This is a genomic window from Angelakisella massiliensis (assembly GCF_900104675.1).
Classification (GTDB): Bacteria; Bacillota; Clostridia; order Oscillospirales; family Ruminococcaceae; genus Angelakisella; species Angelakisella massiliensis.
The window spans coordinates 1106756-1163093 of sequence record NZ_LT629945.1; the positions used below are offsets into that span (position 1 = coordinate 1106756).

Here is a 56338-nt window from a genome sequence, read left to right on the forward strand (position 1 = left end):
TTGACCCCGTAACTTCGGAAGAAGGGGTGCTCTGGAGACAGAGCCGCAGAGAATAGGTCCAGGCGACTGTTTAGCAAAAACACAGCTCTATGCTAAATCGAAAGATGACGTATATGGGGTGACGCCTGCCCGGTGCTGGAAGGTTAAGAGGAGATGTGCAAGCATTGAATCGAAGCCCCAGTAAACGGCGGCCGTAACTATAACGGTCCTAAGGTAGCGAAATTCCTTGTCAGGTAAGTTCTGACCCGCACGAATGGCGTAACGATCTGGACACTGTCTCAACGACCCACCCGGCGAAATTGTAGTACCGGTGAAGATGCCGGTTACCCGCGACAAGACGGAAAGACCCCATGGAGCTTCACTGTAGCCTAATATTGGATTTCGGTATTTCATGTACAGGATAGGTGGGAGACTAGGAAACAGGGGCGTCAGCTTCTGCGGAGTCGACCTTGGGATACCACTCTTGAAGTGCTGGAATTCTAACCTGCGGCCATGAATCTGGTCGGGGGACATTGTTAGGTGGGCAGTTTGACTGGGGCGGTCGCCTCCAAAAAGGTAACGGAGGCGCTCAAAGGTTCGCTCAGCATGGACAGAAATCATGCTTTTGAGTGTAAACGCATAAGCGAGCCTAACTGCGAGACCGACGGGTCGAGCAGTAACGAAAGTTGGAGTTAGTGATCCGGTGGTATGTGAGTGGAAATGCCATCGCTCAACGGATAAAAGCTACCCTGGGGATAACAGGCTGATCTCCCCCAAGAGTCCACATCGTCGGGGAGGTTTGGCACCTCGATGTCGGCTCATCGCATCCTGGGGCTGTATTCGGTCCCAAGGGTTTGGCTGTTCGCCAATTAAAGCGGTACGCGAGCTGGGTTCAGAACGTCGTGAGACAGTTCGGTCCCTATCTGTCGTGGGCGCAGGATATTTGAGTGGAGCTGTCCCTAGTACGAGAGGACCGGGATGGACGCACCTCTGGTGCATCAGTTGTCACGCCAGTGGCACGGCTGAGCAGCTATGTGCGGAACGGATAAACGCTGAAGGCATCTAAGCGTGAAGCCAACCACAAGATAAGATATCCCACTGAGTCAATCAGGTAAGACCCCTTGAAGACTACAAGGTAGATAGGCACAAAGTGGAAGCGCGGTGACGCGTGTAGCTAGCGTGTACTAATCGGTCGAGGGCTTGACCAGGTCAAGCGAGTCTTTAGCTGATAAATATGAGTTCGTTGTTCAATTTTGAAGGCGCGTTCCAGTCGGAACAGCCGAAAAAGACCTGCACCATTAGCTCAGTTGGTAGAGCAACTGACTCTTAATCAGTGGGTCCCGGGTTCGAATCCCTGATGGTGCACCAAAGGAAGGTCCCAAGGCGCGCCGGAAGGCGTGGTCATGGATCAGATAGATACCACGGCGAGACGGCCCGTTGGTCAAGCGGTTAAGACACCGGCCTCTCACGCCGGTAACGCGGGTTCGATTCCCGCACGGGTCACCATTTCCCCTTAGCTTATCCGGACGAAAGTCCTGATATGAAAATAGCTTCCCTGTGAAGGCAAGGCGCAAAGAATAACTGAGGCCGACACGAGGACAGCAAAATAGCCGGTGTTTATTACGGTGAGGTCCCACCCGTTCCCATCCCGAACACAGAAGTTAAGCTCACCAGTGCCGAAGATAGTTGGCGGGAAGCCGCCTGTGAAAATAGGTCTTCGCCGGCATCTCCTGTCAGGAAACTGACAGGAAACACGCCTTAATAGCTCAGTCGGTAGAGCATGCGGCTGTTAACCGCAGGGTCGTTGGTTCGAGTCCAACTTGAGGCGCCAAATATTTTCCGCTGTGCCGTCAGAAAGTTGGCGGCACAGCAGGAAAAGCCTTCCACGGGCCTTTAGCTCAGTTGGTTAGAGCAACCGGCTCATAACCGGTCGGTCCTGGGTTCGAGTCCCCGAAGGCCCACCACCTTACAAACATAGGGGCATAGCTCAGTTGGTAGAGCAGCGGTCTCCAAAACCGCGTGCCGAGGGTTCAAGTCCTTCTGCCCCTGCCAATCGCATCCCCATCATTGAGGACGAAAGTCCTCCACATACGCTGCTATGGCTCAGTCGGTAGAGCGCGTCCTTGGTAAGGACGAGGTCACCAGTTCGATTCTGGTTAGCAGCTCCACAATAAATCCCGTAGAATGGCTTTGCAAGCGGTTCTACGGGATTTTTGTTTTTAAGATATGTGTAGAAAAAGCACCTCTATTTTGCCCCATTTTACCCTATTTTATGATGGATTACACACAAAACGCAAACATAAAGTGCCCGATTTATAACCCTTTTTCTGCCTCTTTACGGAGATACTCCAGATCCGTTGTGTCGTCGTATTTATCAACGCTAGTGGCGTAGCTGGAGTGCCCTACAATTTTTGTGAGGGCTTCCGGAGCCATCTTGGCTTTTATGGCCTCCGAAATATAGGTGTGGCGGCACCTATGGGGTGTAAGAATATTTTCCCCGGCTTCATTCGTGTGGACGATTCCCAAGCGATCCAGCAGAGGATAAAAATTTCTTTTCGTAAAATTGTTTCTGTCGATTTTTTTCCCTGAAGGTGTGTGACAAAGAAACTGGTTGTTTTCAGATAGGAAAAATTTAATATAGGGCACAATCTCTTCCCGGATCGGGATACTGCGGTTGCGTCCGGCGTCCGTTTTGGCGCCACCAATGATGTAACGTTCCTCCAGATAGACGTCCGATGATTTTACAGCAAACAGTTCTCCGGCTCTCATACCGGTGTAGAGGAGGATCAGCACCAGCATGGCATCTCTATCCCCATCGTCTGCCGCATAGAGGAGCCGTATTATATCTTCGTCTGAGAGGTTGCGTTTTTTCTTCCTGGGAGCAGCTTTAGGCAGTTCCAACAGGTCGGCATAGTTCCGATCTATAATCTCATCCCGCATGGCCATCTTGCAAAGATTGCTCAAAAGACTGCGGAATTTTTCACAGCTATCCCTCCCCAGACCGTCCTGTACCATTTGATCAATGATTTGCTGGTACTGTGGAGTTTTTAAGCTGCGGACCTTTTCTTTTTTGATGCTATCCATCCTTTTCCAAGCGGCGGAATAGTTGGCCTGGGCATCTCTGGATAGGTCTTGATACTGTGCAGTCTCCATCCACTTTTCATGCAGCTCCTTCAGCGTCATCAAAGATGGATCTGCGGACTGATAGAGGGTCCCCAAAAAGACCTCAGCCTCAGCCTGTGTGGCAAACGAAGCTAGGTATTTGTGATTCCGCTGTACTGCCCATGGGCGCTGTCGATTCCCTGGGAGTTTATAAACACATCCCAGGCCACTGGGTCTGCGGGTGGGCGATCTTTTTTGAGGTTTGGTCGCCCTGCCGCAGATCGGACAAAAAGCGTATTCGTCTTTGATGACATTGTGGCATTTTTTGCAGATCAAAATATACCTCCATCATTTTGGTGTAAAAAGGCCCCGCCACCAGCGGGGCCTTTGCTTTGCCCTGAATTTTATTTGAGGACAAACCCGCTGATCATGCGGCAAATCTCCGAAACGTTGCAGTTTGAGGTAAACTCAAATTTGACCTTGCCCAGGCCGCTGAACCACAGCTCAAGCTCGCTGTCCAGATCGAATGTTCCGGCTGTCTCTACAGAAAAAGCCTGGATTTTGCTGTAAGGGAGAGAAGAAAAGTCTTTTTTCTTTCCGGTGATCCCCTGCACATTGATGGCGAAAATCCGCTTGTTGGTGAATACAATACCGTCCCGGATGCTTTGATAAGCGGAAAGAACTTGCTCTCCATCGATGAGCATGGGGGAGACCATGGCGCTGAAGCCTTTTGGATCCACTGCTTTGAGTTTCATAAAGGATGCGTTCTGGAAATCAATCATTTTTAAATCTTCCTTCCTTTTTGCAGGCAGTTATTTAGCTGTAACTTTTATTGTAATAGATTTTTCACCCGGTTCAACCGCTTTGAATTCATCCGATTCTGGATCATACCAAACATCAGGATCATAAAGAGACCGTAGGTGGTGATGCAGGCTTTTTTGTATTCCAATCAGCTTGGGAGAATAAATGACAGGTGTTGTATCGTGACATACAGTGCCCTGCGGATTTTTAATATTTTCAGCAATCCAGTTACACAGATCGTCTCTGGACATATTCTTTTTAAATTTGAGCTCAGGGAAATATTCAATGATTCGGTTATTGAGCTCTGTACGAGTGTAAATATGTAGCCAGTTTATAAGATTGGGATTATCGGCAACCCGCAAAAAATCTGCATCAAGCAAAGCGTTCAAATCGTCACATTTTTGCAAAGGAACCTCTTTTTGTGGGGAGTTGCAGGTAAAACTAAAATACCGCAGCATTAATTTTTGACTCGCAATTGAAAGTGTGCTGAGTTTGGCAATTGCTTCCTCCAAGGTGTAAGCATCTTTGGGTTTTGGCTCCTTGACCTTTTTGGCATCTGCTTCGGTACTCTCTTCCATCATACCTAATTCGATTGCCAGCCTATACATATGTTTACACGGTTTTTTTCTTCTGGCGAAATCAACACAGGTGCAGGATGAGAGCGACGTTTTGTATTTTCCATGAGAACCCGAAAACTCTCCGGTGCCACTTTGTTGATTGATAGACAGAGGAGTGTTCTCTGCTTTCTTTGAGGAAGAAAGGCGCTTTTTTTGATCTGGATTATCATGGACTTCATCCCACTGTTTCCAGTCGTCCTGCAAGGAATGGTTCTTTTTGAAGACATCAAAAATGCTCATTTGGCCATCTCCTGTTATAGTTAAATGTCAAAAGACCCTTTCTGGTCTATATGCCGTAAACGGTGTAAGGCAAGCGCTGTGGATACACCCATAGCAGCCGCTGCTACATCCAGCGACTGATCCAGAAGCGGAATGAGATCATCGTCAGAAAAAATCAGGTCCACTGAGAAAAAATTGGCCTCATTCTCAAATTTTTGAGCCACCAGGTTGGTGCTCTGATTCAGGAAGATTCGATTCATGCCACTGTGGAGGATGATGTGACCCAGCTCGTGCGCGCAGACAATCTTCTGCTGATGATCGTCCAGATCGGAGTTGATGTAGATGATCTTTCGCCGCTTCACGCGCTGCTGAAAACCCCTGATGCCAATCAGAGGATATTTGATGACAATAATCCCCAGGTCCTCCGCAATCCGGAAAGGATTGCGGGTGCGATGTTTTTCTGCAAGCTTTGTGGCAAGCCTCCAGGTATCCATATTTACTCCTTTTTGTACTTTTTGGGAGTGTAAGTTTCTTTATTTTTGAGCCTGGCAGCTTCCAGGCCCAGCTTCATGGCGGCGGCCATGGATTCCTTTGCCTCCTGGCTCATGGGGACGCCGTCAAACATTAAATCGCCGCTGGTTTCCAGGTTGCTCATGATCCGCTCTACATCTCTGGCTATATCGCGCTCATCCTTATCAGTAAGGGCGGGCGCTTTTTCTTTATCCTCTGGGTTCTCAGATAGATATTCCAGAGGGACATTAAAATAACGAGCAATTTCTGGTAAGTACCTTTTATATGATTTGTTTCGCCCATTTAGCCAATTGGTGATGACATTGGGATGTATTCCCAGGTGTTCAGCAAGTTCCTTTTTTGCACCATGTTTTGGACCGATGCAGTTAACAATTTTTTTTAATGTATCGTCCATAATTAACCTCTAATTTTGTGCAAAACGCAAAACAAATAAAACAAGCACCAAACAGTATTGACTTCGTTTGTTTTGTGTGATATAGTGTGATTAAACCAAACAAAACAAACGAAAACTTAACTATTATTATGTTAATTGCGTAATGCTTTGATATTTTATGACATCATTATATCACCATACCAAACAAAACACAACTAACAAAATATACAAGGAGGGGTGTCGGAAAATGTTGGAAGTGTACTACACCTGCGCCGAAGTACGGTCAATCCCGATGGAAATATTTTCACCATCAAAAAGCTGACCCGAGCCCAGTATGATGCCCTGAGCAGCAAGAGCAGCACCACGTTGTATTTTATTGTGGGGTGATGGGATGGGGCTGAATATCGGAACGGCGGAGCTGGACAATCTCATGCTGGGGATCCAGGAGGTGGATCGGGTGATGTTGGGGACCACAGAGGTGTGGTCAAACAACCCGTACAGAAAATATTTGTATGCCTATGCAGATTCAGAAAGCGATATTACCAACGTAATTGATACTGAAACCAGCACGGTCATTTTGTCGAGCACGGCACCGGGCAGAGCATATAGAGCGCAGTCTGATTTTATCGGAACCAAAGACCGTATGCACGCTTTTTTTGGACCGAGCGCAAACACAGAAGTGTACAATGTAGACAGGGAAACGCTGGTATTTTCAGAAGCATCCTACAACAAGCCCAGTGCGGTTGTGTCAGGCGGCACACGGGATCATGTGTTTTTTATGTTTTCAACCCAAAGGTGTGTGCAGCTGGACCCCGCCACATTTACCCAAACAGGAGAGAACACGCCTACTCAGGAGCGCGTGCTGGAGGGCGGTGGAACAAACGATGCGTTTTTCGTCTCAAGATATCCAAGTGAATATTTGGCTAAGATAGATGCAGATAGTATTGTTCTGCTCAACAGCGTTGTTCCGAAAGACAGTGGGTACACCGCGTATGATTTGGCCGGAACGGCGCAACAACTTTTCGTTCTGCAAGTAGGCGGCCCCGAAATTGTTGAACTCGACACAGACACACTTCTGCCGATCCGATTGCTCACAATTCCTGAGCGGTCAGTAACAATCGGAGACGGCGGCAAATAAGGAGGAGAAACGATGAAATACCTGTACACGAACGTGCAGCTAGGAGACTTGCTGGCTGTAAACGGGAAAATTATTTGGGAAACCAATGGCTTTTCTGTGACCCAGGTGCGGAAGCGCACCACACAGGGATATGTGAGGGATGGCAGCTTCGTCAGCCTGCTGCCGGCGGCGGACGAAGGTACCCTCTCCGCCGCGCTGTCGGAAAAGACTTTGGAGGAAGGAGAATTTGCCCGGATCATTGACGAGGCGGAGGCGGCGCCTATCCGTGAGGAAATCCTGGCGGTACGGAAAGAGGAAGAGGAAGCCGCCGCCCTCACCCCCACCGATGAGGACCTGTACCGGGCGTCGGTACTCAAGCTGCTGACGGAACTGAAAATGAACCAGCAGGGAGGTGCATCCAATGTTTGAGCTGATCAAAAAGTATTACCGCATGGGCATTTACACTGACAAGGACCTGGAAACCTTTGTGGGGGCGGGACAGCTGACCCGGGAGCAGGCGGATGAGATCCGGGAGGCCAAGTGATGCAATACCTTGTAATGCCCTTCACCCGCTGCATGATGCTGTGCGGGTACAAAAATCCGGAGTATACAAAGTATTGGGGCTATCCTCACTATGGTGTGGACATTTCTACCATCCAGGGAGGGGCAAGTGACGACCACAGAATCCTTGCTTCCGGCGAAGGGGTGGTGCTGGCCGCCGGAAAGGATTCCCGCCTGGGTTATGGGGCGGCAGTGTTGTACAAGGATGTTTTCAACCATCAGACCGGAGAGACCGTCAGCGTGGTGGGCCGGTATATGCACATGAAATCTATGTTGGTCAAAGAGGGGGATGCAGTACAGGCGGGAACGGTCATCGGGGAGGAGGGAAAGGAAGGAACCTCCGATTACCATCTCCACCTGGAATTTGATACCGATGTGACCCCCACCTATGCCACATGGTCTCCCCAGGTGGCCGGAACCGGCGGCTTTTGGAAAAAAGGTGTGGACAGCACCGTCAATCCCTCTCACCTGTTGCACATGGGTCCGGGACAATCCCTGGCGGAGCCTACATATAATCCTGCGTGGCTCAACCCGGAGGACTTTGTCATCCCGCAGCTGGAAAGCCCCGATGATTGTGCCGGGCAGCTGGCGGCTCTCCAAAAGGAGCTGGAGCAGGAGTGCCGCCGCCGGCAGATTGCGGAGGAGGCCCAGGCAAAAGCGGAAACGGAGCTGGCGGAGATCAAAAGCAAAATCCGGGAGCTGTGTGAGATGCTGGAGTCTTAAGGAGGAGAGCAATGGTAGATTTGACAGCCCTGATGGCGTCGATTATCACAGGTGTGCTATCTTTGGTAGGTGTGCTTGTCTCTAACCGCAAAAGTGAGACTCGTACCATGCACAATATTACAGCGGCTCAGATGGTGACTGATGAGAAGCTATCAGAGTTGACTCGGGAAGTCCGGGCTCATAATGAGTTTGCTACCAGGATTCCGGTGGTGGAGGAAAAAATTAAGGTAATTAACCATCGCATTGATGATCTTGAGGCATATCATAAGTAATTAGGAGGGAAATATGGATACTATTGTTTTGGTGCTGATGCTGGCGGTAACAGTGGAGGCTTTGGTGGAATACGGCAAACTGCTTGGACAAGCTGCGCTGTCCCGTGATTATCAAGGGCTGGCTGTGATGGCCGCAGCTCTGGTGGTGGCGGTGCTGCTGTGCTTTGCCACAGGCGCGGACTTTTACGCGGCCCTGGGGGTGCAGTTTGCTTATTCTTGGGTGGGTGTGCTCCTCACAGGTGTTTTTGCCAGCCGGGGGGCGAATTTTGTCAGCGACCTCATCGGAAAACTCCAGACGGTAAAATCTGATTGATATTGCAGGATACAAAAAAGCCAGTAACCTTTGTGCTCTGATTGGGACAAAGGTTGCTGGCTTTTTAATATAGTGAGGTTGTAGATATAGTATGATCCTTGATTTTGCTTCATATTTTGCTATAATGAAAGTGGCCGGGGTAAGGCTCCCGGCTCACTTTTGGGTGTGTGGGGCGGTGTGTGTGGATTTTCAGCCGCCCCACTTTTTTATTTACTCATTCATTATGCGTTTAACACTATTCCGGAGTTCTTCCAACGTTTCGCATTTTTCAATGAGTTCGAGGATTGCTTTCAGCAGAGCCTCGGTCACATTCACTGTATCCATTCACCTCACTCCCTTCTGTAAGAGATTTTGTATCTCTGCCTTACAAGTATATTATACAGCAAATGCTTAATAATGTCAATAGAATAATTTATTATTTTATGAATGATTTTAATTTCAATTTGACAATATAAAGTATTTGCTGTATGATATGTGTGAGGAGATGATAAAGATGACTATAGAGCAGAAGATTAAAATGGCATTGGCATATAGTGGTATTAGCCAAGCAGAGCTTGCAAGGAGAATCGGCACTACCCCGTCAAATTTGAACCAAAAAATTAAAAGAAACACTCTAACTATGGAAGACCTAGAGAAGATCGCTCAGGCTATGGGCGGACAGTGGAAAGCAGAATTTGCTTTCCCTGATGGAACGGTGATTTGATAGGCCTTTGAACGGTACTTTTTGTTTGCTGTAAGTTATTTTTAAAAGTTAAATATACATACAAAATACACACAAAATCATAGATAATGCTGATAAATAAACGGATTTTGTAATCCTTGGTAAGGACGAGGTCACCAGTTCGATTCTGGTTAGCAGCTCCAAAACCCGATCACAAGTGTGGTCGGGTTTTTTGTTATATCTCTATGCTGAGTTATATAAAAAATTGGGGTTATGAAAAATTAGATACGCATTAGTCCCCATCAACATCATCAGAAAAGACAAATAAGATAAATTCGTGACAAGATATATTTTTTAGGCTATAATAAGATTTATCGCCCAGACCAGCATTTTGAATTTTGGAAGGAGCGGCAAATGGAGTTGAACCAAAAAAATTGGCGTAAACTGTTGGGATTGGGAATGGTTCTGATCCTGTTTTATTGGGGATTGGAAAATCATTCTCTTTTGGGAAAGACGTGTTCTGTTTTATTGGGACTCATATTTCCGTTTATTTTAGGCGGCTGCATGGCGTTCATTGTGAACGTTCCCATGAGGGGCATTGAAAAACTTCTTTTTTCTGCACAGACAGGAAAGAAGAGAAAAATGGCCAGAGGGATCAGCTTGCTGTTAACCTTTTTACTGGTAATCAGTGTTATATTTGTGGTAGCTTTTTTGATCCTTCCCGAGCTGGGAAGAAGTTTAGGCACTTTAGCCGAAACGGTTCCTCAATTTGTTTCAAGGACGGCTGCATGGGCGGCGGAAATGACTACAAAACATCCACAGATTTCTCAATGGCTCTCCACTTTGGAAATCAACTGGAGCAATATTTTGGGACAAACTGCCGCTTTGATTCAAAGCTGGCTCAGTGCTTTCCTGGGCTCCACTTTGAATATTGCAGCAGGTGTTTTCAGCGGTGTGGTCACATTTTTTCTGGCTTTCGTTTTTTCCATTTATTTATTGCTGGACAAGGAAAAGCTGGGCGGACAGGTAAAAATGGTACTTCATGCGTGGGTTCCCCGCTGGGCGGATAAGATTTTAGGGGTTAGTGGATTAGCAGCCAAAACCTTTTCCAGCTTTTTATCCGGACAATGCGCCGAAGCGATCATTTTGGGATTATTATTCTTTATAGCGATGACCATTCTTCGCTTTCCCTATGCCTTGATGATCAGCGTTTTGATCGCTTTTACCGCACTGATTCCCCTGTTTGGCGCTTTTATTGGCTGTTTTGTAGGCGCCTTTCTGATCCTGATGGTTTCCCCCATGAAAGCATTTTGGTTCATACTGCTGTTTCTCCTGATCCAGCAGTTGGAGGGAAACTTGATTTATCCCAGAGTAGTGGGCAGTTCAGTAGGTCTGCCTGCGATCTGGGTATTGGTAGCGGTTACCTTAGGTGGAAACACGTTGGGAGTCGCGGGAATGCTGTTGAGCATTCCATTGTGTTCGGTATTGTATACACTGTTTAGACAGGCCACCAAACAACGGTTAAAACAGTTTGAGGAAAAGACAGGGGAGAAAGGAGAGAATGCAGGGGGATGAAGGTGCTCAAAAGCTTAGTAAAATTGCTGTTTCATCGGGTGGTTATCGTTGGTGTGGCAATTTTGCTTCAGGCGGCTTATTTTATTATCCTCTTATCGAAGTTTCAGGAATTTTTTGCCTTTTCCTATGGAATTTTGATGCTGCTGAGCGTGGCAGTGGTACTGCATCTGATCAATGATCGTTCCAATCCTGCTTATAAGTTGGCGTGGATCATTCCGATTTTAACCTTTCCCATTTTTGGCGGACTGTTTTATGTGATGTTTGGCCACAGTCATTTGAGCAAACGTCAGAAAAATGAGATGCGTGAGATAGGGCAGCAAATTTTTGCTGTGATGCCGGACCGCACACCAAATCTGGATCGTTTGAAGGAAGAAAACCCTGTAGCGGGTCTTCAGGCCCAATATATTTATCGCTTTGCCCATGCGCCTTTGTGCCGTAATACGTCAACAGAATATCTTCCTTTGGGAGAGATCAAGTTTCAGCGTATGAAGGAGGAGCTGCAAAAGGCGCAGCATTACATTTTTCTGGAGTATTTTATTATAGAAGAAGGAAAAATGTGGAATGAAATTCTGGAGATCCTGCGGGAAAAAGCTGCGGCGGGTGTAGATGTTCGGGTAATTTATGACGATATTGGCTCTATGATGACCCTTCCCTATGGATATGACCGGAAGTTGGAATCCATGGGAATCAAATGCTGTGTATTCAATCCTTTGGTACCCATTCTCTCCACTCGTTTCAACAATCGGGATCATCGAAAAATCTGTGTGATTGATGGCTGGGTAGGCTTTACGGGGGGAATCAATCTGGCGGATGAATATATCAACGCCGTTGTCAAGCATGGACACTGGAAAGATACCGCCATTCTGCTCAAAGGTGAAGCAGTGTGGAACCTGACAGTGATGTTTCTGTCTCTATGGAGTTTTCTGCGCCATACACAGGATCATTATGAAAGCTTCCGCCCCCATGTCCATCAGCCGGAGCCAATCGTTTCCCAAGGATATGTGCAGCCTTTTGGAGATATTCCTTTGGACAATGAAGCGGTGGGAGAGACAGTTTACCTCAATCTCATCAATAAAGCGCAGCGGTATGTGCACATCACCTCCCCTTATCTGATCATAGACAATGAGATGGTGACGGCCCTGTCCAATGCGGCAAAAAGCGGTGTGGATGTAAGAATCATTACCCCACACATTGCGGATAAATTCTATGTCCATGCGGTCACAAGGGCCTATTATGAAACTTTATTGGAGGCAGGGGTGCGGATTTTTGAATATACCCCCGGCTTTATCCATGCGAAAACTTTTGTGGTGGATGATGAATATGCTGTGGTAGGAACCATCAATTTGGATTATCGCAGTCTGTATCTTCACTTTGAATGCGGATGCTGGATGTACCAAACTCCCAGTGTGCTTCAGGTTCGGGATGACTTCCTGCTGACACAGGGGAAAAGCCAGGAAATCACATTGGCCACCGCGCGAAATATTAATTGGCTGCAGCGATTGGGAAGGTCCATTCTCCGGGCCTTTGCACCACTGATGTGACGGTCGGCAAAATTGAAAGAGGCCCTGTTGATACGCTCAGCAGGGCCCGATTTTTTGGTGCGCTTTTATAAGCTGATCATTTTCATTTTGGCAGAGAAAATCAGCTGACAGTTTTGCAGTGTATGCTGCGGCTTGTCCAGGTCAGGGTGTACAGTGGGAATGATTTTTATTTCATTTTTATTTTGCTGGAGATGAGCAGCAAATCATTTTTGCGCAAACATTCAGGCCAAAACGACAGTGGATAAACCTGGATATTGCTGCTGGTTTTGGGTGTATCCGGGGATAATCCCCTCCATGGAAGCACATGGAACCTTTAAGGCACATGCCACAGCCGTATTCAGTATCAGACAAAGAGAAATTCATCAGGATGGTGTGGAGCCCAAAAAACTGCTGCTCTTCCTGGAACAGTGTGATTCCAGCCCCATTTCAGCTGCCTTTGGAAAACAGATCCTCTGCTGTCACCGAATGCAAACAATAGTCGCATCCCACCAGCCGACCCCATTGGTCACGATACAGCAGGCTGTCCAGATATAGATATTCTCCGCATACAGGACATTGCCAAGTGAGATATTGGGGAGGAGAGAGTGAAGGCTCAGGACAGGATGGGCCAGGTTGAATCAATTCCATTGCGTCCCTCTTTTCTGCAAATCCGTTCTATGGGACAAAAGGTGTGATATACTGCTCTCATACCGGAAAGGTCCAGAAATTTCCTCAGGAGAGCAGATCGCCATACATCGCCAGCGTGAATTTTTTCAGTCCCGCGTCTTTAATGCGGTAAATCTGAGCGGTTTCGCAGCCCAGCTCTTCACATAAACGATCCATGTAATCCCGGGTGCGATGGATGAAAAAACGTTCCAGCACCAATCGTTCCTGATTGTTTAACACGGAAAGGCCCCGTTCGATTCTCTCAGCCTTTCTTTTGGCCAACTCCAGATTCCCCTGCAAACGTCCTCTTCGGTCAATGTTGTCGATCAGATCGCTCTCACGGCGAGAGGTTCCACCCTGGACAGGAATTTTGTCCAAACGAACGCTGTGGATGGAATAAGCCGCTTGTTCCAGAATCTGAATTTCTTCCGGAAGATTTTGCAGACTTTCCTGAATCAAGGGATAATCTTCCAGATCCTGCGCGGCGTGCTGTTTCCAATTTACCATATTGATCAGGCTCCTTTAAATATATAGTTCACTAGACAAAATGAAAACATATGTTCTTTTTGATGGGATACTGAGTGGGGCGTGGCTTTAGAGTAGCACAGAAACTCCAAGTTGTCAAGTACACTAAAAATATATTGACTAAAATTCTAGTTTGCTATATAATCAAAGACGCAGAAATTCATCAAATAAGTAAGCTGTCATCAAAATGGATGTTTGAACAAGATAAGGTGTGGAAATAGAAGATATCTGCCGTTTGTGATGACTGGATAAAGAAACAGCGAAAGATTTTGAGGCAAGAGCAGTTCTGCTGTCAAATTTACTCGAATGTATTTGACCATCAAAGTGCCGGAAAGGTGGAGAAGCAATGACATTGGGGCAGTTGATCCGGGATTACAGGAAACAGCACCACCAAACCATGGAGGATTTTGCCCAGGCCAGTGGTCTGAGCAAAGCATATATTTCTATTCTGGAGCGAAACAGAAATCCTTCCACCGGGCAGCCGGCAATTCCATCGGCAAAAACCATCCAGAGGGTGGCAAAAGCTATGGGGCAGCCGGTAGCAGTGCTGCTGTCTCAACTGGATCAGGAGCAAAAAGGAGAACTGCTTTCACAGCTGCTGCCGCCTATGGTGGAGCCATATTTCCCTAAAGGCCGGATGCCGGTTTTAGGAAGGGTGGCGGCAGGCCTGCCCATCTTTGCCCAGGAGAATATTGAGGGCTATGTGGCGGATGATTTTGATGATGGTGAAGAATATTTTGCCCTCAGAGTTCATGGAGACAGCATGAATGCCGCCGGAATTGCCGACGGTGATTTGCTGGTGGTGCGCAAGCAGCCCATGGTGGACAATGGTGAAATTGCGGTGGTACTGGTCAACGGAAATGATGCCACAGTCAAACGGTTTCATCAGGCAGGTGAAATGGTTACCCTTTCCCCGCAATCCCTCAATCCTGTGCACCAAATTCAGATTTATAATACAAAGGAAACCGCGGTATCCATTCTGGGAAAAGTGGTGGAGGTCAGAAAGCGCTTTTGACCAAAAAAGCATAGGAATATGGGAAAACTAACGAAAGAGACTGCTTAAAATCCCGCTGTGGGGGACAAAGAGGCGAAAATGGACTACAGGTTTTAAAAATTCATAAAATGTTTACAATTTCACTTTGGGTTTCATGGTATCCTTGCGCTGTTGCAGCTCGCTGAAAGACAGCGGGCCGGTAATGCGAAGGAGGAAGAAATGAAGCAGGAAAGCCACAAGCTGCTGGGATATTATCTCATTAACCGTGTTCAGGGAGAATACGAACCTCGCCATCGGGCAGCTTTTTTACTGGGCTGTGTAGAGCCGGACCGGAATCCTTTTACCTATTTCAAGGGGTCCTGCCGCGCACAGTGGATGCGTGGACATAATTTCCTTAATGCACAGCGGCTGGTAAAGCGTCTCTGCCGTGGTTTGGAAAACCGGGAAAACTGGAGAATGCTGGACTATTATCGTTTGGGAAAGCTGATTCATTACACCGCTGACGCTTTTACATTTGCTCATAATGCGATGTTCCAGGAGGATATCCGCCAGCACCTGGTTTATGAGGGACGCCTCCAGGAGCACTTTAAGCAGTGCCTTCAGCAGGGCCGTGATCTTTTTCGCTGCGGGGAGATGGCCGCTTATGATATGATTCTGGAGCAGCACCGGCGTTATGAAAATGCGGAACGGACAGTAGAGACTGACGCCGAGTACATTTTAGGTGTAACAGAGCTGTTGTGCCGTCTCTTGCTGCCCTGCCCTCAGACAGCTGCGGTTCGTACGTTCCCTTTGGCTGCGTAATGAGCGCCTTCAGCGAAGGATAAAGGTACTGACAAACCAAGTGACAATTTTTTATGACCGCTTCGTAAGATTACGGGGCGGTTATTTTTATCTGAGAAAGCCTATTTCTGCCCTTGCATGAAAATTTGAGACAGACAAAAAAGAACCCCTCCGCCGGCGGTTATGGAACAAGCCGGTGGAGGGAGCGGCAGTTTTGGGGCAAACCAGGGAAAGCCTGTCTTTAATGGGTGTGTTTGAGACTGCGGCGCAGCCAGAAGAAATAGCAAAGACACATCACCAGGCTGGACAAGGCGGAGATGGGAACCGCCAGGCTGATGATTCCCATATTGGTATCCGGCAGGCGGCTGAAGAATATGGAGAGGGGAATGCGTACCAAAAAAGCGGACAGCAGCCCCTGGAGCATGACAAAGGTGGTTCGGCCCAGGCCGTTGAAGTATCCCAGAAAACAAAAACTGAGGGAGATCATCAGGTATTCAAAGGAGCAGCCCCGGAGATATTGGGCGGTTGCCGCGATGACAGCGGGATCTGATGTGAAAAGAGAAGCCAGCAGCCCACCCTGGAAAAAGGTAAGCAAAAACATGACAGTGCCGAAAGCAAAGGAAATGCTCTGGGCTGCAAACAAAGCCTTGGTGGCACGGGGATGATTGCCAGCCCCTATATTTTGGGCAACAAAGGCGGACAGGGTGGACAAAAACGCCATGGGAACGATGGAGAGAAAGACAAACATTTTTTCCGCCACACCCACGCTGGCGGAAGCAACCAGCCCCAGGCTGTTGACAATGCTGGTGATGATCAGAAACGAGATATTGACCAGCACATCCTGGAGAGCGATAGGGGTACCCAGCCGCAGGATGGAGCGGGAGGTTTGGGGCAGGCGAAAGCTTTCACGGTCCACATCAAAGGGAAGAGGACGGCGGCGGATATAGGCGGCGGAAAAGAGCACACTGGCTCCCTGAGCAATCACGGTAGCCAAGGCCGCTCCGGAAGCCGCCATGCCAAAGACGCCCACAAACAGCAGATCCAGCACCACATTCATTCCGCAGGCAATGGCCACAAAGAGAAAGGGGGAGCGGGAATCCCCAATGCCCCGGAAAACGCCGCTGATGGCGTTATAGGCGGTAATAAAGATCATTCCGCAGGCGCAGATGCGCACATAGCGGATGGTTTCCGCCACAGCTTCCTGGGGAACGTTCATCAGCTGAGCCGCCTGAGGGGCGAAAGCCACCATTACAACGGTCAGCAGCAAAGCAAGGGGCAGAAACAAACGGATCTGTCCGGCAATCACGCCGCCCGCCCGCCTGCGGTCCCCCGCGCCTATGGCCTGTCCCAGCAATACGGTTACGCCCATATTCAGTCCGGTTACCAGCGCGGTGGCCGACTGCATTACCTGGCTGCCGGTGGCTACAGCGGAAACGCTGGAGGTGGCGGAGAAATGCCCTACCACAGCCAGATCCACACCGCCATACAGGGCCTGCAGAATCAGAGAAAGCATCAGCGGGATGGAGAAACGGATCAGAGGCGGCAGAATCCGTCCCTCCAGAAAGGTATTGTGATCCATATTTTTCTTCCTTTCTTTATCAAGGTTACAGGCCGAAACAGGCCCCAAAATCGCCGGGAAAAAGTCAAATGCTTTCTGAAAGCATCTGATCGCTTTATAAGTTATAAACGAAAGAAGATCTGTTATTCCCAATACGGCAAATGGGTGAACCAGTTGAGATCCTCCCCCAAAAATAAAAAAACGCCAACAAGCATACACTTGTTAGCGATAATGTATCAAACGAAGCGTTCCCAACGCCCGCATATTCTAACACGCCTGCGCAGGAATGTCAAGGTGAAGGGGCTTTTTTCGGAAAAGGAACAAGAGATTTGCGCAAAGGTGCCGCAAGCTTTCCCATCATAGGGAAAAAGGCCGAAGGCTTTCTGATGTTTAAGGTTTTCCTCACAAAGGATTCGTGGTATAATAACGATGATCGCTTGGCTGCACCGGTCATTTGCATTCTCAAGTTCCATGCCAAAAGCCTTTCAACCGGTTTCTCCGATATCCGGCAGGCAAATGCCTTCTGTTTGAGCGCTGCTGTGTATATCCTTCCCTCTGTGGTACACAATAACAAGTATCAAAACTGGAAGGAGCAGCAGTATGGCAGCAAAAAAAGAAGCAAAACAGCTGGCGGAGCAGGAGGAAGTAACTGATGCTGGCCAGCAGCAGGAGCAGATTTACCAGGCGGGTTCCGTCACACCGGAGGGAGGCCGCCACAAGATCCATTGCCTGACCATCATCGGGCAGGTGGAGGGCCATTATATTCTCCCTCCACAGAACAAAACTACCAAATATGAGCATGTCATCCCCCAATTGGTGGCCATCGAGCAGGACGAATCGATCCGTGGGCTGCTGATTATCCTCAATACTGTGGGCGGAGATGTGGAGGCAGGTCTGGCTATTGCGGAGCTGGTTTCCGGCATGAAAAAACCTACCGTTTCCCTGGTATTGGGCGGCGGTCATTCCATCGGCGTACCGCTGGCAGTGAGCGCCCGTTATTCCTTTATTGCCCCAACAGCCACCATGACTGTCCATCCGGTACGGATGAATGGCGTGATGCTGGGTGTCCCTCAGACCCTCTCCTATTTTGACAAGATGCAGGAGCGCATCAGCGGCTTTGTCTGTCAAAACTCTCATATTTCTCCCCAGCGGTTCCGGGAGCTGATGATGAAAAACGGAGAACTGGTGATGGACATCGGCACAGTGCTGGATGGGGAAGCCGCTGTTTCGGAGGGGCTGATCGACAGCCTGGGCGGCCTTCATGAGGCGGTGGAAAAGCTGTATGATATGATCGACGCTCAGGACCAGGAGAAAGAAAAAAGCGCTTCCCCCCAAAAGGATGATACCGGTTCAGACAACAATGGACGGGGAAAGTCCTCCGGCAAAAAGAATGCCGGCTCTGCCAAAAAACACCGGACACCGGCTTTGCAGTCCTCTGCGGCAGAAGAAATTTCTTCTTCCTCCAAAAAGAGAGGACGGAAAAAGCAGACGGCGCCTGAGAGGAGGGTCTGACGATGCCTTTTCAGTCCATTCTGCCGCCGGAACTGCTGGAGCAGCAGGTACAGCTTCCACCCAGGGAATGCGTCAGCTGGAAGGGCGGATTTCTGGAAGGGACCCGCAACGAAAAAGGGCAGCTGATTATTGAAAGAATTTTGTCCACCGATCCTGCGGCCTATCTGGATCCGGAACTGTCCCCGGGCAGTATCTGGCAGGAAAAAGCCCAGCCATAAGCCGAAACCCGGCTTTTGGCTACATAGTATGAAAAAAGCTGCCTGATGAAGGGCGGAAAAAAGATGCGCTCCCCTGAAAAGTCTGAAGAGCCGCTCCAGCCGCTGAGGGGACAACAAAAATAGATCAAACCGCTTCCCATTTGAGGTGTATACAGCCGGAAAGTGGAATCGTTTTGTTTTTTACAGTCTTATTTTTTACACCAGGAGGATCACTATGTCATTTCTAAACGCCATTTTTCAGGGATTACTTCAGGGCTTTACCGAGTTCCTTCCCGTGTCCAGCTCAGGACATCTGTCCCTGTTTCAATATTTTACCGGTGTCAATTCCGAGGGCTCGGTGCTTTTTTCGGTTCTCCTCCACTTCGGTACCCTGGCGGCGGTCATGATCGCCTTCTGGCCCACCATCTGGGCGCTGATTCAGGAAGCGGTGCTGCTGCTCCGGGATATATTTACCCTTCGGGTCACCAAAGTCAAGCCCAACAGCAAACGGCGGATGATCTATATGCTCATCCTTTCCTGTTTTCCGCTGCTGCTGGTGCTTTTGGTGCAGGACCGGATCACCGCCCTCAGCGCTGATAACAGCATTCTGGCGGAAGGGGTCTGCTTCCTGGGCACCGCTTTGCTGCTGACACTGGCGGATCACGCCATCCCCGGCAAGAAAACCGCCAAAACCATGACCGGCGGCGACGCTTTGGTGATTGGCGCCGCTCAGCTGATGGCCACCCTTCCCGGAATTTCCCGTTCCGGCTCCACCATCTCCGCGGGACTGATTATGGGGCTGAGCCGCAGCTATGCCGTGGCATATTCCTTCATTCTGGGTCTGCCCGCTGTATTGGCCGCGGGTCTGTTGGATCTGAAGGACCTGATGAGCGGCACCGGCGCAGCGGCGTCTTTGGAATGGGGGCCGGCGCTGGTAGGAATGGTGGTGGCGGCCATTTCCGGTTTCTTCGCCATCAAGCTGGTCAATTACATTGTAAACGCCAATAAGTTCCGCATCTTCGCCATATATACCGCTGTACTGGGTACGGTGGTGGTGATCCTGGGGATTATCGAAATTGTTACCGGCAATGCCATTCAGGGATTCATCGTTGGATTGCTGGCCTGACGCTGAAAAAAGCAAAAACCCGCTTTAAAAGATAAATGGAGTGTACATATGGCAACAAAATCCTCATCCCGTTCTAAAAGTACAACAAAAAAATCCGGTTCCCGGGGAAAGCGGACCACCAAAAAGGAACAGCAGACCCGCAAGCAGATGTACGCGGTGCTGCTGTTTGCCTTGGGTATTCTCATTTTCTGCCTGGCGGCAGTGCCGGGAGAGAATGCCTGGCTTTCCATCCATCAGTTCCTTTTGGGCTGCTTCAGCTGGTGCGGCTATCTGGTGGGTCCCATTATCATCTATGCCGCGGTGATGGTGGCCATGGATCAGACCGGTTATCCCATTGCTGCAAAAGTTATTTCGGCGCTGCTGCTGATTCTGCTGCTTTGCGGTACCACACAGGTTTTTGTCCGTGGGTATCCGGAAGGCAATATTTTAGAGCTGATTGGACAGCTGTTCAAGGATGGCCAGGAGCTGGCGGGCGGCGGTGTGGCCGGTATCTTCTTCGGTGTTCCGCTGCTCCACTGGTTCAGCTTTACCGGGGCGGCCATTACCATTGTGCTGCTGGACTTTGTGGCGGTGATGCTCCTCTCCGGCGGAACGCTGGTGGGCCTGTTCCAGAATACGGTTGTAAGGCCGGTGCAGAAGATGGAAGAGGTTTATACCAGCGTCTCTGAGGCCAGGGAAACCGCCAGGGCTGCGGCTGCCGTCCAGCCTGCTCCCCCAAGAAAGAAAAACAATCTCTTCAACATCAACGTGGACCTGGATGGGGGAGATGATACGCAGCCTGCCCGCCCCAAAAAGAAAAAGGAACCCCCTGCGCCTACCGTTGAGGAAGACCGGGACAAGCTGCTGGAAGCTGCCCGTGGGCTGGATGCTCCGGCTCCTGAGGCGAACAGAAAGAAAAAGCAGGAGCCCAAGACAGCCCCCAGCCTGTATGATTTTGATGCCCATGAACCCAAGGAAGAACCGAAACCCGCTCCCCAGCCGGTAACCGGCGCGGCTTTACAGCAGGCGGGAGTGGTTCCGGCCAGGGAGCCGGAACCGGAGCCTGAACAGCAGTCCCCACCGCCGAAGGAAGAGGACCTGACGCTGGAGGACATCATTACCCGGGCTGTGTCGGGAGAGGTGCAGGTACCTCAGCCGCCGGTACTGGAAAGCGGCAGCGGTTTGCTGGATTTTGGAGAAGAAAAGCCTGCGGCCCCCGCCGCTGCTGCGGAAGCGCCAAAGCCTCAGCAGACGGAAGCGGCTCCATCCCAGCCGGCAGGGGAGGGGCAGATTTTGCGTCCTGAGTATGCTTTCCCGCCGCTGACGCTGTTGGGTGAAGGAAAAACCCTGCCCAGAGGGGATACCACCAAGGAGCTGAAAGCCAACGCGGACCGGCTGGTGGACACGTTAAAGAGCTTTGGTGTTCAGACACGGATCGTGGACATTACCCGGGGACCTGCTGTGACCCGGTATGAGCTGCAGCCCTCCGCCGGTGTGAAGATCAGTAAAATCACCAATCTGGCCGATGATATCGCCTTGAATCTGGCGGCGGCCGGCGTGCGTATCGAGGCCCCCATCCCCAATAAGGCGGCGATCGGTATAGAGGTGCCCAATAAAATCGTCTCCACTGTACCCATCCGGGAAATTCTGGATTCTCCAGAGTTTGCCGAGGCACAAAGCCGTCTGACTGTGGCGCTGGGAAAGGATATTGCCGGCAGCATCGCCCTGGCTGATATAGGAAAAATGCCCCACCTGCTCATTGCGGGCGCCACGGGAAGCGGTAAGTCGGTGTGCATCAATTCCATCATCATCAGCCTCCTGTACAAGGCCCGCCCCGAAGAGGTGAAGCTGCTGATGGTGGACCCCAAGGTGGTGGAGCTGGGTGGATATAACGGTATACCCCATCTGCTTTCCCCTGTGGTAACCGATCCCAAAAAGGCGGCGGGTGCTTTGTGCACCATGGTCAGCGAAATGCTGCGCCGTTATCAGCTGTTTGCGGACAACGGTGTCCGGGATCTGAAGGGCTACAACCGTCTGGCTGCGGAGCGGGAGGAACTGGAGCCGCTGCCTCAGATCGTCATCATCATCGACGAGCTGGCGGACCTGATGATGGCCTCTCCCAAAGACGTGGAGGACTATATCTGCCGTCTGGCACAGATGGCCCGGGCCGCGGGAATGCACCTGATCATTGCCACTCAGCGGCCGTCGGTAGACGTCATCACCGGCGTCATCAAGGCCAATATTCCCAGCCGTATTTCCTTTGCGGTTTCCTCTCAGATCGACAGCCGTACCATTCTGGATATGGGAGGCGCGGAAAAGCTGCTGGGCAAGGGTGATATGCTCTTTTACCCTGTGGGCAGCGCCAAGCCCGCCCGTGTCCAGGGCTGCTTTGTCACCGATCAGGAGGTGGAGGCGGTGGTAGGCTTTATCAAGAACAGCTCTACAGCCGCTTATGACCAGCAGCTGATGGATGAAATCGAGCGCAACGCCGCCGCTGTGGGCGGCAAGAGCAGCGGCTCCGGAGGCTCCGCCGGCGGTGACGGAGAGGAGGAGGACGAGCTTCTCCAAAACGCCATCGAAGTGGTGGTGGAAGGCGGCCAGGCATCCACCTCCCATCTCCAGCGGCGGCTGAAGGTAGGGTATGCCCGGGCGGCCCGACTGATGGATGAAATGGAGCAAAGGGGCATAGTGGGTCCGCCTGAGGGTTCCAAGCCCCGTCAGATTCTCCTGACCAAGGAACGCTGGTACGAGATGAAAATGAATCAGTCGGACTGATGGCTGAATAAGAAAAGCCCTTGGACTCAAAGCTTTGGAGTGCTCCGGACAGATGAAATATTGGTCCGGGGCACTTTTGTCTTGTTATAAGGAAAAATCGGCGCAGAGCGGTTTGAAGCTGCGGGCATTGGAAAAACAATGATGGAAGATATTTCTTCCCTGTGCGGAAAAGCAGTTTTGCAGTATGGAAAAATGATGGAAGCAAGAAATAGGAGCGATGGAAATGGACCAATTGCGCCAGGCCCTGGGCCTGAACGGACAGCGGATCATCTGTGCGGCGGGAGGAGGCGGAAAAACCAGCCTGCTGTTTCGTCTGGCGGAAGAATACCGCAGCGAGGGGAATAAGGTACTGCTGGCCACCACCACCAAAATGGCCCTGCCGGAGGAATATGGAGCACTGGATCGCACGGCTGAGGAGATCATTGCTCAAATGGACCGGGACGGCTTTGTGGTGGCGGGAACCACCTGGGAAGGAATCAAAATGTCAGAGCTGCCGCCGGGAATTTACCGCCAGGTATCGGAGCGGGCGGATATCGTGCTGCTGGAGGTGGACGGTTCCAAACGGCTGCCGATGAAAATGCCCCGTGAGGGGGAACCGGTGATGCCGGAGCACTATGATTTTCTGGTGACGGTGCTGGGTCTTTCAGGATTGGGACAGCCCCTGGAGCAGGTCTGCCACCGGTGGGAGCTGGCGGAGGAAAGTTTCGGCTGGAAAGGGGACCGGAAGGTATCTCCCCAGGACGCCGCCCGGCTCTTGGCGGCGGGATATGATTCTTTCTGGAAAAAGACAACAGGATGTATTTTTCTCAATCAGGCGGACCGAAGCGGCGAGGCTGCTGCCCGGGAGGTGGCAGAGGCCCTTTCTGATTTTTCCTGCGTGTGGGGCAGTCTTGCCCAGAGGTGGTATCATACCTTGTGATGATACCGGATAAAGAGTTTCAACCTGAAGTGATGTTGATCCGATGATGGACCGGTAAAGAGAATACAGGGTGCATCCCTCACAAATTGGATGGAAACTGTCTGCGAAGCTTTGAAAACAAACCTTTTACCAGACCTGTCTGAAAAGGAAAAAAGTGGAATATAAAGCTTGCAGCAGGTGATTTTCTGAGGGGCAGAGGGAAAATTTCCACACCTGGGGACGAAAAAATCACTTTTTTGCCTCAGAACCATTGCATTTTTTCAAAATCGTGCTACAATGCTCATAACAGCCGTCCTAAAGTGGACGGCAGCGATAGAGGCGCAGCTCTCAGGATACCCCGAAGATTCGGCCGGGCAGCCGACGGGGGAAGGGGTGAGCTGCCGAAGGATTGGTGCTCCGCCCGGGAGACCAGTCCTGGGCCGGCGCAGGAGATGTGTCGGACTGTCACGAAAGTGGAGCGCTATCGTTCATCGGCTTTACAGAATCAGGGGAAGTGTTTTTCCCGTTTTTGCCATGGACACAGGCGCCTTCTTTCCGGCGCGGTCCATGGCGTTTTTGTTTTCCGGCCCTCTTTCCCATCAGCTGCCCGGCATGAAAAAGACTGCTTGAACAGCGGCGATATCTCCTCCATCCCTTTGGAAAACAGTGAAAGCACAGGAATGACCGGTGTTCCCGTGGCTTCAGCTCCAAAGGCCGTGTGTTGGAAATATCCTTCCGCCTGAAAGCCAGTCGATGGAAGAAGAAAGAGAGAGGATCACAAGTGAGAAATTCCTGGTTACGCAGATGTACCTTGTCCTTGTTTACGATACTTACCCTGTTGACGGTACTGGCAGTTCCGGCTTTTGCGGAGGAAGCGGAAGCTGCCGCTCAGCCTGCCATGTATGCGACCTTCTGGGCGCTGGTGCCGCCGGTGGTGGCCATTGGTCTGGCGCTGATCACCAAAGAAGTCTACAGCTCCCTGTTCTGCGGTATTTTGGTAGGCGGACTGTTTTATTCCGGCTTTTCCGCCGAAGGTACCATGATGCACATCTTTGAGGATGGCTTTATCGCTGTCCTCACCGATCCCTATAACATGGGCATTTTGGTGTTTTTGGTCATTCTGGGCGCTATGGTGGCGCTGATGAACAAAGCGGGAGGTTCCGCCGCCTTCGGTCAGTGGGCCTCCAAGCATATCAAAACCAGAGCAGGAGCGCAGCTGGCCACCATGATGCTGGGCGTGCTGATTTTCATTGACGACTACTTTAACTGCCTGACAGTGGGCAGCGTCATGCGCCCTGTCACTGATAAGCACCAGATTTCCAGAGCAAAGCTTGCTTATCTCATCGATGCTACCGCCGCCCCGGTATGTATCATCGCCCCCATCTCCTCCTGGGCCGCTGCGGTATCCGGTTTTGTGGAGGGTGAGGATGGTCTGGCCCTGTTTATCAGTGCTATTCCATTTAATTTTTACGCCCTGCTGACACTGCTGATGATGATTCTTGTGGCGGTTCTCAATGTGGATTATGGTCCCATGGCCCGCCACGAGCGCAATGCCCTGACGGGAGATCTGTTCACCAGCGGCAGTGTTTCCGCCTCTGACGTCAGCGATGAGGTGAAGGGAAAAGGCACAGTGATGGATCTGGTCCTGCCCATTGCCGCCCTCATTGTCTTTTGTGTGGCCGGCATGCTGTATACTGGTGGATTTTTCTCAGGAACAGATTTTGTTACCGCCTTTTCCGGCTCTGATGCCTCGGTAGGTCTGGCTTTGGGAAGCTTCTTCGGCTTTGTGCTGACAGTGGCCCTTTATAAGCTCAGAGGCGTTCTTACCTTCCGTCATTCCATGGACTGCGTGGTGGAAGGCTTCCGGGCGATGGTTCCCGCTATCCTCATCCTCACCTTTGCCTGGACCCTGAAGGCTATGACCGACAGCCTGGGTGCGGCAAACTTTGTGCAGGCCGCCATGGAGGAAAGCTCCAAGGGACTGATGGTTCTCCTTCCCGCCATCATTTTTGTGGTGGGCTGCCTGCTGGCCTTTGCTACCGGCACTTCCTGGGGTACCTTCGGTATCCTCATCCCCATTGTGGTGGCGGTGTTCAACGGTATCGATCACCAGATGATGATCATCTCCATCTCCGCCTGCATGGCCGGTGCGGTCTGCGGCGACCATTGTTCCCCCATCTCCGACACCACCATCATGGCTTCCGCAGGCGCTCAGTGTGACCATGTCAACCATGTTTCCACCCAGCTGCCCTATGCCATTACAGTGGCAGTCATCTCCTTTGTCGCCTACATTGTGGCTGGCCTGACCCATTCCGCCCTTATCTCCTTTGCTGTAGGCGCGGTGCTGCTGCTGGGCTTCCTGCTGGTGATGCGGCAATTTTATCGCAACAGATAATCGATTGCTGATGATGTGAAAAAGTCCCCGGTTCCCGTTTGAAAAGAGCGGAAACCGGGGACTTGCTGCATCTTTTGTTTTCTCCGCAGCTGGGAGGGGATAGGACCGGTGGGCAGGGAAAGCTGCAGAATGGGCTGCCTCAGGGGAGGAGGACCTCCAAAGCGTCAATGACCCTCCGGGGCAGCTCCATGCGGCAGGTGATCATGGGATCTACCGCCTGGCAGATCCGCAGGCTGCCGGAAAGGGACAGCAAAATGCCCGCGTCGGCGCTGGGCAGGGAGGAAAAATCCAGCAGAAACTGCCGCATCCGGCAGGTAGCGCCCCGGGCAGCTTCCTCCATGGTTTTGGCGGAGAAGATGGCCGCTGCCAGGTCTTCCCGGATGAGGAAGGGAGTGGGAAGAGCGCAATCCTTCAAAACGGTGGCGCGAACGGTAACAGCGCCGGAAATTTCCGCTCCGCAGACACAGACCTCCCCATCCCCCATGATGGCGTGGAGGTCTCCCATCGCCAGCAGGGCGCCGGGAACGTTGACCGGCAGGTAAAGGGTGGAACCGGCACAGATACGGTTGCAATCCATATTACCGCCGTGGCTGTCCGGGGTTCCGGTGAGGACAGAGCCTTCCGCCGGGGCCACACCAATCACGCCGATCATGGGCTCCACCGGAAAGGTGAGGCGGTCATTGAAGGTAAGGATGCCGTCCTTCACAGGGAAAATGCGGGTGGTTTCTTTTGTGGGAAGATGGCCGTACACACCCTCCCCGGGCATTTCCACCGCTGTGGCGTGATCCGCCAGGGAGATATCCAGAATCTCTACCTTCAGCACATCTCCGGGCAAGGCCCCTTCCACATAGAGCGGGCCGGTGGCGGGATTGATCCTCTCCCAGTCGATGGCCCCTACCTTTTGTTCCTCGCTGGTCAGCTGGCATCCAAAGCAATCGCTGGTTTCAAAAACCACCTGCTCCCCGCTGGCAATCCGGGCGGCGGGAGGGTGATCCGGCGACATGGAGTAGACGGCTTGATTCCTTGGAATGACGATCATCAGAAATCTTCCTCCTTTCATGTGGGGGTATGCCCCCTGTTCCGGCTTTATTGTACCGTGTTCCAAAAGGCTGTGTCAATGCCGCCTTTGCTTGCGGTGGGACAAAGAGCAAGATATCTCTGTCTGAATATATCCACAGCCATAAGGGGCAGCAGAGGTCACTGGGAAAACAATTATATTCTGCCCATTGATCCTCAGGCAAAAATGCCGTCTGGGAAAAGTGAGCATCAACGACAGGCGTTGTGAAAAATTGATGGTCAGGCAGAAGTCCATCAGACATTCCTCAAAACGTATTTGATCTTCGGAAATGCTGTCGATTGTAAATCCGGGAAAGGAGAAATTCTTTCTTTTTCCCGCCAATACTGTTTTTTCACTTTTTCTGTATAGGAAAAAAGAAAGAAACATGATATAGTTAATAAAAAGGCCGGAAAATAAAAAGATTTTGGAACAAGGCACGCTTTACCGCTCCAGAAAACTGCGGGTACGGCAGGCCACTGTTTTCGGAAAAACCGGCTGAAAGCAATTGTGCACAAGCGGGAAGAAAGAGGTAGGGAAATTGCGGCAGTACCTGCCTGTTTTTATGTTTATGCCTTTGCTGTATCGGGCAGTGATAGCTGCCCTTGTTTTGCGGATGTGAAAGGAGAGAGCAGGCTTTGTATACAGCGTCCAACTATGTTTTGGCACAGTCCCTGGACCAGGCGCTGGAACTGAACCGGAAGAGAAGTTCCGCCATCATCGGCGGAGGCTGCTGGCTGCGGCTGGGCCGGAAAAGGATCGGTACCCTGATTGATCTGTCCGCCCTGGGGCTGGATAAAATTCAGGAAAATGAGGAAGAAATTTCCCTGGGGGCAATGGTCACCCTGCGGCAGATGGAGACGAGTAAGGAGCTGGAGGCGGCCTTCGGCCCCTTCTTCGCGGACATGGTACGCCATATTGTGGGGGTCCAGTTCCGCAACTGCGCCACGCTGGGAGGAAGCGTTGCCGCCCGGTTTGGTTTTTCAGACATCCTCACCGGACTGATGGCGCTGGACTGCCAGGTGGAGCTGGCCCAAAAGGGCCGGATGCCGTTGGAGGAATATGCCCGCCTTGCTCCGGACCGGGATATCCTGACAGCGGTGGTGGTGAAAAAAGATGGAAGAAAGGCGGTTTATCAGTCCGCCCGGAACATCAGCACCGACCTGCCGGTTCTGACCTGTGCCCTGTCCCACAAAGGGGACCTGTGGCGGCTGGTTTTTGGCGCCCGTCCCGGAAAGGCGGAGGCGGTGGAAACCGGTGATCCCGGCAGTTTGGAAAGATTGGCTGGAGAGTTTTCCTTCGGCGGCAATATGCGGGGAAGCGAAGAATACCGGCGGCATCTGGCGGGCGTCCTCACCCGTCGGGCTTTGGAACAGCTGAGGAGGGAAGAAGAATGACGGTAACCATCACACTCAATGGCATCCGGCGCACCGGGGAGGTCCAGCCGGACACCAGCTTGTATACCTTTCTGCGGCAGCAGGGATGTTTGTCGGTCAAATGCGGATGTGAAACCAGCAACTGCGGTTTGTGTACCGTGCATCTGGATGGATGTCCGGTGCTGTCCTGTTCGGTCCCTGCTTTCCGGGCAGACGGCCATGAGGTGACCACCCTGGAAGGCGTCCAAAAGGAAGCGGAGGAGTTCGGCGCCTTCCTGGCGGATGAGGGAGGCGAGCAGTGCGGCTTTTGCAGCCCCGGATTTATTTTGTCGGTGCTGGCCATGGCCCGGGAGCTAGAAAACCCCACTGATGATCAGATCAAAGAATATCTGGCGGGAAATCTTTGCCGCTGCACCGGCTATCAGAGCCAGCTGCGGGCCATCAAAAAGTGGCTGGCTGCCAGGAAGGAGGGGGACAAATGAGCTATGTCAGCAAACCTATCCGCAAGCGGGACGCCATGAGCCTGGTGACAGGCAAGCCGGTGTACACCGGGGACCTGTGTCCTGCAGGGGCGCTGCAGGTTTGTCTGCTCCGCAGCCCCCATGCCCACGCTTTGGTGGAATCGGTGGATAAGACCGCTGCCCTCCGGGTACCTGGGGTGGTGGCCATTTATACCTGGGAGGATGTGCCTCAAAGCCGCTTTACCACCGCGGGACAGACATGGCCGGAGCCCAGCCCTTATGACCGGCTGATTCTGGACCGGCGGCTGCGTTGTGTGGGGGACCCGGTGGCCATCATTGCCGCTGAAACGGAGGAAAGCGCCCAAAAAGCCAGACAGCTGTTAAAGGTGACCTATCAGGTGCTGGAGCCGCTGCTGGACTTCACCAAGGCGCTGGACAATCCCATCATCGTTCACCCGGAGGAAAATTTCCGTGCCCTGTGCGATGTGGGCACCGATGCCGCCCGCAACCTGTGCAGCCAGGAGGAAATGACTGTGGGGGATGTGGAAGGGGAACTGGCCCAAAGCGAAGTGGTGCTGGAACGGGTCTATCACACCCGGGCCAACAGCCAGGCCATGATGGAAACCTTCCGTACATACAGTTATATCGATGAATATGGCCGCCTCAATGTGGTCAGTTCCACCCAGGTGCCCTTTCATGTGCGGCGCATCCTGGGCAACGCGCTGGAAATGTCCCGCCGGGATATCCGTATTGTAAAACCCCGCATCGGCGGTGGTTTTGGCGCCAAGCAAAGCGTGGTCAGTGAAATTTTCCCCGCCTTTGTCACCAAGATGACCGGACGGCCCGCCTATATTTGTTATACCCGGCAGGAGACCTTTACCAACGGCTCTCCCCGCCATGAGATGGAAATGAGGGTGCGTATCGGCGCGGACCGGGACGGGACCATCCGGGTCATTGATCTGTTTGCCCTCTCCAACGCGGGAGCCTACGGCGACCATGGCCCTACCACCATCGGTCTGGTGGGCCATAAAGCCCTTTCCCTTTACGGCACCCTCAAGGCCGCCCGTTTTGGCTGCCAGGTGGTGTACACCAATACTATGGGGGCGGGAGCTTATCGGGGCTACGGCGCCACCCAGGGCATCTTCGCGGTGGAAGCCGCCGTCAACGAGCTGGCGGCTCAGCTGGGGATGGACCCCTGCCTGCTGCGGGAGAAAAACATGGTGCGTCAGGGGCAGATCATGGCCACCTATTATAACGAGCCCTGCAACAGCTGTGCCCTGGACCGGTGCATGGAGCAGGCCAAAAAGATGATGAACTGGGAGGAGAAGTATCCCCGCAAGGTGTTGGAAAACGGGCATATCCGCAGTGTGGGCGTGGCAATGGCCATGCAGGGCAGCGGTATTTCCGGGGTGGACATCGGCAGTGTGGAGATCCGTCTCAATGACGATGGCTTCTATACCCTCCTGGTGGGATGTACCGATATGGGAACAGGCTGTGACACCATCCTTTCCCAGATGGCGGCGGATTGCCTGGAATGCGATCTGGACCGGATCGCCGTACGGGGAGTGGATACCGACCAGTCCCCCTATGATACCGGTTCTTATGCCTCCTCCACCACCTACATCACCGGTATGGCGGTGGTGCGCACCTGTCAGGAGCTGCGGGAAAAGATCCTGGCCATGGGAGCAAAAATGATCGGTGTGCCGGTGGAGCAGGCAGAATTTGACGGCAGACGGGTGTTTGTGCCGGGAGGAAAAGAAATTTCTCTGGCAGAGATCGGTTCCGCCAGCTTTGAGGGGCACAATCACTGTTTGTCCTCCTGTATCTCCCATTCCTCTCCCATCTCGCCGCCCCCCTTTATGGTGGGTATGGCGGAAATTGACCTGGACCCGGAGACCGGTGTGGTGCAGGTGGTGGATTACGCCGCCGCTGTGGACTGTGGTACGGTGGTCAACACCAACCTGGCCCGGGTGCAGACCGAAGGAGGCATCGCCCAGGGCATCGGTATGGCCCTTTATGAGGAAGTGAACCATACTCCCAAAGGACGGCTGATCAATGATTCCTTCCTCCAGTATAAGATCCCCAGCCGTCTGGATCTGGGGACCATCCGGGTGGAGTTTGAGAGCAGCTATGAGCCTTCCGGTCCTTTCGGCGCCAAATCCATCGGGGAGTTGGTGATCAATACCCCCGCTCCCGCTATTTTGGGAGCGATCCTCAACGCCACCGGCAAAGCCTTCCACACTCTGCCGGTAAAGCCGGAAGATGTGGCCATGGCGCTGTTGGAAGACAAGAAATAAAACAACACCATTGGATCAAAGGGGCGGTTCCGTTTTCTCAGAAGGTGGGCCGCCCCATAGGCTTTTTCGACGGCAGACAGGGGAAACACAGAGGTTGTCTGTCAGTCGGTTCCGGCAGTGGAAAGGCCGTGGGAGAAGAAAAACAGGGAGGAGCGGGAGAAATGACCAGGATTATTCTACTGGCGGCAGGGGCTTCCCGCCGGTTCGGCAGCCAGAAACTGTTGGCCAGTTTTCAGGGAAAACCCCTTTACACCTGGGCTTTTCAGGCAGCGGCGGACTCCGGATGTCCTGTAACGGTGGTGACCCGGCAGGGACTATTGGATCAGCAAGCAAAAGAGTGGGGTTTTTCCTGTGTGCTGGCTCCCGAAGGGAAGGGACAGGCGCTTTCGGTCCGCCTGGGAACCGCTTCTGCCTGTAAAGGAGAAAACCTTTGCTTCTTTGTCTGCGATCAGCCCCACTTTCCCGGCTGCGGATTGAGACAATTCATAGAAGGATTTGAAAAAAGCGGTCTGCCTCTGGGGCGGGTCCGGGCGGAAGGAAAGATGGGCAGCCCCACTGTTTTTTCCCCATCCCTGGCCGAAGAGCTGATGGCTCTCACGGGGGATGAAGGGGGACGGTCTGTTTTCAAAGGCAGAGAAGGGGAAACCTATTATCATGAAGTGCCTTTTCAGTGGCTGCAGGATTATGATCGTCCCTGGCAAAATACTTAAAGTATATAAAATCTGTATTATACTAAAAATAGACTTGCTTCGACAGTTTACAGGATGCTGGAATGAATACAATGAGATCTGAAATATACTAATTGTATATTTATTGCGAAAAATTCCGTCTGTACATATGGAATAGGGTTGTGATGTTGGAGGTGCCCAATGCTGACACAACAGCAGATTGAGGATGGGCTCCGGGCGCTGGGAGTAATGTCTGGGATGATGCTGGAGGTCCATAGTTCCCTGAGCAGCTTCGGACCGGTGGAGGGTGGAGCGGAGACGGTCATCCGTGCGCTGAAAAAATGCTGCGGACCTGAGGGGAGCATCTTCATGCCGGCCTTGCGCCTGGGCCGGGAGCAGCAGCTGACAGAGGGGGACCGGGCGTTGGGAATCACCACCAAAATTCCCATTCTGCCGCAGGATTGTGAGCGCAGCGCCATGGGGTTGATCGCAGACACTTTTCGTCGCCAGCCGGATACCTGGGTGGGAACCGGTGTATTCCGTATCGCGGGATGGGGCCTCCATGGAAAGGAGGCCGTGGAGGACGGCTTGGAGTACCCTCTTCGCCACGGCGGCAAAGGGCTGCTGCTGGGGGTGGACATTTATAAGCTGACGTCGATGCACTATGTGGAGGAGGATCTTCCCGAGGAGATCCGGCATATTTTTGCCCCCAGCGAGGAAGCGAGAGCCCTTTACCCAGCAGAAAAGTGGTTCATAGAAGGGGGAAAACCGCCGGTGAAGCCCTGGTATACGGTCCAAAGGCTAGCAATGAAACAAGGAAAAATCAAAACGGGAGAAATCGGAGCGTGCAAGGCAATGTTTTTTGACCTGTGGGATGTGGTGGGGCTATATCAGCAGCTGCTGCGGCAATGTCCCTATCAGCTGTATGGCCTCCAACCCTGGGAAAAGGTGAAAGAGCCGGATTGCTGCTGACAGAAAGGAGAGATCCAAATGAGATGTCCCTATTGCGGTAAAGAGATGGAACAGGGTTATATCCAGTGCCGGGACGGTGTGATCTGGAACAACAAAACGGTGCCGGTGGCAGTTTTGGGGAGCCTCTCTTTTAGCGCTCTCAGGCTGGGAGAATACCGTGGCCCCTGGGGCGGCCATGCGGTGGTGGCATGGAACTGTACTGATTGCCAAAAAATTATAATTGATTACTGAAATGTGAAAATGCTGCGGGCCCGCAGACTACAAAAGACCTTGTTTCAAGGAATACATAAAATTCAAAATCATAAAAATCAGGACATGCGCCTGATTTTTATACCACGCCCCGCGCCCACTGGGGCGCGAAACCGGGGGTATCGCCGCCGGTTTCGTCAGGAACCAGGCGGCGTATCCAGGGGGTATTGGATACCCCCTGGAAGCGTGTCGAATTTTTTCGACACGCTCAGGGCCCGACAGATCAGAAAATCTGGTCTGTCGGGCCCGGTTTTGTGACAGTATAAGTTCAGTTGAGGGAAAAATAAAATGTGCTTGGCCTTTGCGGGGAATAAGCGCCAGAGACAAAAAAAGGGCAAAGGTATTAATCGTCGGTTGTGTTCTGTCCCCCAAAGGCAAACTCTGCCATCTCCACCGCCAAATCGAACATCCGGGGGCTCTGCCGCTCCAGAATGGAGAAATCCACCTGGAGGATCAGATCATTTTTCGCCGCCCCAACCACGCTGTAGACCCAGCTGGTGGCCACCTTTTCCGGCTGGGTGGACAGATCGCAGAAAATCACATCCGGCTCCAGAATGGCCACCTGCTCCTCGGGGAAAAGCCAATCGGTGTAATCAGCGGCGTCATTGACAAAACCAATGCGCTCCAGCAGCCGGCTTTCAAAGGTCTCTCCCGTAGCCATGTGGTAGTCCATCTCCCGCAGGAAAATCGCCCGGAGGATCTGCCCGTCATGGGCGCTGGCCCAGCTTTGGGAGAGAGCCAGAGCGTCATCCAGCTTTTCCTCCAGGGAGGCATAGTATTCTTCCCCACGGGTGGCCCCTGAGGTTTGGCCGCTCATGGCCAGGGCAAGGTCCAGGTAATTGGCCTCCAATTCCTCAAAGGTTTGCGCACGGGGCAAAATCAGCACCGGAATGTCCTGCTGCTGAAACCAGATCAGGTCATCCTCCTGAAGGGCCACCGATGACACCACCAGATCCACCGGACGGCGAGAGATCATCTCCCGGTCCAGGGAAAGAGGAGAGCCGCAGGGGGTCTTTTGCTCCACCTCCTGGGGCCAGTCGCAATAATCGCTTACCCCCACCACGCGGCTGCCGTAACCCATATCAAAGAGCATCTCGGTGGTGCCTGGGGTGAGGGAGAGGACCCCTTTGGGGGCATCCTCAATGATGGTGTCCCGCACCTCCACCGGAAACTCCGGGGCAGCTTCACTTTCGGAGGAAGAGGAGGCCTCATTCTCCTCCCCAGCCGTGCCGCAGGCAGCCATGGACAGCACCATTGCCATAGCCAGAGCAAAGGCCAGAAATCGTTTCTTCATTGCAGGCTCCTTTCCTGCCGGGACAGCTCCACCGCCATCTCCGCCAGACGCTCGCCGTCGCTGTAGGTGGACAGGGTCCCCGCCTGACGGCGAAGAGCCGCCGCGCCCCGGACGCCGGTCATGTACCAGCCGCAGTGCTTCCGGGCTTCCCGCATCCCCACATTTTCTCCTTTATACCGGATCAGCAGCCGCAGATGACGGAGCATCACTTCCATCCGCTCTTCCATAGGCGGGGTGGGAGTGTAGCTGCCTGTGGTGAGATAGTCCCGGATCTGTCCAAACAGCCAGGGCGCGCCCAATGCCCCCCGGCCCACCATCACCAGATCGCAGCCGGTTTGCTCATACATGGCCTTGGCCTTTTCAGGAGTGTCCACATCCCCGTTGCCGATGACCGGGATGGAAACCGCCTCTTTTACCTGCCGGATATAGTCCCAGTCCGCCGAGGGAGCATACATCTGCGCCCGGGTCCTGCCGTGGATGGTGACGGCGTCGGCGCCGCTGGCCTCTGCCATCCGGGCAAATTCCACGCCGTTGATGTGGGCGTCATCCCAGCCCTTGCGGAACTTGACCGTAACTGGGACGGGAGAGGCATCCTTCACCGCCCGGATGATCCGGGAAGCAAGCTCCAGGTCCTTCATTAAGGCGCTGCCGCCGCCGTTCCCCGCGATTTTGGGGGCGGGACAGCCCATATTGATGTCTATGATGTCCGGGTGATAGTCCATGGCCAGGGCCACCGCCTCTCCCATAGCGGCGGGGTCTCCTCCAAACAGCTGCACCGCGCAGGGATGCTCTGTTTCTCCCAGCTCCAGCAGCTGGGCGGATTTCCGGCTTCCTTGCCCCAGGCCCTTGGCGCTGACCATCTCGCCCACCAGGTAAGCCGCGCCAAAATCTTTGCACAGCTCCCGGAAGGCCCGGTCACCCACTCCCGCCATGGGGGCCAGTGCGGCAGTAGGTTCTATGGATATGGTTCCGATTTTCATGGGATCTCCTTTGCATTTTAACGATAAAGCTCCCTCTGGGGAGCCTGATGAAATGAATTATACACGAAAGTTGCCTCAACTACAAGTTTACAGGGGACGAAAGGAAAGATTTGTGATATACTAATCTCGTCCTGTGTGAGCAAAAGCACCGATGGCAGAAAACAGGCAGTAAAGGCGGGCGGGGGATTTCCCAGGCAGATAAAGAAAATACTGCCGCAGCCTGTATCGTTCTTTTTTGCTGGCGGACGCTCCCCGGGACAGCTTAGTTTTGATCTTTAACGGAGGTTTTCCATGAAGATATTGGTCGTCGATTCCAACAGCATCCTCAACCGGGCCTTTTACGGTATAAAGCTGCTGACCACCAAGGATGGCAGCTACACCAACGGCATTTACGGTTTTTTCAATATCGTCCTCAAGCTCATCGAGGACAATGCCCCGGACCGGGTAATTTTTGCTTTTGACCTGAAGGCCCCCACCTTCCGCCACAAGATGTACGAGGGCTATAAAGCACAGCGGAAGGGGATGCCTCCGGAGCTGGCTCAGCAGCTGCCGGTGGTCAAAGAACTCATCGGCCAGCTGGGTTATGAGATCATTGAGCGGGAAGGCTACGAGGCGGACGACATCCTGGGAACCATCGCCCGGCAGGGAGAAGAAGCGGGGGACCAGGTTCTGCTGGCCACCGGAGACCGGGATTCCCTCCAGCTGGTGACCGACCAGGTGACGGTGATCCTGGCCACCACCAAAGCGGGAGGGGCCCAGTATATTCCCATGACCCCCGAGGCGGTGCGGGAAAAGTATGGCGTGGAGCCCCGGCAGCTGATCGAGACCAAAGCACTGATGGGGGACAGCTCCGACAATATCCCGGGGGTACCGGGCATCGGGGAAAAGACTGCCTTTTCCCTCATTCAGAAATACGGCACCGTGGAGCGGCTGTATGAAGATGTGGACGCTCTGGAAACCACCCCGTCGGTGAAGAAAAAACTGGCGGCGGGGAAGGAAATGGCGGAGCTTTCCCGGAAGCTGGGAGAAATCTGCTGCGAGGCGCCGGTAGGGGATTTCCGCCAGGACAGCCTGCGGAAGGAACCGGACCGGGACGGCTTGTACCGCACCCTCAGCCGTCTGGAGCTCCATACTCTTATTAGGCGGCTGGATCTGCAGCCTCCCGCTGAGGGAGAGGCCCCTGCCCCGCAGGAGCGGACAGAGAAAAAGATCGTCGCCATCAAAGAAAAATGGCCGGAGACATTGCCGGAACGGTTCGTTCTGCTGACCCGGGGAGAGAATGTCACTTCCGCCGCCATTGTGACGGAGGATACCATTTGGTATCAGCCCCAGCTGACAAGGGAGCAGCTGAAACAGCTGGCGGAGGCTCCGGGAGAGAAGCTGCTGGACGATTCCAAGCCGGTCCACAAGGCGGCTCTGGCTATGGGCAGCCGTCTGACCGGGGTGACCTTTGATATCCGGCTGGCGGGATATCTGCTCAGCCCCAATTCCACCGCCTACACGGTGGAGCGGCTGGCGGGAGAATATGGAGCGGCCCCCCTTCATTCTGACTGGAACGGGGAGGAGATGCCGGAGCTGGTGCGGGACGGCCTGCTGGCGATTACGCTGATCCGGCAGCTGGAGGAGGCCATTGACCAGAACGGGCAGCGTAAGCTGCTGACAGAGATGGAGATCCCCCTGGCGGAGGTGCTGGCCTCTATGGAGCTGGAGGGCTTCTATATTGATTTGGAGGGCCTGCGGGCATTCGGTGAGGAGCTTTCCGGGCTGCTCGCCGGGCTGGAGGAAGAGATTTATCAGCTGGCAGGGCATCCCTTCAACATCAATTCCCCCAAGCAGCTGGGAGAGGTGCTTTTTGACCAGCTGGGACTGCCCACCGGCAAAAAGACCAAGAGCGGCTATTCCACCAATGCCGAGGTGCTGGAGGGCCTCACACCCTATCACCCCATTATTTCAAAAATTCTGGATTACCGGAAATATATGAAGCTCCGCTCCACCTATGTGGAGGGGCTGGACAAGGCGGCGGGACCGGACAGCGTCATCCGCAGCTCCTTCAATCAGACCGAGACCCGCACCGGCCGCATCAGCTCCGCGGAACCCAATATGCAGAACATTCCCATCCGCACCGAACCGGGGAGCAGGATGAGAAAGTTCTTTGCCGCCCGTCCCGGTAATCTTCTCATTGACGCCGACTATTCTCAGATCGAACTGCGGGTGCTGGCGGCCATCGCAGAGGATAAAAATATGATCGACGCCTTCCTGGCGGGGGAGGACATCCACACCAACACCGCCGCCCAGGTCTTTGATATGCCGCCGCTGTTCATCACCCCTCTCATGCGCAGCCGGGCAAAAGCGGTCAACTTCGGCATCGTTTACGGCATCGGCGCTTTCTCCCTGTCCAAGGATATCGGGGTGTCGGTGGCGGAAGCGGATCAGTATATCAAAAACTATCTCAAAACCTTCAGCGGTGTGCGGGACTATATGGAGCGCACGGTGGAAGAGGCCAAGGAAAAGGGCTATGTATCCACGCTCTTTGGCCGCAGAAGGTATCTGCCGGAGCTGAAAAGCAGCAATCACAACCTGCGCAGCTTCGGTCAGCGGGTGGCGATGAATATGCCCATTCAGGGCACCGCCGCCGATATCATCAAAATCGCCATGGTACGGGTCTACCAGCGGCTCAGGGAGGAAGGGCTGAAAGCCAAGCTGATCCTCCAGGTCCACGACGAACTGATTGTGGAAGCGCCGGAAGAGGAAGCAAGCCGGGCGGCGGAAATCGTCCGGGACGCCATGACCCATGCGGTGAGTCTGGCAGTGCCCATGGAGGTGGACCTGAAGATCGGCAAAGACTGGGCCGAGGCCCACTGACCGGGAAGGGGGTACGCCATGGAAAACGAACGGATTGTGCCTATGGAGCGGCGGCACCTGGATGAGCTGGCCCAACTGGAGAAAATTTGTTTTTCTCACCCCTGGAGCCGGGATGGACTGGAGGAGGAGCTGGGGCGGCCCGGTTCCCTCTTTCTGGTGGCGGAAGCCCCGGACGGTCAGGTGATGGGTTATGTGGGGTGCCAGTATGTGCTGGATGAAGGATATATCACCAACGTAGCGGTATTTCCCCAATATCGCAGACAGGGAGCGGCCAAGGCTTTGCTGGAGACTCTGGAGCAGGAAGGCCGGCGATTGGGTTTGTCCTTCCTTTCCCTGGAGGTGCGGGAGAGCAATGCTTCCGCTCAAAATTTGTATGAAAAATCAGGCTATCGCCAGGAGGGGCGGAGAAAAAATTTTTATACCGACCCACGGGAGGATGGTTTGATTTTAACCAAACGATTCAAACAGGAGGAAGTAAGGTGATCGAAGGAGTTTTGTTTGACATGGATGGACTGCTGGTAGACACCGAGCCCATCTACCACAATGCCAACACCGAGGCTATCGCCAGCATGGGCTATGAGCCGGACGATGCCTATCTCCGCCAGTGCATGGGTCTGTCGGTGCAGGCCTGGGGGGAGGCCCTCTATGCCCATTACGGCAAGGATTTTCCCCTGGACGAGATGCGCCGCCGGATGGACAAGATCCGTACCCGCGTTTTTGAAGAGGATGGCATCCAGAGCATGAAGGGCGCCAAGGAACTGCTGGATTATCTGGATGAAAAGGGCATCCCCAAGGCGGTGGCCAGCTCCACCCCCAAGGAGAAGGCACAGTACATACTGGGACGGGCTGGCCTGGGAGGCCGGTTTGAAGTGGAAGTATACGGCGACATGGTCAAGCGCAGCAAGCCCAATCCCGACATCTTCCTTCTGGCCGCTTCCCTGTTGGGCAAGGAGCCGGAGAAGTGCATGGGTCTGGAAGATTCCCAGAATGGTATCCGGGCCTGCCGGGCGGCGAATCTCTTTACCGTGTGGGTGCCGGATCTGGCTCCGGTGACCCCCGAGCTGCTGAGTTTGGCGGACCGGAAGGTGGACAGCCTGCTGGATGTCATTACCTTGCTGGAGGAACTGAATCGGGCGTAAGAAAAATAAGCGCTGCAAAGGATGGAACAAGATGCGGATACTGAGTATTGAAAGCTCCTGTGACGAGACCGCCGCCGCGGTGGTGGAGGACGGCAGGAAGGTGCTTTCCTCGGTGGTGTATACCCAGATCGAGGAGCATCGGAAATATGGCGGAGTGGTGCCGGAGATCGCCTCCCGCCGCCATGTGGAGCATATGGTGGATGTGGTGGAGGAAGCCATCCGGCAGGCATCCATGACCAAGGAAGAGCTGGATGCCATAGCGGTAACGGCGGCGCCCGGCCTCATCGGGGCGGTGCTGGTGGGAGTGAATTTTGCCAAGGGACTGGCCCTTTCCCTGGGCAAGCCCCTCATCCCGGTTCATCATATCCGGGGCCATGTGGCGGCAAACTATCTTACCCACCCGGAGCTTACGCCCCCCTTCCTCTGCCTTATTGTCTCCGGCGGTCACAGCCATATTGCCCAGGTGCTGGATTATACCCATTACCACATCATTGGACGGACCCGGGATGACGCCGCAGGGGAGGCCTTTGACAAGGCCGCCAGATGTTTGGGATTCCCTTATCCCGGCGGGGTGGAACTGGACCGCATCTCCCATGAGGGAGACCCGCACCGGTATCAGCTGCCCACCCCAAAGATCGATACCCCTTATGATTTCAGCTTTTCGGGTCTGAAAACAGCGGTGGTCAATATGACCCACAACGCCCAGCAGAAGGGGGAGACCATCGATGTCAAGGATATGGCCGCCAGCTTCTGCTGCAAGGTGACCGATATCCTCTGGGGCCGGTTTGAAAAGGCGGCGGAGGATCTGGGAGCGACATCGGTGGCCCTGGCGGGAGGAGTTTCCGCCAACAGCTGGCTCCGTGCCAGAGCCCAGGAGCGGTGCGCCCAAAAGGGCTGGAAGCTGTATCTGCCGGAGCTGAAGCTGTGCGGAGATAACGCTGCTATGATCGGTTCCCAGGCTTACTATGAATTCCAGGCGGGAAATCTGGCTGGCATGGACCTTAATGGCAGGCCCTATATGGAGCTGGACGATCATTTTTAAGTTTCAAATTCAATAAAGGCGCAGAAAAGCCCCGGACAGATTGGCTGTCCGGGGCTTCAGACTGTAGAAAAAACCTGTTTTAAGAAACAAATGAAATTTAAAATTATAAAAATCAGGACATGCGCCTGATTTTTATACCACGACCCGCGCCCACCGGGGCGCGAAACCGGGGGTATCGCCGCTGGTTTCGTCAGGAACCAGCGGCGTATTCAGGGGGACTGGGTCCCCCTGGAAGTGTGCCGAATTCCTTCGGCACACTCAGAGGGACATGCACCTGATTTTTATACCGCGACCCGCGCCCACCGGGGCGCGAAACCGGGGGTATCGCCGGTGGTTTCGTCAGGAACCAGCGGCGTATCCAGGGGGACTGGGTCCCCCTGGAAGTGTGCCGAACTCTTTCGGCACACTCAGAGGGACATGCGCCTGATTTTTATACCACGACCCGCGCCCACCGGGGCGCGAAACCGGGGGTATCGCCGGTGGTTTCGTCAGGAACCAGCGGCGTATCCAGGGGGTATTGGATACCCCCTGGAAGCGTGTCGAACTTTTTTCGACACGCTCAAGCCCCGGACAGATTAGCTGTCCAGGGCTTTGGTGTGTAAAATCATTTGTCAGCTGAAAATATGGGAAGGCGGCGGTTTATCCGCCGCCTTCGGCCGCCCCTGGGCGGCTGGTTTTCCCTCCAAAGCGGCAGGCTTTGGAGGGCTGTTTATTTATCCCAGCACCTGTTGGGGACTCACTGCTTCCCGCAGCATCTCTTTCAGATTGGTGTATCGCAGAGTCCGGCGGTCATTTTCCACCATTTCCGCCACAGTGCCGGGATCACCATCCATTACCAGCAGGCTTCTGGCCCGGGTGACGCCGGTATACAGCAGATTCCGATAATGAAGCTTGGGATGGCGCTGCATCAGGGGCATCACCACCGCCTGAAACTCGCTGCCCTGGCTTTTGTGAACAGTAATGGCGTAGGCGTGCTCCAGCTGGTCGGCATTATCAAAGCTGTACTGAGCTACCCGATCATCGAAGCGAACCAAAATGGTTTTGGAGCTGGGGTCCAGCATTTCAATGACCCCGATATCACCGTTGAAGATGCCCATTCCTTCCTCGCCGCTGTCCATCCGGTAGGTGATGTCATAATTATTGCGGATCTGCATCACCTTGTCCCCCTCACGGAGAATCCGGCCCAGAGAATTCAGCTGAGACTTGTTCCGGTCCGGAGGATTGAGGGCCTCCTGCATCCGGCGGTTCAGCTCCTGGGTGCCCAGGGGCCCCTTCTTGCCGGGAACAATGATCTGAATATCCCACAGGGGAGAATAGTGGTAGCTGTTGGGCAGGCGGCGGACACACAGATCAACTGTCAGGTCCTGGGCCTGCTGCTGGCTCTGACACCGGAGGAAAAAGAAGTCCTTGTCCTTTCGGTCCAGCACCGGCAGTTCCCCATGGACGATGGCGTGGGCGTTGGTGACGATAAGGCTTTCCGCAGCCTGGCGGAATACCCGGTCCAGATGGACGGTGGGGACCACATCGCTGTCGATAAGGTCCTTGAGAACATTTCCCGCCGCCACCGACGGAAGCTGGTCGCTGTCTCCCACCAGAATCAGCTTGCTGCTCAGCTTCATTCCCCGGAACAGACTTTCCAGAATCAGGGTGTCCACCATGGACATCTCGTCAATGATCACCGCGTCCACAGGCAGGGGATTGCGCTCGTTGCGCTTAAAGGTAAGGCTGTCCCGTCCCGGGTCCACCTCCAGCAGGCGATGGATGGTTTTGGCCTCCCGTCCGGTTACTTCGGTCATCCGTTTGGCCGCCCGGCCGGTGGGGGCCGCCAGAGCCACCTTCATTCCCTGGCGCTCCAGCAGGGTGAGGATGCCGTTGAGGGTGGTGGTTTTACCGGTACCGGGGCCGCCGGTGAGAATGAAGAGATTGTTGGAAAGGGCCTCGCCGATGGCCTTTTTTTGCAGCTGATCGTACTGGATCCGCAGTTCCGCTTCCAATTGGTCGATCTCGGAAGTGTGATCCTCCGGCTCCGGATTTTGCAGCTGGAACAGCAAAGCGATCCGCCCGGCGATATAGCTTTCCGCCCCGTACAATTCCGCCAGATAGACAAAATGCCGTCCATCCCGGTCATAGAGGGCCAGCGTATTGTCCTCCGCCATGGATTGGATGGCGTCCTCCACCTGATGACGGGGGACGTCCAGATATTGGGCGGTGAGGTCCGACAGCTTTTCCAGGGGCAGGCAGACATGGCCGTTGTGAGTATTGTGGCGCAGCACATAGGCTACCCCCGCGCTCACCCGACAGTAGCCGTCATGGGGGATGCCGAACTCCTCCGCCATCAGGTCGGCGGACTGGAAGTCCAGCCCCACCTCCTCACAGCAGAGGACGTAGGGATTGTTGCGGACTGTTTCCTCCGTCACGTTTCCCCAGCGCTTCCAGACCCGGATGGCCATGGCCGGCTGGATACCGTACCGGCTGAGAAACAGCATCACGCTGCGGATGCCATAGAGACGCACAAATTCTTCGTTGATGGATTTTGCCTTGGCGGGGGAGATGCCCCGGACGGCGGTAAGGGCCTCCGGCTGCTTTTCCATTACCTCCAGGGTGCGGTCTCCAAATTGGGCCACCAGCCGCTTGGCCAGGGCGGGCCCCACTCCCTTGATGGCGCCGGAGGCCAGATATTTTCCGATGGCGGCAGCGGTGCTGGGGAGGGTCCGCTCAATGGTCTGGGCTTTGAACTGACTGCCGTAGGTGGGATGGGAGGTGAAATAACCGGTGACAGCGATCTCCTCGCCCTCTCCCACCAGAGAAGTCTCTCCCACGACGGTAATCAGTTCATCTCCCACCCCCACCGCCAATACAGTGAAGCCGGTATCTTCATTGTGGAAGATGATATCCTCTACAGAACCTTCCAGCCGCTGGATCTCCTTTTCCGACATGGTACACGTCCTTTCCATCCGCCATCATCAAAGCCGGCGGCATACTCCCTGTCAGTTAACAGGATTCATTATAATCCATTTCCCCTTCCTTTTCAAATCCCTCCGCCAGGCAGTGCCAATTTTGCGCGAGGGAAAGTCCATGATCCTGGCAGAAGCGCAGGCACACCTCCCGGGAACAGCCTCCCTCAGGACACAGGACCGCCAGGGATACCCGTTCCAGACCCGGCTGCCCCCGTAGGGCCTCCAAAACTCCCGACAAACGGCTTTCCGCAGCGGGATCGTCCGGGCGGATCTCCACCACCAGAAAGGCCCGCTCCGCCTCCGCGCCATGGGTCAGCCACCGCCAGAAGATCAGCAGCAGCTGTGTCAGGCCGAAAGCAGCCAGCGCTGCCGCTGCGCCGTACAAAAAGAACATTTCCATCAAAACCCCTCCTTTGAAGGAAAAGGCACCCTTTTATCGGGAACCGATGTCTCATTCTATGAAAAAGGGGAAAACAGGGTGAGAAACGAAAATATGGCCTTGTGAGGAGGCGAAAAGATACAGCCGAAGCTTTCAGGGAAAACCGGTGGATATTGAACAAACCATGCTGATGAAAACAAGTTTCGCCTCGTCAGTTTGAAGATATCAGGAGCGGCAAAGGAGAAAAAGCAAAAAAGAACTGTTCATTTCAGCTTTGGTGTACTATAATGAGGACTATTATGGCCCGGATGTCATGGGGGACAGTCCGTAAAGCAGCAGGAAGATGTTTGACTTAAAGGGGAGGGGAAGCTTTTGAAACACAGTGAAAGGGGTTTTCGGCAAAGACTGCACATGATCCTCGCAGCGGTAAAATCATTTCTGGACAGGAAGGATATTGTCATTTCCCCCCGGCGCTATGGGGTGGAAGCCATGGGAGCGATGGCCCAGGGACTTTTTTGCTCTCTGCTCATCGGTACCATTCTCAATACAGCCGGCACCCAGCTGGGATTGCCTTTTCTCAATCAGGTAGGGGCTGACGCCTCCCAAATGAGCGGCGCGGCCATGGCGGTGGCCATCGGCTATGCCCTTCACTGCCCTCCGCTGGTGCTCTTTTCCCTGGTTCCGGTGGGCTTTTCCGCCAATACCCAGGGGGGAGCGGGAGGACCTTTGGCGGTACTGATCATTGCCATCCTGGCTGCGGAAGCAGGTAAAGCGGTATCCAAGGAAACCAAGATCGACATTTTGGTGACCCCCCTGGTGACGGTACTGCTGGGAAGCGGGCTGTCCGCCTGGTGGGCGCCCGCCATTGGAAAAGCGGCTTCATCGGTGGGACAGATCATTATGTGGGCCACTGACCTGCGCCCCTTCCTGATGGGAATCGTGGTATCGGTGGTGATCGGCATTGCCCTTACCCTTCCCATCTCTTCAGCAGCCATCTGCGCGGCATTGGGGCTGACCGGCCTGGCGGGAGGAGCGGCAGTGGCGGGATGCTGCGCCAATATGGTAGGCTTTGCTGTTCTGTCCTTTCGGGAGAACCGGTGGGGCGGACTGGTAAGCCAGGGTTTGGGAACCTCCATGCTTCAGATGGGCAATATTGTCCGCAATCCCCGTATCTGGCTGCCTGTTATCGGAGCCTCTGCCGTTACCGGTCCCCTGGCCACCTGTCTGTTTCAGCTGGAGATGAATGGCCCCGCTGTATCCGCGGGAATGGGGACCTGCGGAATGGTAGGACCTATCGGCGTCTGGTCCGGGTGGATATCGGATATTTCCGCGGGGACCAAGGCTGCTGTAACGGCGATGGACTGGGTGGGACTGATACTGATCTGCTTTGTCCTTCCCGGCATTCTAAGCTGGGCTTTTGGCCTGTTTTTCCGCCGCGTGGGGTGGATCCGGGAAGGTGATTTGAAGCTGGAATAATGGATGTCCATTATGGGAACAGTGCTGCTTCCCTGTGGCTGCATACCATCTCTAACAGTATCCCAGCTTTGGAAGACTTTTCAATATACTTTGGATAACAGTAAACTGTGGACTGGAAAATGGTGTATGCCATCAAAGAAAGAGGCAGGGGAGCAGGTGGAAAATCCACTTGTCCCTTGCCTCTTTTTGAAAAAATTGACTTACAAAGGGGAGAAAGAAGAACAGATACCTACCCCAGATCAATAGGTATGAGTATCAGTCATAAAACGGATGCTGACAGAAATGGGCCTGCTTGCCATAAAATAACAGGATTGGAACAGCTGCTGGACAGAAGGAACGACAGGCCGCTGTCATCAACATATTGCGGCTGAGGCAGTCTGTTACAGGCTTTCCAGCCATTCCACCATTTCCTCAAAGGACTTCTGATCCTCATGCATCACCAGAAAAATCTTTTCTCCTTTGTCAATGATCTTGTATTCTGTATAACCTTGGGTATATCCCATGGAGGCGGTTTCCACCATGGAAACGGCTTTGTTTTCCAGTGCCTGGATAATGGTGTCTGTATCTCCGTTTTCAGCTTTGGTGAGCATCAGGAAAAAGGTTGTATTTTGATTGGGAGCCCCCATGTACAATACAGCATCAGTCACTTGATCCTCCCCAATACCAAGGTTGGCTTTGAGAAAATCGTCATAGGAGGGGTAAAGAGAGGGGTCCTGTTCCTGAGCGTTGGTCAGATAAGGGGTCATTTTCTCCATGATCTCCTCATCGGTGGGGAAAGTCTTTTCCTCTTTGCCGGAACATCCAGCAAAAACCAGAGTGAAAATCAGCAGCAAAGCGATAAACTTTTTCATTGCAAAGCTCTCCTTTTATATGAATTTTTTATGGGTCGTTTTCTCAAAATCCTGTGATCATGACGCTGTTGACATTGTCTCAATGGAGAAGGTCTGAGGACCATAGCCCCCGGGAGCAATGGTATAAGGAGCAAAATACAGTACCGGTTTTCCATTTTCATCCAAATAGAAAGGGGTTTGCTCCGTTACTCCCGTAAAGCCTCCCTCCTCCGGCGCAAAGTAAAGGGTTCCGTCGGGGTCTTTTTGAGCCATTTGCTGACGTACAGACTGATCTGCCAGTTCCTTCCACTGTTCTCCCAGCAGATTTTCCATGGTGAGGGACTGTCCTGTGGTCAAATCAAAGTTATAGAACTGAGTCACCTGATATCCTCCCGTCCAATTTTCTCTGCCGTACAGGACATAGGAAAGATACTGGTCATTCTGGCATTTGATTTCATAGTCCACCGATACCTGGAAATTGTGGCTGCTGAATTCTTCCTCGCTGCCGCCGGTGGCCAAAAATGCCCGCTTGTATTCTTCCAGACGCTGGTTTGCTTCCGCCAGGTAACGATCCACCGTCGCCTGGATCTCTTCATTGACGTTCATAGTCCAGGAGGCATCCTCGCCGGACAAGCCCGGCTGACGGACAGTGGTCTGGCTGTCGCCCTCCTGGGAAAACCAGTTCCGTACGGTTACCACCTGTACCGCCTGTCCCAACAGAGGAACCTTTTCCAGCATTTCACCGAAAGCGGGACTGATATTGACGCTGATCACCAGCATTGCCGCGGCGGCAGCCAGGGTCCGGCGGAATAATGAAAACTGAAAGTGTTGGCGCTGTGCAGTTTTCCGGCGTTTTTCGCCTTCCTGCCGTATCCGCTCTCTGGTGCGGTTTACCAGTTCCGGTGAGGGTGAGACTTGATCCATCAATCGGTTATACTCTTCACGGTTCATGTTTCTCCTCCTTCCAGAAGCAGCTTCAGTCGTTGACGTGCCCGGGTCAGACGGGAACGGATGGTACTTTCCCTCTCTCCCAAAAGACGGGACATTTGCGCCACCGGTAAATCTTCGTAATAAAACAGATGGATCACAGTGCGGTCTTTGGGAGAAAGGCGCTGTAAGGCCTCCGTCAGTCCTGTCAGCTCCGGTTCATCCGCAGCCGCTGTTTCTTCCACCTGAGACAATGGCACGGTTCTCCGCTTCCAGGGGGAGCGCCACAGGGAATTGCAGCAGTTGACAGTTACCCGGATCAACCAGGCACGAAGATGTTCCTCGTCCTCAAAGACGTTGGGGCGGCGCACCAGCCTGAGAAACACTTCCTGATAGATATCATCAGCATCCTGACGGGAACCGGTATGAGAAAAAGCCAGACGATACACCATTTCCCCGTAACGGGAAACCGCCATCTGCGCCAGCTCCTCAGGCGGGGACGGAAACATGGCTCCAACCTCCTTTCATCAGATAACACGGGCCGTGAGGGCAAAAAGCTGCACTGAAAAAGAAAAAATTTATGGGGATGGAAGGGACAAAGAAATCAAAAGGGGAAGAAGAGTAAACAGACGCCGAAAGCTGCTGATGATCAGCGACTTTGAAAGCCAGCTTCCCCGCAGCAAAGGTTTGATTTTATTCTGTCATAGAATGCTGAGGGCAAAAAATTTACTTCCGGCGGCCTCCTGAAACTTGCTGCTTCCAGCCGGGAGAGAGAAGTGGGGATAAAAAGAGACGGACGGCGCCTCTGTATGGGAGATTGCCGTCCGTCCGCATTCATTTCGCCTATGATTCAATAGTAACGCAGAGATACCCGTTTGTCCATCTTTTCCAGCAGTGCCGCCAGATCTTCCATCAACCGCAGCTTCAGGCTCAGGTTCAGAGGAAGGTTGGGATTCTGATGAGCGGGATTGATGGCCCGGCCCACATACAATTCCACCTTGGTCGCCTCCTCAAAAAGCAGCCGGGCGATGAGGGAAGCGCCGTCTTTGCTGGTGCGCCAGGGGGTATCGGTGTCCTGGCTGGAGACGAATTTCTGAGCCAGCTCCACCACCCGCCCCAGGGTGATGACTCCTTCGGTCACCAGGTCCACCCCCTTGATAAAGGCGATGGGCGGAATTTTGGGATCAATGTAGTCGATGCTGGGGTTGACCGGCTGGCCCAGATACCGGCTGACCAGGGTGGAGGTGGTGCCGCCGCAAACGATATGCTTTCCCGGCAGGGCGAAGAAGTCCCGGCAGATCTCCTCGTCCTGGGCAGGGTCCACGGGAGGGCCGATCATCAGGTTCACTTCCCGGTGCCGCCGGATGCGCAGCGCCGCCACGGTGGTGTCGTCCCCGGGCATATCCATGTACAGATCCCGGCAGGCGTCGCAGATGATGCCCGCCATAGACCGGGCGGACAGGTCCGGCTTGTATTTCCGCTGGGCGTATTCGATGATCTCCGGCAGCTGCCAGCCAAAGTTGAGCACGGTGCCCACTCCGGCGTGGATGGTGCCGTCGCTCATCATCAGCAGCAGATCTCCCACCTGCCCCTGAAAATGGGTGATTTGAATCTTTTTCCCCGCGATCACCCGCTCCTCCATGGGGTAGGGGATAGATTTGCCATCCCGCAGGATGATTACCTGGGGGTTGTCAAACTGGGTGATGATCACCTCGCCGGTGGTCTTGAAAGCCTGGAGAATGGTGAAGGTGGAATAGGCCACCTGCCGCTGGGAGCAGACCGGCAGGGTGTTGGCGATGGTTTCCACACATTCCTCAATGGTCATGTCATTGGCCAGCATGGTGGAGATGATCTTGGAGGTGAGGGTGGAAAGAATGTTGGCTTTGACGCCGCTGCCCAGGCCGTCCGCCAGCACCATCAGGTAGCAGTTTTCCAGATTGATGCACTCCACCCGGTCACCGCACAGTTCCTCTCCCATTTTGTTCAGGCTCAGCCAGCCTGATTCCATATAGAGCTTTTCCATCATTGCCGCTCCTCACTGCTGTCCACTGCTTTTTTCAGCTTGGTCAGGGCCACCTTGGTTTCAGCGGTGGTTTCGCCCAGCAGGGAGGCGATTTCCTGCACCACCCGCATCTGCTTTTCCACGATCCGGTCGGTCACCTCAATGGTCTGCTGCCGCAGCTCCGCCGCTTTCCGTTCCCGCCGCTGCTGTTCGGTGATATCCTTCATCAGGGCGATGAGAAGTTTGCTGTCGATATCGTAGACGATGGTCTCCTCCACAAACCGGTCCACCTCGCCCAGCCAGGTTTTTTTATCAGTGATGCTCCGCCCGTCAGCCAGCACATAGGCAAAGTCCGTGGGGTCCAGCAGCTCGCTGACATCCTTTTTGACCGCCTGATCCGGACGGCTCAGCCCCAGCAGGTGGCAGGCCGCCTGGTTGAGCTGCTGGATCACCAGATTTTCATCCAGCACCAGAATGGCGTTGGGGGTGGAGCTGATGATCTTATCCGAGAAGGATTCCGCCCGTTCTTTCATATAAGGCAGGCACATGGTGATTTCCGCCTTGCCGTTATAAACCGCTTTGGCCTTTTCCCGGCAGGTGGGATAGCCGCAGCTGCCGCAGTTAAGCTCCTGCTCCGGCATGAATTTGCCCATCTTCTCCAGGATCTCACGCAGCTCCTTTTCTCCCGGAACCTGTTCCCGCACCAGTTCGGGACGAACCGTCTTGTCCAGAGAAAAATGGTACTGGGGAGTGAAGTCCCGGTAATCCATATGGTCCGGATAGCCGGGAGCGGCATAATCCGTCACCTTGTCATGGCACTCCAGCATTCCGCCGCCCCGGAAAGAGCGGACCATGGGACCGTTGATGCAGCTGCCCTCGCAGATGCTCATTTCCACAAAGCAGTGGTGGAGATTGCCGTTTTCCAGGTCCTTGAGGGCCTGGATGCACTTTTCCGCTCCATCTATGGCATAGTAGCGGTAACCGGTGCCGGTGCGGTTCATGCTCTGGATGATGCCGCCGGTTTTGGGGAAAAAGCGGGACATGGCCCCGGATTTATCGCAGGGGACGGTGGGGGGGGTGATCTGTGCTTCTGCCAGCCAGTCCCGCACCTCCTCAAAGGTGAGGACACAGTCTATTCCGGTGGGATATTCCTCAATTTCCGCCTTTTTGGAGATGCAGGGGCCGATAAAGACCACATAGGCGTCGGGGTCCTTTTCCTTGATCAGCTTGCCATGAGCGTCCATGGGGGAGATGACAGGAGCCAGACATCCCAGCATCTGGGGGTGATATTTCTGGATGAGTTTAATGACGGAAGGACAGCAGGTGGTAATGACCACATCCTGTTTGGCCTGACGGACGATCCGCTCATATTCCGATTTGACGATATGGGCGCCCACCGCCGTCTCTTCGGTTCCGGCAAACCCCAGACCAGCCAGCAGCTGCCGCATCTGCTCAATCCCCTCCACAGGGAAATCCACAATAAAGGAAGGGGCGACACTGGCGATGACCTTGCGGCCTTCCGCCATGGCCTGACGGACCTGAGCCACATCATTGCGGACCACCTTGGCGTTTTGGGGACAGGTAATGACACAGCGGCCGCAAAGGATACACTCGTCCTTGATGATTCGTGCCTGCTGGCTGGAAAACTCAATGGATTTTACAGGACATTCCCGGATACACCGGTGACAGTTTTTGCAGTTGGCTTTTTTCAGGCCCAGGATCTCCATGGTGTCGCTTCCTTTCCTTTTGAGGCAGCGCCGAAGGCCGCCCTTTTCTGACAGATAGATGAAAACAGCCCGGGGGAAGGGAACACCTTTGCCGCCGGGCTGACATGGTTCCACCCTTGGAGCGGAACATTCTGTTTTGTTGAGACCGGTCAGGCAGGATGCCGCTCCGCCCAGGCCCGGTCAAAAATCTCGGTGATGTTCTGGGGGGTGACGCCGGTGATCAGCTGATCGTCGATTTTGATGGTGACGCCATCCATACAATGACCCAGGCAGAAGGAAGCGTTGAGACTGACCTCCTTTTCCAGCCCCCGGTCACTCACCAGCTTTTTGAGTACGGCGATGATGTCATAGGAACCCTTCAGGTGGCAGGAGCTGCCGATGCAGACATAAATCTTCATTTTTGCTGTTACTCCTATTCCGCCGGAAAACCGGCTATCGTCCATCAGGCGTCTTTCCTTCCCCATCTCAGCAGCGGGGAAAACGCCGGATTGTGAAGATTTTCCGCTTTTCAGTTTACAACAAACCACCCTGAAAAGCAAGAAAACAACTCTCTAAATTTGTTAAGCTTTTAACGCCTGTTTTTATTATTCCCATAAAAAAGGCCCGGTCATCACACCGAGCCCTATGGCGAAATCATTTTGCTGATACGAGTGCTGGGTTTTCCAAGTAAAGGCGAAACGGTGCCCTGTATTTTGGACGCTCCATCATGCTGTTTTTAATCTCATCCCCACAGATGCCTGGGAGGCCATTCGCCCGGAGGACCTCACATGGAAAAGATGAGACTGGATAGCGGCAAACACCATCCGACTTGGGAAGGAGAACTCAGTGGCTGTGGGTGCCTACCTCCAGCACCTGGCTGCAGGTGAATTCCTGTCCTGCAGGCAGGCAAATGATCCCTGCCTTTTCCTCTATTTTTCCCGAGGCGTCGGCAAAATCTCCGATGCCATACCAAGGCTCAATGCAGACAGCGGCCACATTGTCCGGAACGCTCCACAGTACAGTATAAGGAGTATTGGTGCCCCGCACCCGGATGTAATCTCCGCTGAGAGTTTCTTCCAGCTGGATGTAACTGGATTCCACCCCCATCAGCACCAGGCTGTTGCTGAAGATCCCTTTGGTAATGGGGATGCGCCCGTCGGGCAGATCCATTTCATAGGCTTTATGAAGCAGCCGCCCCTCTTCATTCTGGGCCAGATAGGTGAGCTTTTCCCCATGCTCAAATACAACAGCGTAATCGCTGGCGGCTGTTCCCACCGCGAAGGGACACCGCAGGCCGGTGTGAAAGCCCAGGCTGAAATAAATGGGATCCGTGTGGCAATTGACAACATTATACTGGCAGATGAGGGAGTTCTTGTCCAGTTTATAGGTGGTGCGCAGAGAGAAGGGCCAGGGGTAAAAATCCGCTGTTTCCTTGGAATTTTCCAGGCGGAAGGTGACCACACGATCATCGGCGCAGACAATATGATGCATCAGATCCTTTGCAAAGCCGTGCTGTACGCCTTTGTAAGGCTTGCCCCCCATCAGAAACGTACCGTTTTTGACCGAGCCGCAGTTTGGGAAAAGAATGGGGGACTGGCGGGACCAGATATTGCTGTCACCGCCCCAGATATATTCCCGCTGGGTGCCCTTATGATATAAGGAGGTCAGCTCCGCGCCGAAGCTGGTGACTTCCACCCGAAGAAATTGGTTTTCCATCGTCAGTTCCATAGTCAAAGCACTCCTTTTTCTGAGAGACGCCGGCCTGGTTATTCCTTCTGCCGCAGTGGACAAAATTTGCCGCTGATTTATTGACAATCCTTGCAACCTTGTATAGACTGAAAGAGACAGAAAGAGGGAAAAGCCCTTCCTTGCAATCATAACGTATTTTTTCATTGATTGCTACTGCCCCAGCGGCCAAAACAGCTTCTTTACATAAATTTTACCTTTTTTGTCCAGCAAAAACAACGGTCATTTTTTGATGCACCGGGGAAAGAGAGAGGATTCCACTATGGCCAGTCTGACCATTATCAATGCCCGCGCGGTCATCGGCGGGGCTGTCCGCAAGTGCAATTTGAAGGTTGTGGACGGGAAAATCAAGGGGATCATGCCCCCCGGAGATACTTATGGCAAAACCTTTGATGCCCGGGAAAACCTGATTCTGCCAGGCTTTATCGACATCCATACCCATGGTGCAAACGGGGTGGACTTTAATCACGCCGAGGCCAAGGATGTCCGCGGTGTCCGGGATTTTTTTGCCTCCCAGGGCACTACCACCTTTCTGCCGGCCATTATGACAGACACGGAGGAAAATATGCTCCGGTCCATTTTGTCGGTGGTCCAGGCCAAAAATACCCTCAAGTGCAGTCAGATTTATGGGATCCATCTGGAAGGCCCCTTTCTGGATGCCGCTTATAAAGGCGCTATGCCGGAAGAGCTGCTGCAGCCATGCAGCTACCCCTTGTTCAAACGCCTCCAGGATGCTTCCGGAGGGCAGATTCGTCTGATCACCCTTTCTCCCGAGCTGGAGGGGGCGGCGGAACTGACCAAGCGCCTGTCCATGGAGGGGGTGCGGGTCTCTCTGGGCCACAGCGGGGCGGATTATGAAACAGCTGTCCGCTGCATTGAAGCGGGGGCAATCAGCGCTACCCATACCTTCAACGCCATGAAGCCGCTGCATCATCATGCCCCTGCCATCACCACCGCTGTGCTGGAAAGCGATGGCTACTGCGAAGCCATCTGTGACGGTAAGCATCTTCATCCTGCCGTGTTCCGGCTGCTGCTGAAAACCAAGGGCCTTGGCCGTGTGATCGCCGTTACCGACAGTATGATGGCCGCGGGAATGCGGGAAGGAATCTATAAGCTGGGAAACAATAATGTTGTGGTCCGCGGCGGTGAGGCAAAGATCATGGGTACCGATGTTCATGCCGGCAGCATCCTGACCACCATTCAGGCGCTGCGCAATATGATGGAGTTTACCGGCCTGCCGGTGGAAAAGGTAGTGCCGCTGCTGACTGAGAATCCTGCCCGGATGCTGGGTATTTTCCACCGGAAGGGTTCTCTGGATGTGGGCAAGGACGCGGATATGGTGATGCTGGATGACAAATATCGGGTTCTGGCCACCTTCTCCGAGGGAGAACTGCTGTATCAGGCAGGAAAATAATTGTCCCGCCGGGATAAACTATGGAGCAGGGCGGCGGTCCGCCATGTTTGCGCCTTTGTTTTGGCTGAGTGAGGAAGGGCGGGAACGCATCAGTTTTTTGCCCTTACAGAGCGGCGGATGATACCCGGCAAAAGACGCAGCTGACTGAAATGGAAGGTTAGGCCGCCTTTGGGTATGTATTCAGACAAGCCCCCGGACTGAAGGGGATGCCGTGTGTTTCGGCAAGTTGCAGGAAAGGACCCATTTGATGATTACTTTTGAGCAGATCCGCAAAGATCCTCAGATCCGTACTTATATTCAAAAAGAGGACGAAACCCTGATTGCTTTGGGTTATACCGAGCATAGCTTTGCCCATGTCTGTCTGGTGGCGGATAAGGCCCGGGATATTCTGCTGACGCTGGGGTATTCTCCCAGGGAAGCGGAGCTGGCCCGCATCGCCGGGTATCTCCATGATATCGGCAATGTGATCAACCGCATCGACCACGCCCAGAGTGGTGCGGTGATGGCCTTCCGTCTGTTGGACAAGATGGGGGCGGAGGCGGAGGAAATCGCCACCATCATCAGCGCTATCGGCAACCATGATGAATCCACCGCCTTTCCGGTCAATCCTGTGGCGGCTGCTCTCATCCTGGCGGACAAGACGGATGTGCGCCGCAGCCGTGTGCGCAACCGTGATTTTTCTACCTTTGATATTCATGACCGGGTCAATTACGCTGTAACAGAGGCTTCCGCCACCATCAGCGAGGATCGTCAGCGGTTCATTCTGACCATTACTATTGATACCAGTATTTCCGCGGTAATGGATTATTTTGAAATTTTTCTGGACCGTATGATCCTTTGCCGAAAGGCCGCGGATAAGCTGGGGCTGCGTTTTCAGCTGGTCATCAATGGCCAGGTGCTGCTGTAAGATGGATTTGTGCCGTGTCCCTGTTACCCCAATTTTGGTCCGCTGATATGGCTTCGATTTTCGCCTGAGGCTGTAGGAGCCTGGAGGAGAGCCAGAGGTAAGATTATCCAGTCTGCGCTCTTTGATTTTCAACGCTTGACGCCGTATTTTGCGGCTGATTAGCGGCGGATGAAGGCACTGGCCCTGTGTCACGGCAGGTCAGCCGTTTTTTGGCGGGGTCGGGGCCTGACTTGGACTGGTATTTTTATTCAAATCAGATAATATGCAATTTGCTCCCCTTTATTCTTCCAAAGGGGGGCAGTTTTGTTTGACTTGACTACAGTTTTACGTTTATGGTACAATTAATTATATGTATATAACTGCTGATAGAAAATATCGCCAGGATGGTTTTTCCTATATAGGCGAAAGGTATATCTCATAGCCTTTGGGTCACTTTTTTATATGAATCATATTGCTTTTTGCAGCGGCTGCTGAAGACAGAATAAACATCAAAAGAGATCAAACTGTTTTCAAAGCCGCTGATAGCTGCGCGAAAAGAGGGAAACTCTTTTTGGGGATGGATTTCAAAATATTTGTTCATAAAAGCACCTTCTGTAAATGCCGTGCGCACTTTTGGACGAATGGCTGAAATGCAGAAAGAACGCCGATGAGAAGTAGAGACGATGGGAAGGTGATTGTTTTGGAAATGTTTGAACGTTCGACATTGATGACATCCTCGCAGGAAAATGAACAATTGGAAGCCTTGCTGGCACCTGTGTCACAGCGTATGGTTTATCCTCCCAAGCACATTTTTCAGATGCCGGGGGAAACCATTGACGGCATTTACTACATCAAGAGCGGACGTACCAAGCACTACATGGATAATAATGAGGGTTGTTTCAAGATCCTCTATACCTTGTCCTCGGGCTGGTTTTTCGGCGAGACTGCTTTGTTTTTGGGAAAAGAGACCAGCTTATATTCCCAAACTGAAACCAAAACCACCATCTATCTGATTCCTGCCAGCGAGACCTATCGCCTGATGCGGGAAAATGAACTGTTCCGGGATACACTGCTGCGCTGCTTCGCCCATAAGATGCTGATCCTCCGCTATGAGATCGGCAATCTGGCCTTTAATTCATGCAAGAACCGGCTGAAGAGATTGTTCTGCGCCGCGGTGGAGCGGGAAAATATGACTGATCCCGGCTGGTATAATCTGCGCATCCACTATACCCACAGCGAACTGGGAGAGATCGTCGGCGGCGCCCGGGTCACCATCAGCCGCCAGCTGACGGAGCTTTGCAATGAAGGCTTTATCCGCATTATCAACCGAAGAATCCAGGTCAGTGCCGAACAGTATCATAAGTATATGCAAAGTTCCCGGTGATACAGATGGATGATTTTGTGATTTGTTAGTTTTAGCCAAAAAAATCTTTGATTTTTTTGTGTCGTACTGGTATCGTTTGATACATCTTTTTTCTGAAAATTCTCCTATACTGGTGCTGTAAAAACAACGTACCCATAAATCTCGATGGTTGCCCTTTGCGCCCAAGGTTTCCTCGAGATTGGATGGCGTACGTTGTTTTGTTGTTTTAGGCGCGCTGCCACTTTCCGATCCCCTAAAATGAGACTCACCAATAAAGGAGACAAGCTGAAGATATGTTGGACAAAAATACCTGCGAACGTTATACCGCGCTTCTTCAGGAAGAACTGGTCCCCGCTTTGGGCTGTACCGAGCCCATTGCCATCGCCTTTGCCGCGGCGAGGGCCAGAGAGGTGCTGGGCTGTATGCCGCAGCGGCTGGTTGTTCAGTGCAGCGGTAACATCATCAAAAACGTCAAAGGCGTCATTGTGC

General features: G+C 53.3%; 54 protein-coding genes, 6 tRNA genes, 2 rRNA genes and 1 riboswitch (2 of these 63 cut by a window edge). Of the genes, 41 read left to right on the forward strand and 21 right to left on the reverse strand.

Features of this window, described 5'->3' with window-relative positions; all coding sequences use genetic code 11:
• The 8 genes from BQ5383_RS10570 to BQ5383_RS10605 form a co-directional block, all read left to right on the forward strand.
• Window positions 1-1187, forward strand: a 23S ribosomal RNA gene (locus tag BQ5383_RS10570); it begins 1651 nt to the left of the window's first position.
• Window positions 1188-1271: 84 nt separating this feature from the next.
• Window positions 1272-1347, forward strand: a tRNA-Lys gene (locus BQ5383_RS10575).
• 63 nt (window positions 1348-1410) lie between these two features.
• A tRNA-Glu gene (locus tag BQ5383_RS10580) sits at window positions 1411-1485 on the forward strand.
• A 103-nt stretch (window positions 1486-1588) separates the two neighbouring features.
• Window positions 1589-1705 (forward strand): 5S ribosomal RNA (rrf, locus tag BQ5383_RS10585).
• 29 nt (window positions 1706-1734) lie between these two features.
• Window positions 1735-1810: transfer RNA gene (locus BQ5383_RS10590), tRNA-Asn, on the forward strand.
• Window positions 1811-1866: 56 nt separating this feature from the next.
• Window positions 1867-1943, forward strand: a tRNA-Ile gene (locus BQ5383_RS10595).
• A gap of 12 nt (window positions 1944-1955) precedes the next feature.
• Window positions 1956-2031, forward strand: a tRNA-Trp gene (locus tag BQ5383_RS10600).
• Window positions 2032-2071: 40 nt separating this feature from the next.
• Window positions 2072-2147, forward strand: a tRNA-Thr gene (locus tag BQ5383_RS10605).
• A 145-nt stretch (window positions 2148-2292) separates the two neighbouring features.
• Here BQ5383_RS10605 and BQ5383_RS10610 read toward each other — a convergent pair.
• From BQ5383_RS10610 to BQ5383_RS10630, 5 genes are all read right to left on the reverse strand, one after another.
• Entirely contained in the window at window positions 2293-3162 is an 870-nt protein-coding gene (locus BQ5383_RS10610) for a tyrosine-type recombinase/integrase (protein ID WP_235822031.1), read from the reverse strand.
• A 323-nt stretch (window positions 3163-3485) separates the two neighbouring features.
• Window positions 3486-3863, reverse strand: a complete 378-nt coding sequence (locus BQ5383_RS10615; RefSeq protein ID WP_071431819.1) for a PH domain-containing protein — start codon at window positions 3861-3863, stop codon at window positions 3486-3488.
• Between the two features lie 30 nt (window positions 3864-3893).
• A complete protein-coding gene (locus BQ5383_RS10620) occupies window positions 3894-4739 on the reverse strand; it encodes an SWIM zinc finger family protein (RefSeq protein WP_071431821.1) in 846 nt (281 codons plus the stop codon).
• A gap of 20 nt (window positions 4740-4759) precedes the next feature.
• Window positions 4760-5212, reverse strand: a complete 453-nt coding sequence (locus BQ5383_RS10625) for an ImmA/IrrE family metallo-endopeptidase (RefSeq protein ID WP_071431823.1) — start codon at window positions 5210-5212, stop codon at window positions 4760-4762.
• A gap of 2 nt (window positions 5213-5214) precedes the next feature.
• Window positions 5215-5643 (reverse strand): helix-turn-helix domain-containing protein, encoded by a 429-nt coding sequence (locus tag BQ5383_RS10630; RefSeq protein WP_071431825.1) that lies wholly within the window; start codon window positions 5641-5643, stop codon window positions 5215-5217.
• 216 nt (window positions 5644-5859) lie between these two features.
• Between BQ5383_RS10630 and BQ5383_RS21115 the strand changes: the two genes are divergently transcribed.
• The 10 genes from BQ5383_RS21115 to cls all read left to right on the forward strand — a co-directional run bounded on the left by BQ5383_RS21115 (window position 5860) and on the right by cls (window position 12385).
• Window positions 5860-6009 carry a phage upper tail fiber protein gene (locus BQ5383_RS21115; RefSeq protein ID WP_172724618.1) on the forward strand — a complete coding sequence of 50 codons (150 nt, stop codon included), beginning with the start codon at window positions 5860-5862 and terminating at the stop codon, window positions 6007-6009.
• Between the two features lie 4 nt (window positions 6010-6013).
• The gene (locus tag BQ5383_RS10635) at window positions 6014-6760 is read left to right on the forward strand and encodes a hypothetical protein (RefSeq protein ID WP_071431827.1); all 747 of its coding nucleotides are present in this window, start codon (window positions 6014-6016) and stop codon (window positions 6758-6760) included.
• Window positions 6761-6772: 12 nt separating this feature from the next.
• Window positions 6773-7168: a hypothetical protein gene (locus tag BQ5383_RS10640; protein ID WP_071431828.1), complete on the forward strand. Its 396-nt coding sequence runs from the start codon at window positions 6773-6775 to the stop codon at window positions 7166-7168.
• Window positions 7161-7283, forward strand: coding sequence for an XkdX family protein (locus BQ5383_RS20090; RefSeq protein WP_083389931.1), 123 nt, complete (start codon window positions 7161-7163; stop codon window positions 7281-7283). The genes BQ5383_RS10640 and BQ5383_RS20090 overlap by 8 nt, the downstream gene beginning before the upstream one ends.
• Complete coding sequence (locus BQ5383_RS10645; RefSeq protein WP_071431830.1) at window positions 7283-8023, forward strand: peptidoglycan DD-metalloendopeptidase family protein; 741 nt, start codon at window positions 7283-7285, stop codon at window positions 8021-8023. The genes BQ5383_RS20090 and BQ5383_RS10645 overlap by 1 nt, the downstream gene beginning before the upstream one ends.
• Before the next feature lie 11 nt (window positions 8024-8034).
• Window positions 8035-8295, forward strand: coding sequence for a hypothetical protein (locus BQ5383_RS10650; RefSeq protein ID WP_071431832.1), 261 nt, complete (start codon window positions 8035-8037; stop codon window positions 8293-8295).
• Window positions 8296-8308: 13 nt separating this feature from the next.
• Window positions 8309-8608, forward strand: a complete 300-nt coding sequence (locus tag BQ5383_RS10655) for a hypothetical protein (RefSeq protein WP_071431834.1) — start codon at window positions 8309-8311, stop codon at window positions 8606-8608.
• A gap of 493 nt (window positions 8609-9101) precedes the next feature.
• Window positions 9102-9311, forward strand: coding sequence for a helix-turn-helix domain-containing protein (locus tag BQ5383_RS10660; protein WP_071431836.1), 210 nt, complete (start codon window positions 9102-9104; stop codon window positions 9309-9311).
• Between the two features lie 372 nt (window positions 9312-9683).
• Window positions 9684-10844 (forward strand): AI-2E family transporter, encoded by a 1161-nt coding sequence (locus BQ5383_RS10665; RefSeq protein ID WP_071431839.1) that lies wholly within the window; start codon window positions 9684-9686, stop codon window positions 10842-10844.
• A complete protein-coding gene (gene cls / locus BQ5383_RS10670) occupies window positions 10841-12385 on the forward strand; it encodes a cardiolipin synthase (RefSeq protein ID WP_071431841.1) in 1545 nt (514 codons plus the stop codon). The genes BQ5383_RS10665 and cls overlap by 4 nt, the downstream gene beginning before the upstream one ends.
• 426 nt (window positions 12386-12811) lie before the next feature.
• Here cls and BQ5383_RS20760 read toward each other — a convergent pair whose 3' ends face one another.
• Both BQ5383_RS20760 and BQ5383_RS10680 read right to left on the reverse strand, forming a co-directional pair.
• On the reverse strand, window positions 12812-13012 hold the full coding sequence (locus tag BQ5383_RS20760; protein WP_139193407.1) for a hypothetical protein: 201 nt from the start codon (window positions 13010-13012) through the stop codon (window positions 12812-12814).
• A gap of 84 nt (window positions 13013-13096) precedes the next feature.
• On the reverse strand, window positions 13097-13537 hold the full coding sequence (locus BQ5383_RS10680) for a hypothetical protein (RefSeq protein ID WP_071431845.1): 441 nt from the start codon (window positions 13535-13537) through the stop codon (window positions 13097-13099).
• Window positions 13538-13901: 364 nt separating this feature from the next.
• Here BQ5383_RS10680 and BQ5383_RS10685 point away from each other — a divergent pair, with 364 nt between their 5' ends.
• Window positions 13902-14570, forward strand: a complete 669-nt coding sequence (locus BQ5383_RS10685; protein WP_076944475.1) for a helix-turn-helix domain-containing protein — start codon at window positions 13902-13904, stop codon at window positions 14568-14570.
• Between the two features lie 198 nt (window positions 14571-14768).
• On the forward strand, window positions 14769-15350 hold the full coding sequence (locus BQ5383_RS10690) for a zinc dependent phospholipase C family protein (RefSeq protein WP_071431847.1): 582 nt from the start codon (window positions 14769-14771) through the stop codon (window positions 15348-15350).
• Between the two features lie 220 nt (window positions 15351-15570).
• Here BQ5383_RS10690 and BQ5383_RS10695 read toward each other — a convergent pair whose 3' ends face one another.
• A complete protein-coding gene (locus BQ5383_RS10695) occupies window positions 15571-16908 on the reverse strand; it encodes an MATE family efflux transporter (RefSeq protein ID WP_071431849.1) in 1338 nt (445 codons plus the stop codon).
• Window positions 16909-17487: 579 nt separating this feature from the next.
• Between BQ5383_RS10695 and BQ5383_RS10705 the strand changes: the two genes are divergently transcribed.
• From BQ5383_RS10705 to BQ5383_RS10730, 6 genes are all read left to right on the forward strand, one after another.
• Window positions 17488-18399: a ClpP family protease gene (locus BQ5383_RS10705; protein WP_083389932.1), complete on the forward strand. Its 912-nt coding sequence runs from the start codon at window positions 17488-17490 to the stop codon at window positions 18397-18399.
• A gap of 2 nt (window positions 18400-18401) precedes the next feature.
• The gene (locus BQ5383_RS10710) at window positions 18402-18617 is read left to right on the forward strand and encodes a YlzJ-like family protein (RefSeq protein ID WP_071431853.1); all 216 of its coding nucleotides are present in this window, start codon (window positions 18402-18404) and stop codon (window positions 18615-18617) included.
• A 214-nt stretch (window positions 18618-18831) separates the two neighbouring features.
• Window positions 18832-19722 carry an undecaprenyl-diphosphate phosphatase gene (locus BQ5383_RS10715; RefSeq protein WP_071431855.1) on the forward strand — a complete coding sequence of 297 codons (891 nt, stop codon included), beginning with the start codon at window positions 18832-18834 and terminating at the stop codon, window positions 19720-19722.
• 48 nt (window positions 19723-19770) lie between these two features.
• Entirely contained in the window at window positions 19771-22476 is a 2706-nt protein-coding gene (locus tag BQ5383_RS10720) for an FtsK/SpoIIIE family DNA translocase (RefSeq protein WP_071431857.1), read from the forward strand.
• Between the two features lie 223 nt (window positions 22477-22699).
• The gene (yqeC, locus tag BQ5383_RS10725) at window positions 22700-23395 is read left to right on the forward strand and encodes a selenium cofactor biosynthesis protein YqeC (RefSeq protein ID WP_071431859.1); all 696 of its coding nucleotides are present in this window, start codon (window positions 22700-22702) and stop codon (window positions 23393-23395) included.
• 305 nt (window positions 23396-23700) lie between these two features.
• Window positions 23701-23866: riboswitch (Lysine riboswitch) on the forward strand.
• Between the two features lie 289 nt (window positions 23867-24155).
• A complete protein-coding gene (locus tag BQ5383_RS10730) occupies window positions 24156-25769 on the forward strand; it encodes a Na+/H+ antiporter NhaC family protein (RefSeq protein WP_071431861.1) in 1614 nt (537 codons plus the stop codon).
• Between the two features lie 139 nt (window positions 25770-25908).
• On the opposite strand, the gene BQ5383_RS10735 is transcribed toward BQ5383_RS10730, so the two are convergent.
• Window positions 25909-26808: an acetamidase/formamidase family protein gene (locus tag BQ5383_RS10735; protein WP_071431863.1), complete on the reverse strand. Its 900-nt coding sequence runs from the start codon at window positions 26806-26808 to the stop codon at window positions 25909-25911.
• 653 nt (window positions 26809-27461) lie between these two features.
• Between BQ5383_RS10735 and BQ5383_RS10745 the strand changes: the two genes are divergently transcribed.
• From BQ5383_RS10745 to BQ5383_RS10770, 6 genes are all read left to right on the forward strand, one after another.
• Complete coding sequence (locus tag BQ5383_RS10745; RefSeq protein ID WP_071431867.1) at window positions 27462-28220, forward strand: FAD binding domain-containing protein; 759 nt, start codon at window positions 27462-27464, stop codon at window positions 28218-28220.
• Window positions 28217-28681, forward strand: a complete 465-nt coding sequence (locus BQ5383_RS10750; RefSeq protein WP_071431868.1) for a (2Fe-2S)-binding protein — start codon at window positions 28217-28219, stop codon at window positions 28679-28681. Before BQ5383_RS10745 ends, BQ5383_RS10750 begins: the two co-directional genes overlap by 4 nt.
• A complete protein-coding gene (locus tag BQ5383_RS10755) occupies window positions 28678-30957 on the forward strand; it encodes a xanthine dehydrogenase family protein molybdopterin-binding subunit (protein WP_071431870.1) in 2280 nt (759 codons plus the stop codon). Before BQ5383_RS10750 ends, BQ5383_RS10755 begins: the two co-directional genes overlap by 4 nt.
• A 161-nt stretch (window positions 30958-31118) precedes the next feature.
• Complete coding sequence (locus BQ5383_RS10760; protein ID WP_071431872.1) at window positions 31119-31667, forward strand: nucleotidyltransferase family protein; 549 nt, start codon at window positions 31119-31121, stop codon at window positions 31665-31667.
• 159 nt (window positions 31668-31826) lie between these two features.
• Window positions 31827-32597 carry an AAC(3) family N-acetyltransferase gene (locus tag BQ5383_RS10765; RefSeq protein ID WP_071431874.1) on the forward strand — a complete coding sequence of 257 codons (771 nt, stop codon included), beginning with the start codon at window positions 31827-31829 and terminating at the stop codon, window positions 32595-32597.
• A gap of 18 nt (window positions 32598-32615) precedes the next feature.
• A complete protein-coding gene (locus BQ5383_RS10770; protein ID WP_071431876.1) occupies window positions 32616-32828 on the forward strand; it encodes a PF20097 family protein in 213 nt (70 codons plus the stop codon).
• Between the two features lie 361 nt (window positions 32829-33189).
• On the opposite strand, the gene BQ5383_RS10775 is transcribed toward BQ5383_RS10770, so the two are convergent.
• Window positions 33190-34140 (reverse strand): ABC transporter substrate-binding protein, encoded by a 951-nt coding sequence (locus tag BQ5383_RS10775; protein WP_071431878.1) that lies wholly within the window; start codon window positions 34138-34140, stop codon window positions 33190-33192.
• Entirely contained in the window at window positions 34137-35120 is a 984-nt protein-coding gene (gene dusB / locus BQ5383_RS10780; RefSeq protein WP_071431880.1) for a tRNA dihydrouridine synthase DusB, read from the reverse strand. Before dusB ends, BQ5383_RS10775 begins: the two co-directional genes overlap by 4 nt.
• Window positions 35121-35411: 291 nt before the next feature.
• Between dusB and polA the strand changes: the two genes are divergently transcribed.
• From polA to tsaD, 4 genes are read left to right on the forward strand one after another with little or no spacing between them, the layout of a single operon-like run.
• Entirely contained in the window at window positions 35412-37982 is a 2571-nt protein-coding gene (polA, locus tag BQ5383_RS10785; protein WP_071431882.1) for a DNA polymerase I, read from the forward strand.
• An 18-nt stretch (window positions 37983-38000) separates the two neighbouring features.
• Entirely contained in the window at window positions 38001-38465 is a 465-nt protein-coding gene (gene rimI / locus BQ5383_RS10790; protein ID WP_071431884.1) for a ribosomal protein S18-alanine N-acetyltransferase, read from the forward strand.
• A complete protein-coding gene (locus tag BQ5383_RS10795; protein WP_076944476.1) occupies window positions 38462-39121 on the forward strand; it encodes an HAD family hydrolase in 660 nt (219 codons plus the stop codon). Before rimI ends, BQ5383_RS10795 begins: the two co-directional genes overlap by 4 nt.
• A 31-nt stretch (window positions 39122-39152) precedes the next feature.
• A complete protein-coding gene (tsaD, locus tag BQ5383_RS10800) occupies window positions 39153-40163 on the forward strand; it encodes a tRNA (adenosine(37)-N6)-threonylcarbamoyltransferase complex transferase subunit TsaD (protein ID WP_071431886.1) in 1011 nt (336 codons plus the stop codon).
• A 713-nt stretch (window positions 40164-40876) separates the two neighbouring features.
• Here the strand turns inward: tsaD and recD2 are convergent.
• Together recD2 and BQ5383_RS10810 are read right to left on the reverse strand one after the other, a co-directional pair.
• Window positions 40877-43099, reverse strand: a complete 2223-nt coding sequence (gene recD2, locus BQ5383_RS10805; RefSeq protein ID WP_071431888.1) for an SF1B family DNA helicase RecD2 — start codon at window positions 43097-43099, stop codon at window positions 40877-40879.
• A 55-nt stretch (window positions 43100-43154) separates the two neighbouring features.
• Window positions 43155-43520, reverse strand: coding sequence for a hypothetical protein (locus BQ5383_RS10810; protein WP_071431890.1), 366 nt, complete (start codon window positions 43518-43520; stop codon window positions 43155-43157).
• A gap of 390 nt (window positions 43521-43910) precedes the next feature.
• On the opposite strand from BQ5383_RS10810, the gene BQ5383_RS10815 reads away from it, so the two are divergent.
• Window positions 43911-44975: a PTS sugar transporter subunit IIC gene (locus BQ5383_RS10815; protein ID WP_071431892.1), complete on the forward strand. Its 1065-nt coding sequence runs from the start codon at window positions 43911-43913 to the stop codon at window positions 44973-44975.
• Between the two features lie 380 nt (window positions 44976-45355).
• Here BQ5383_RS10815 and BQ5383_RS10820 read toward each other — a convergent pair whose 3' ends face one another.
• The 7 genes from BQ5383_RS10820 to BQ5383_RS10855 form a co-directional block, all read right to left on the reverse strand.
• Window positions 45356-45826 carry a DUF4358 domain-containing protein gene (locus BQ5383_RS10820; RefSeq protein ID WP_071431894.1) on the reverse strand — a complete coding sequence of 157 codons (471 nt, stop codon included), beginning with the start codon at window positions 45824-45826 and terminating at the stop codon, window positions 45356-45358.
• Between the two features lie 57 nt (window positions 45827-45883).
• Window positions 45884-46756: a DUF3298 and DUF4163 domain-containing protein gene (locus BQ5383_RS10825; RefSeq protein ID WP_071431896.1), complete on the reverse strand. Its 873-nt coding sequence runs from the start codon at window positions 46754-46756 to the stop codon at window positions 45884-45886.
• Window positions 46753-47241, reverse strand: a complete 489-nt coding sequence (locus BQ5383_RS10830) for an RNA polymerase sigma factor (RefSeq protein ID WP_071431898.1) — start codon at window positions 47239-47241, stop codon at window positions 46753-46755. The genes BQ5383_RS10825 and BQ5383_RS10830 overlap by 4 nt, the downstream gene beginning before the upstream one ends.
• 341 nt (window positions 47242-47582) lie before the next feature.
• Window positions 47583-48758: a SpoIIE family protein phosphatase gene (locus tag BQ5383_RS10840; RefSeq protein ID WP_476726762.1), complete on the reverse strand. Its 1176-nt coding sequence runs from the start codon at window positions 48756-48758 to the stop codon at window positions 47583-47585.
• The gene (locus BQ5383_RS10845; protein ID WP_071431904.1) at window positions 48755-50461 is read right to left on the reverse strand and encodes a [Fe-Fe] hydrogenase large subunit C-terminal domain-containing protein; all 1707 of its coding nucleotides are present in this window, start codon (window positions 50459-50461) and stop codon (window positions 48755-48757) included. The genes BQ5383_RS10840 and BQ5383_RS10845 overlap by 4 nt, the downstream gene beginning before the upstream one ends.
• 149 nt (window positions 50462-50610) lie before the next feature.
• Entirely contained in the window at window positions 50611-50859 is a 249-nt protein-coding gene (locus tag BQ5383_RS10850) for a (2Fe-2S) ferredoxin domain-containing protein (RefSeq protein ID WP_071435030.1), read from the reverse strand.
• Between the two features lie 424 nt (window positions 50860-51283).
• Window positions 51284-52168 (reverse strand): aldose 1-epimerase family protein, encoded by an 885-nt coding sequence (locus tag BQ5383_RS10855; protein ID WP_071431906.1) that lies wholly within the window; start codon window positions 52166-52168, stop codon window positions 51284-51286.
• 280 nt (window positions 52169-52448) lie between these two features.
• Between BQ5383_RS10855 and nagA the strand changes: the two genes are divergently transcribed.
• Together nagA and BQ5383_RS10865 are read left to right on the forward strand one after the other, a co-directional pair.
• The gene (nagA, locus tag BQ5383_RS10860; RefSeq protein WP_071431908.1) at window positions 52449-53600 is read left to right on the forward strand and encodes an N-acetylglucosamine-6-phosphate deacetylase; all 1152 of its coding nucleotides are present in this window, start codon (window positions 52449-52451) and stop codon (window positions 53598-53600) included.
• A 247-nt stretch (window positions 53601-53847) separates the two neighbouring features.
• A complete protein-coding gene (locus BQ5383_RS10865) occupies window positions 53848-54507 on the forward strand; it encodes an HD domain-containing protein (RefSeq protein ID WP_071431910.1) in 660 nt (219 codons plus the stop codon).
• 415 nt (window positions 54508-54922) lie between these two features.
• On the opposite strand, the gene BQ5383_RS21120 is transcribed toward BQ5383_RS10865, so the two are convergent.
• Entirely contained in the window at window positions 54923-55087 is a 165-nt protein-coding gene (locus BQ5383_RS21120) for a hypothetical protein (protein WP_172724619.1), read from the reverse strand.
• Window positions 55088-55153: 66 nt separating this feature from the next.
• Here BQ5383_RS21120 and BQ5383_RS10870 point away from each other — a divergent pair, with 66 nt between their 5' ends.
• Together BQ5383_RS10870 and BQ5383_RS10875 are read left to right on the forward strand one after the other, a co-directional pair.
• A complete protein-coding gene (locus tag BQ5383_RS10870) occupies window positions 55154-55870 on the forward strand; it encodes a Crp/Fnr family transcriptional regulator (protein ID WP_235821969.1) in 717 nt (238 codons plus the stop codon).
• Between the two features lie 272 nt (window positions 55871-56142).
• Window positions 56143-56338, forward strand: the start of a protein-coding gene (locus BQ5383_RS10875; RefSeq protein ID WP_071431914.1) for an L-cysteine desulfidase family protein. The gene runs 1076 nt beyond the window's last position; 196 of the gene's 1272 nt are visible here — the first part of the coding sequence; it begins with the start codon at window positions 56143-56145; its stop codon lies beyond the right edge, outside the window.

Excerpts from the sequence above, each read along its gene's own strand:
- BQ5383_RS10610 (WP_235822031.1), bottom strand. The coding sequence starts at position 3,162 with ATGACGCTGAAGGAGCTGCATGAAAAGTGGATGGAGACTGCACAGTAT.
- BQ5383_RS10615 (WP_071431819.1), bottom strand. The coding sequence starts at position 3,863 with ATGATTGATTTCCAGAACGCATCCTTTATGAAACTCAAAGCAGTGGAT.
- BQ5383_RS10620 (WP_071431821.1), bottom strand. The coding sequence starts at position 4,739 with ATGAGCATTTTTGATGTCTTCAAAAAGAACCATTCCTTGCAGGACGAC.
- BQ5383_RS10625 (WP_071431823.1), bottom strand. The coding sequence starts at position 5,212 with ATGGATACCTGGAGGCTTGCCACAAAGCTTGCAGAAAAACATCGCACC.
- BQ5383_RS10630 (WP_071431825.1), bottom strand. The coding sequence starts at position 5,643 with ATGGACGATACATTAAAAAAAATTGTTAACTGCATCGGTCCAAAACAT.
- BQ5383_RS10635 (WP_071431827.1), top strand. The coding sequence starts at position 6,014 with ATGGGGCTGAATATCGGAACGGCGGAGCTGGACAATCTCATGCTGGGG.
- BQ5383_RS10640 (WP_071431828.1), top strand. The coding sequence starts at position 6,773 with ATGAAATACCTGTACACGAACGTGCAGCTAGGAGACTTGCTGGCTGTA.
- BQ5383_RS20090 (WP_083389931.1), top strand. The coding sequence starts at position 7,161 with ATGTTTGAGCTGATCAAAAAGTATTACCGCATGGGCATTTACACTGAC.
- BQ5383_RS10645 (WP_071431830.1), top strand. The coding sequence starts at position 7,283 with ATGCAATACCTTGTAATGCCCTTCACCCGCTGCATGATGCTGTGCGGG.
- BQ5383_RS10650 (WP_071431832.1), top strand. The coding sequence starts at position 8,035 with ATGGTAGATTTGACAGCCCTGATGGCGTCGATTATCACAGGTGTGCTA.
- BQ5383_RS10655 (WP_071431834.1), top strand. The coding sequence starts at position 8,309 with ATGGATACTATTGTTTTGGTGCTGATGCTGGCGGTAACAGTGGAGGCT.
- BQ5383_RS10660 (WP_071431836.1), top strand. The coding sequence starts at position 9,102 with ATGACTATAGAGCAGAAGATTAAAATGGCATTGGCATATAGTGGTATT.
- BQ5383_RS10665 (WP_071431839.1), top strand. The coding sequence starts at position 9,684 with ATGGAGTTGAACCAAAAAAATTGGCGTAAACTGTTGGGATTGGGAATG.
- cls (WP_071431841.1), top strand. The coding sequence starts at position 10,841 with ATGAAGGTGCTCAAAAGCTTAGTAAAATTGCTGTTTCATCGGGTGGTT.
- BQ5383_RS20760 (WP_139193407.1), bottom strand. The coding sequence starts at position 13,012 with ATGGAATTGATTCAACCTGGCCCATCCTGTCCTGAGCCTTCACTCTCT.
- BQ5383_RS10680 (WP_071431845.1), bottom strand. The coding sequence starts at position 13,537 with ATGGTAAATTGGAAACAGCACGCCGCGCAGGATCTGGAAGATTATCCC.
- BQ5383_RS10685 (WP_076944475.1), top strand. The coding sequence starts at position 13,902 with ATGACATTGGGGCAGTTGATCCGGGATTACAGGAAACAGCACCACCAA.
- BQ5383_RS10690 (WP_071431847.1), top strand. The coding sequence starts at position 14,769 with ATGAAGCAGGAAAGCCACAAGCTGCTGGGATATTATCTCATTAACCGT.
- BQ5383_RS10695 (WP_071431849.1), bottom strand. The coding sequence starts at position 16,908 with ATGGATCACAATACCTTTCTGGAGGGACGGATTCTGCCGCCTCTGATC.
- BQ5383_RS10705 (WP_083389932.1), top strand. The coding sequence starts at position 17,488 with ATGGCAGCAAAAAAAGAAGCAAAACAGCTGGCGGAGCAGGAGGAAGTA.
- BQ5383_RS10710 (WP_071431853.1), top strand. The coding sequence starts at position 18,402 with ATGCCTTTTCAGTCCATTCTGCCGCCGGAACTGCTGGAGCAGCAGGTA.
- BQ5383_RS10715 (WP_071431855.1), top strand. The coding sequence starts at position 18,832 with ATGTCATTTCTAAACGCCATTTTTCAGGGATTACTTCAGGGCTTTACC.
- BQ5383_RS10720 (WP_071431857.1), top strand. The coding sequence starts at position 19,771 with ATGGCAACAAAATCCTCATCCCGTTCTAAAAGTACAACAAAAAAATCC.
- yqeC (WP_071431859.1), top strand. The coding sequence starts at position 22,700 with ATGGACCAATTGCGCCAGGCCCTGGGCCTGAACGGACAGCGGATCATC.
- BQ5383_RS10735 (WP_071431863.1), bottom strand. The coding sequence starts at position 26,808 with ATGATCGTCATTCCAAGGAATCAAGCCGTCTACTCCATGTCGCCGGAT.
- BQ5383_RS10750 (WP_071431868.1), top strand. The coding sequence starts at position 28,217 with ATGACGGTAACCATCACACTCAATGGCATCCGGCGCACCGGGGAGGTC.
- BQ5383_RS10755 (WP_071431870.1), top strand. The coding sequence starts at position 28,678 with ATGAGCTATGTCAGCAAACCTATCCGCAAGCGGGACGCCATGAGCCTG.
- BQ5383_RS10760 (WP_071431872.1), top strand. The coding sequence starts at position 31,119 with ATGACCAGGATTATTCTACTGGCGGCAGGGGCTTCCCGCCGGTTCGGC.
- BQ5383_RS10765 (WP_071431874.1), top strand. The coding sequence starts at position 31,827 with ATGCTGACACAACAGCAGATTGAGGATGGGCTCCGGGCGCTGGGAGTA.
- BQ5383_RS10770 (WP_071431876.1), top strand. The coding sequence starts at position 32,616 with ATGAGATGTCCCTATTGCGGTAAAGAGATGGAACAGGGTTATATCCAG.
- BQ5383_RS10775 (WP_071431878.1), bottom strand. The coding sequence starts at position 34,140 with ATGAAGAAACGATTTCTGGCCTTTGCTCTGGCTATGGCAATGGTGCTG.
- dusB (WP_071431880.1), bottom strand. The coding sequence starts at position 35,120 with ATGAAAATCGGAACCATATCCATAGAACCTACTGCCGCACTGGCCCCC.
- polA (WP_071431882.1), top strand. The coding sequence starts at position 35,412 with ATGAAGATATTGGTCGTCGATTCCAACAGCATCCTCAACCGGGCCTTT.
- rimI (WP_071431884.1), top strand. The coding sequence starts at position 38,001 with ATGGAAAACGAACGGATTGTGCCTATGGAGCGGCGGCACCTGGATGAG.
- tsaD (WP_071431886.1), top strand. The coding sequence starts at position 39,153 with ATGCGGATACTGAGTATTGAAAGCTCCTGTGACGAGACCGCCGCCGCG.
- recD2 (WP_071431888.1), bottom strand. The coding sequence starts at position 43,099 with ATGTCGGAAAAGGAGATCCAGCGGCTGGAAGGTTCTGTAGAGGATATC.
- BQ5383_RS10810 (WP_071431890.1), bottom strand. The coding sequence starts at position 43,520 with ATGGAAATGTTCTTTTTGTACGGCGCAGCGGCAGCGCTGGCTGCTTTC.
- BQ5383_RS10815 (WP_071431892.1), top strand. The coding sequence starts at position 43,911 with ATGATCCTCGCAGCGGTAAAATCATTTCTGGACAGGAAGGATATTGTC.
- BQ5383_RS10820 (WP_071431894.1), bottom strand. The coding sequence starts at position 45,826 with ATGAAAAAGTTTATCGCTTTGCTGCTGATTTTCACTCTGGTTTTTGCT.
- BQ5383_RS10825 (WP_071431896.1), bottom strand. The coding sequence starts at position 46,756 with ATGAACCGTGAAGAGTATAACCGATTGATGGATCAAGTCTCACCCTCA.
- BQ5383_RS10830 (WP_071431898.1), bottom strand. The coding sequence starts at position 47,241 with ATGTTTCCGTCCCCGCCTGAGGAGCTGGCGCAGATGGCGGTTTCCCGT.
- BQ5383_RS10840 (WP_476726762.1), bottom strand. The coding sequence starts at position 48,758 with ATGATGGAAAAGCTCTATATGGAATCAGGCTGGCTGAGCCTGAACAAA.
- BQ5383_RS10845 (WP_071431904.1), bottom strand. The coding sequence starts at position 50,461 with ATGGAGATCCTGGGCCTGAAAAAAGCCAACTGCAAAAACTGTCACCGG.
- BQ5383_RS10850 (WP_071435030.1), bottom strand. The coding sequence starts at position 50,859 with ATGAAGATTTATGTCTGCATCGGCAGCTCCTGCCACCTGAAGGGTTCC.
- BQ5383_RS10855 (WP_071431906.1), bottom strand. The coding sequence starts at position 52,168 with ATGGAACTGACGATGGAAAACCAATTTCTTCGGGTGGAAGTCACCAGC.
- nagA (WP_071431908.1), top strand. The coding sequence starts at position 52,449 with ATGGCCAGTCTGACCATTATCAATGCCCGCGCGGTCATCGGCGGGGCT.
- BQ5383_RS10865 (WP_071431910.1), top strand. The coding sequence starts at position 53,848 with ATGATTACTTTTGAGCAGATCCGCAAAGATCCTCAGATCCGTACTTAT.
- BQ5383_RS21120 (WP_172724619.1), bottom strand. The coding sequence starts at position 55,087 with ATGAACAAATATTTTGAAATCCATCCCCAAAAAGAGTTTCCCTCTTTT.
- BQ5383_RS10870 (WP_235821969.1), top strand. The coding sequence starts at position 55,154 with ATGAGAAGTAGAGACGATGGGAAGGTGATTGTTTTGGAAATGTTTGAA.